We start from the raw sequence: 57,671 nt of genomic DNA, 5'->3' as shown, positions 1-57,671 counted from the left end.
GGTCATCAGGTAGCCGCGATAACCTTCGAGCAGGCGCGACGGAACCTCCTGCGCCCGGCTGGTCGAGTAGTCAAAAAGGATCACAGGCTGATTCGGCGGCCCGCCGGTTTGCACCCACATCCAGGATTGGCTGGTTGGCTCTCGAGCTGGCTCTTTCATCACCTGGACACGCGTTTCGTCGCAGTGGATCACACGACTTTCCAGCAGCCGATCCCGCATCAAGTTGAGCAAGGGTTGCAGGTGTTCGCCGCACTGGATAACCCAGCGCGCCAAGGTTTGTCGTGGAATATCGACGCCGTGGCGACCGAGTACTTTTTCGAAGCGATGCAGTGGCAGGCCATCGACGTATTTGGTCGTCAGCAACATCGCCAAAACGCTGGGGCTGGCCATGCTCTTTTCAATCAGTTGATCCGGTTTGTCAGCAGTAACCAGCGCGGTTTCACAGCCACGGCAGGCCTAGACCTTGCGCACATGTTTGATCACGCGGATTTGCATCGGCACGATCTCGAGCTGCTCGCTGATTTCCTCGCCAATGCTGTATTTACGGCAACCGCAGACGCAGGTCAGCTCGTGATCGGGCAGTTCGTGAATGACTTCGATACGCGGAAGATCGGCGGGCAGAGGCTTGCGTTTGCCCCGTCGCGTGGTTGGAGCTACGACCTCTTCTTCAACCGTTTCGTCGACAGGCTCGGCCACGCTTTCAGCTTCGTTGAACAAGGCCATTTGCGGGGTCGTGGGATCGGCTGTCTGCTCTGACTTGCGCCCGAAAAGTCGCTGACGCAACAGCGCGTTTTCTTCTTCAAGATGAACGATCTTGCCCTTATCCGACTCGCGCTCACTCAGCATTTGCTCAAGCAGTTGCTTGAGCAAAACAGGGTCGTTAGGAAGGTCTTTGGGCATGGAAATCATGCCCTGGATTATACCGAATCAGGCGACGAATAGAGGCGTCAAAACTTGATGCGGACGGTTGCGCCACAAATCAAAACCGTCCAATAACCAGTTGAGTTCTTGAACCGTCAGCACGATGGCTTCATCCGAACAATCCGGCGATGTTTTGAAGCGCTCAGACTCCAGTCGCTTTAGCCAAAGGCAAAAGCCGTTGCGCTCCCAATACAAAATCTTCACTCGGTTTCGAGGCTTGTTGAGGAACACGAAAAGCACCGGGTCAAACACCGCGACCTTAATATCCAGTTCGACCAAAGCGGCGAGGCCATCGATGGATTTTCGGAAGTCGACGGGCTTGGGGTAGAGATAGACTTTTTCGACTTTTGCGTCGGGACGCATCATGAGGCGCTGGCTCCGGAAAGGAATCGGAAGCACAGCATCGGGGATCAGGTGATGACTTTGAATGTGGGGTTTATGGAGCGCTTACTTTTGACCAAACGGGATATGAGGTTGAAGCGAGACATAACCTCCGAGGGGAAACTATAGGAAACGTTGCTCTGTCGGGAAAAACTGGCGTGTGCTGCGGACTAGCACATTGAGAGTGGGGTGTTCACGTACAAGTAGACTAAGCATGGAAGCATGGGGACTTCAGCCCCATCCCAAGTAGTGATTACAGCCCACTGTCATAGCCTTAGGCTGATATGCTCGCTAGTAATCAAGCTGATGGAGATCGAACCGACAACTCGGCATCACAGTGCCGCTGAGTGTACATCCAGTCGACAATCTCGCCTTCCGGGCTGTAGCCGCTTACGGTGCTTTTCAAGATCTGCCTGACGAGGATGTAATCATTCTCCTCAACGCCAGCCAACAGAGCTTGCAACCTTACTTTGAGAACATCCCAGGTTAGAAACTCCTCGCTCGCTCGCATAATCATCGGATGGCTCGTGGCTACGACGTTGTCGCCTATCAACAACTCCTCATAAAGTTTTTCACCCGGGCGTAACCCACTGAAATTGATCAGGATATCTCCGTGTGGATTCTTATCCGAGCGAACACTCAAGCCCGACAGATGAACCATCTTTTCAGCAAGCTCCACGATCTTCACAGGCTCGCCCATGTCGAGCACGAACACATCTCCGCCAAGACCTAAAGAACCCGCCTGAATTACCAACTGAGCAGCCTCAGGTATTGTCATGAAATAACGCGTGATCTTGGGGTGAGTAACGGTTAACGGCCCTCCCGCTTGGATCTGCTTGTGGAACAAAGGGATAACCGAGCCCGACGAGCCTAGTACATTGCCAAAGCGAACCATGGTGAAACGTGTTTTATTGACGCGAGAAATTTTCGATGTATCACCAAACAGAACCGGCGCCAGCTCCCGGCTCAACGCTTGCAACACGAGTTCTGCAAGACGCTTGGTGCTGCCCATTATATTTGTCGGCCGCACAGCCTTGTCGGTTGAGATAAGCACGAAATTTTCGACGCCTGCCTGCAAGGCAGCTTGAGCTGTATTAAGTGTCCCTATTACATTATTAAGAATGCCCTCGGCAATATTATGTTCCACCATGGGCACATGCTTATAGGCAGCTGCGTGGTAGACCGTATCAACGGACCAGACCTTCATTATTTCGAGTAGCCTATCCTGATGTCGCACCGAGCCGAGAATAGGTAACAGCTTTACGTCCAGAGCCTCAGAATCAATGCGTTTCTCAAGCTCGGACAGGATGCAGTACAAGTTGTATTCACCATGATCAAACAGCAGCAAAGTCGTCGGCCCTAGCGTCAATATCTGCCGGCAGAGTTCCGAGCCAATAGAGCCACCCGCCCCCGTTACCATAACCACACGCTGCTTTATGCATTGTTCCAACAACTCATCCTGAGCCGGCACGGGATCCCGGCCCAACAAGTCGGCAATATCTACTTCCTGAATATCATCGACCTTAACTCGACCACTCGCCAAGTCCATGAACCCTGGGACGCTTCGCACGTGTAGCGGATAGCTCTCAAGGTACGCCAGTATTTCCCGGCGGCGCGCCCTTGTAGACGAAGGAATTGCAAGCAACAGCTCCTCCGCCCCCGTCTCGTTGATCATTCGTTGGATATGCTTCGGCTTATAAACCTGCAGTCCGGAAATCACGCGATCGGCAATACTATTATCGTCATCAATAAAGGCAACAGGTCGCATCAGTTTGCCTATGCGTAAAGCGGCCACCAGTTGATTACCGGCCGCCCCAGCGCCGTAAATAACTACCTTGGTCAGGCCGTCATCGCGGTTTGTAAAAGGAACGTGTTGAGCCGCAGCAAACCAGTCTCCAAGGAAGTACTGACGCATCCCCAGGCGCAGGCCGCCTATGATGACCATGCTCAGCCACCAATAGTTGAATACAATCGAACGAGGGACAACGGTCTGATGATTGCTATAAAGGTATACGACCAATGCTAACAACAAGGCTGACAGGCTAACCGCCTTGATGATGGCGATTAGTGCGTCATTTCCAAAATAACGCATGACAGCACGGTACATACCGAAGTTGATAAAAAGCGGAATAGCGATAACCGGCGCACTGAGGAACAGCCACAAATGGACGACAAACGGGTTGTTCAGATCATCAAATCCCAGACGAACGACAAACGCCAGCCATAGCGCCACCCAGACGAGCACGATATCCGTGACGACTTGCAAAATGCGTTTTTGCCTGCGTGGCAAGCCCACGAGGCGGGTGCGTAGACTATCCATAAACCCTTTTTATACCTCAGTCCTGAGTATCGCCAGAAAAACGGCAGTTCTATGTTGTGGCGCGTGTGATTCCCTAACGATGCCGCCAACAAATTATTCGGTTTTTTCCAGCTCACCTGCATGAAACTTGATAGCCAGCAGTATCAACGGAACATAAGCCAGAAGCAGCCCCAAGACACCATCCAAGCCTAATCCGACACAGATACCGATGGGCAGCAGCCAGAACAAGTTGATCACCGTCACCGCCAGCGTTACGGGTAAATGCCGCCCTGCCTGGCGTGATGCGTACTGATAAGCATGACTGCGATGCGCCTCGTATACCTTGTCCCCACGCAGCAAGCGACGCCCTAGGGTAAAGGTTGCATCAACAATAAATACACCCAGTAAAATGAGCCAGACCCAAAGCAACTCACTCGCCACCCAAGCGGCCTGCAATGAGAGTACGCCGATCACAATGCCAAGAAATCCGCTGCCCGCATCCCCCATGAAAATGCGCGCTGGCGGGAAATTCCAGTATAGGAAACCGAGCACAGAAAAGGCCAGCAGCAACGGCCCCAACATGATCGCTTCATTACCGGTCAGCCAGTAAACAAGACAAACTCCGAGACAGGCACAGACAGCTTCGACGCTAGCAATTCCATCAATCCCATCCATGAAATTATACAAATTGAGCATCCAGACCAAGTACATGGCGGCCAGCAAATACCCGAGCCAGCCGAGGTCCAGATCAACCCCCAACAATTTGATAACGGGCAGGCCTCCCATGCATAAAAGCGCCCAGCCTGCCGCAACAAAATGCGCCAGCAAACGCCAACGCGCTGCGATGTGACCATGATCATCAAGGAAACCCACCACAGCAATCAGTGCTCCGCTCCCCAGCAATGCCCAGGCAGCCTCCCAACTGATCGATCCAGAGCATGCCATCAAGCCTACCGATGCCAAATACGTCAGAACGATAGCAACGCCGCCACCTCGCGGCGTCGGTACTGTGTGGGAACTGCGTCCGTTGGGAATGTCCATTAGACTACGTGCCAAGGCATAGCGGCGTAGTATCCAAGTCAACAAAAGCGACGCTATTAGCGCCGCGGCGAATACCAACCAGGGGGTCATGTAAGATTAGGTTCCTGAAACAAAATACGGACAAGAAAGGCTCCGAATTCATCGCAGTCCCCATCAAGCCGATAATTTTTTAAAAGACTGTCTGGCTATCTATTACAGCAAATTGTCGCTTTGCTATGTGCGGAAATGCCGGAGCTCAGCGCTCTAGCAGTTATTCAGACGCCAGCATTGAGCAAGTCGGCACACCAAATCCCGTAGCCGTTGAGCCTGCAAGCTCGACCACGTACCTCAACAGTATTTTGTTCATCATTTGTCATTTCGCCTCAAGGTACCTTTCCTTAAAAGCACCTCGAGGCGTTCAAACAACGTCGCCTTTGAAAAGTGCTCAACGTAGTAACGTCTACCAGACTCTCCCATTGCCTCGCGCTCAGACACAGGCAATGCGCTCATGGCACGTACGATCTCGGCCAGCCCAGCGGCATCGCCAGCCGAGCAAGCCATACCTGCAGCCGATTCGACAACGACCCGGGCAGCTTCGCCATCGATCATGGCAATAATGGGCTTCCCTGACGCCAGGTACGCCTGAACCTTGCCGGGAATGGTTTTTTCGAAGACTTCATTTGTCTTCAATGACACCAACAGCGCGTCTGCCATCGCAAAAAGTGCGGGCATTTTTTCCAACGGATGCCGTCCTAACAGTAGGACATTGTCCAACCGGTACTCTGCTACATGTTTGGCCAACCATTCACTTGCCCGACCATTTCCAACGATCACCCAGCGAACAGGTAATTCAGTCTTGATCGTTTTTGCTGCCGCCATAATGGCCGGGAAATCCTGGGCCTCACCGATGTTCCCTGCGAAAAGGACCGTGAAGACTGACTCATCACGGTTCAGCAAGTCAGAAGCCGCCTGCACATCGCCAGAAAAATCGTCCTCGGCCCAGCTTGGGAAGTACACCAACCGATCGGGTGAAATCGAACGAGTGCAATACTTCCTGACATCCTCGTCAAAGGACCGCGACTGTAACAACAGATAATCAGCGCGATTGTAGATCCAAGACACCATTTTCCCGACTAAACCAAGCAACTTTGGATTTTTGATTACCCCTATCGCATTCAGGGTTTCCGGCCACAAATCCAAGACCCAGACAAATACTGGTGCATTTTTCAGACGTCCAAGTACCAATGCTGGGATAGCCGCCATAATAGGCGATACGCCATAAACGAAGATTGAGTCGAACGACTGTCCCCGCAACTTGTAGCAGCCAAAGGTTGAAGCACTGGTAAAAAAAGACAGGTAATTCAAGGCGAGCGTAATGCTATGACTGCCCCGCGCTAACATCGGAACCCGAATAATGCGTGCCCCCTTATAGCGAGAGAACTGCGCGGGATCACGCAGGTAATCGCTATAGACCTGCCCTTCCGGATAGTTGGGTTGCCCCGTGAGTACCGTGACCTCATGGCCTTTGGCGACGAAACCTTCAACCATGTTATTGATGCGCATGTTTTCGGGCCAAAAATACTGGGTGACCACTAAAACCTTGAGCGGGCGTTCCTGAGTGAGCCTATCCAATCAGTATTGCTTCCATACAGTACGCATGACGTAGTCGCGATAGCTGTGGATGATCCTCGCGACCTTCTCAGAAACGTTCGGCATGCTGTAGTCCGCGACGAGGCGCAACGTGCGCTCCTGGCCACTGGCTTGGCTTTCCAACAATTGCAAACCTTGCATAACACGCTCAGTTTCCAGGCCAACCATCATGACAGCAGCCTCTTCCATCCCCTCTGGACGCTCATGGGCTTCACGCATGTTCAGCGCGGGGAAGTTGAGGATTGAAGACTCTTCATTGATAGTACCGCTGTCCGAGAGGGCAGCCTTGGACGTCAGTTGCAGCTTGTTGTAATCCTTAAAGCCGAGTGGCTTGAGCAGTTGCACATTTCTGTGAAAAATCACACCCATGGCATCTACACGTTTTTGTGTCCGCGGATGCGTACTCACAATTACTGGAAAATCATAATGCGCTGCAACCGTATTAAGCACATCGACCAACTTGAGGAAGTTCTTATCGGAATCGATATTTTCCTCACGATGGGCACTCACGACAAAAAACTTTCCGGCCTCAAGCCCCAATCGCTCCAAAACATCCGAAGCCTCAATACCTTCACGGTAATAGTTGAGCACCTCATACATCGGGCTGCCAGTTTTAATCACCATATCCGGCGACAGACCTTCGCGTAACAAGTAATCGCGCGCAATACTGCTATAGGTCAGATTAATATCTGCTGTGTGGTCAACGATGCGCCGATTGATTTCTTCTGGAACGCGCATATCGAAACAGCGATTGCCGGCTTCCATATGAAAAGTTGGAATCTTACGACGTTTCGCCGGAATGACCGCCATACAACTATTGGTGTCACCGAGCACCAATAAGGCCTCTGGCTTCGTTTCTTCCAGTATCTGGTCTACAGCAATGATCACGTTGCCGATAGTCTGCGCACCGCTGGAGCCCGCCGCATTGAGAAAGTGGTCTGGCTTGCGAATACCGAGATCCTGGAAAAAAATCTCGTTTAATTCATAATCATAATTCTGCCCGGTGTGCACCAGGATGTGTTCACAATGTTCATCCAACTTAGCCATCACCCGCGACAAGCGGATGATTTCCGGACGAGTGCCCACAACCGTGACAACTTTCAGCTTTTTCATCTAAATACTCTTTCCAGAATCATTAACATCGGAATTTTCGACCAAAATGACGGCCTCATGCCTTCCGCAGATCAAGCTCGAGTTCCAACCGGCATTGCAAAAGTATCTGGCCGATCGCGGTCGAAGATCTCATTAGCCCACAACATGACGACCATCTCATCGTCACCGACGTTAGTAATATCGTGAGTCCAACCAGGCACCGTTTCCACAACCTGGGGGCGCTCCCCATCAGTGTGCAACTCGTAAAACTCGCCAGAAACGATATGGCGAAATCGGAAGCAAGCCTTGCCGTTGATAACCAGAAATTTTTCAGTTTTGCTGTGGTGGTAATGCCCGCCACGGGTAATACCTGGATGAGCAGTGAAATAGGAGAATTGGCCACTGTCCTTGGTCTTCAGCATCTCAACAAAAACACCACGCGGATCGCCGTGTTTTTTCACCTCATAGGTGAAGTGCTCGACAGGCAGGTAGCTGACATAGGTCGAATAGAGCGCACGTACCAATCCTGTGCCAACGGCTTCACTGATCAACGTGTCACGACTCTCGCGGAATGCATGTAACTGGTCCGCCAGCGCACCCACAGAGATTTTATATACCGGTTGCACCTGCACAACCGAATCGCTGGAAGAGCCAGCATCCATGACTCGAATGAAACAATCGACGACATCGTCGATATAGACCAGGCTAATCACGGCGTCCCGGTCATTGACTTGAATGGGCAAGCCACGGGTGATGTTGTGGCAAAAAGTGGCAACGGCGGAGTTGTAATCAGGACGCGCCCACTTACCAAACACATTAGGTAAGCGCAAAACCTCTACCCTGGAACCATGGCTCGACCGAAGGTCATTCAGTGCCTGCTCGGCCGCCAACTTGCTGACACCATAGGGGTTATCACGATCTGCCTGGGTCGACGAGGTATAAAGCACCGGTATGGATCTACCGCTAGTCTTGATCGCTTGACAAAGTGCAAGCGTCAGATCGGTATTTCCAACTTTGAATTCTTCTGGTGATTGCGGCCGATTGACCCCAGCCAAATGAAACACAAAATCACAATCAACCACTCGCGCAGCCAGCTCGGCGATACTGTTTTCCCGAGTGAAGGAGACGACCTCTATATCCTTGCGCTCCCTCAGGTGCGCAATCAGATTCTTACCGATAAAGCCATTGGCGCCAGTGATCAATACTTTCATCACTCACTCCTCGGGCGTAGCTTGTTCGCCACGCTGAATCGCCTGCATGAACTCAAGCTTGAGCAAGAGACGTTCCATACCAGCCACATCCAAACGCTCGGTATTGTGAGAGTTGTAATCTTCCGTACGGGAAATTTTCTCCTCACCTTGCTCCACAAATTTGGAGTAGTTCAGGTCGCGCAGATCGGGTGGCACTCGATAATAGTCACCCTTATCTTCGGCACAAGCCATTTCCTCACGACTCAACAGCGCCTCGAAGAGTTTCTCGCCGTGACGCGTGCCGATCACTTGAATGGGATGTTCTGGCTTGCCGAGCATGCCGGTCAACGCTTTGGCGAGGGTCTCAACCGTTGCTGCTGGAGCCTTCTGCACGAACAGGTCGCCGTTGCGACCGTGCTCGAATGCATACAACACCAGATCGACAGCATCCGCGAGCGTCATCATGAATCGACTCATGTTTGGATCAGTCAGGGTCAACGCTTGCCCTGCACGAATCTGCTCGATGAAGAGCGGGATCACAGACCCACGCGAAGCCATAACATTGCCATAGCGAGTGCCACAGATAACGGTTTTCTGGTCATCCACATTGCGGGATTTGGCCACCATCACTTTTTCCATCATTGCCTTGGAAATACCCATGGCATTGATAGGATAGACAGCCTTGTCGGTGCTCAAACACACCACACGCTTGACTGCGTTCTGGATCGCAGCTTCAAGAACATTTTCGGTACCGATAACGTTCGTCTTAACCGCTTCCATCGGGTGAAACTCGCAGGAGGGAACCTGCTTGAGTGCTGCCGCATGAAAAATGTAATCCACGCCGCGGGTAGCGTTAAGTACGCTTTGATAATCACGCACATCGCCGATATAAAATTTCAGTTTGGCGCTAGCGTAACGCTTACGCATATCATCCTGCTTCTTCTCATCTCGACTGAAGATGCGGATTTCAGCGATATCGCTGCTGAGGAAACGTTTGAGTACTGCGTTGCCAAATGAGCCAGTGCCACCGGTGATAAGAAGTGTTTTTCCGCTAAACATAATGAGTCCTAAAGCAACGCGCACTGCACAACAAGCTTCTAGCCGGCCAATCACACCTCAACACCTGCCATTCCATCAGTCTACTAACCCGCAGAGCATGCCAGCGGTGAAGATACTCAAGGAAAACGTCGGAGTTTGCTTGCCTACAGCCTGAAAAGCAGATGTGTGTGTGTGTGCAGTTAAAGATGAGGAATTTTAAAATGGAGCCCATTTTAAGCTCTGCATTCTCAATGTCAAAAGCGAAGGCAGATAAATAACGTGCTGGAGCGCGCTTTAACTGTCACATCAGGATGGAACCTGCCTTAGCAGGATCAGAACACACGGCTGCAACAGCCGATCAATTTTTTGTAGATGAGGCTATGGGCCGCCAATCTGCTTAGCCCTTTTGGCGAGCGTTCCTTCGGCCTACCAACAACGCGAGCATAGGCCCAACAAACATTCCGAGAATTAGTGCCAATGTCACAATAACCGAAATTGGAAGCTCGGCTGTAGGCCAGCCAAAAAACACCAGTGAGGCGGCTTGCTGGTTTTCCAGCACAAAGATCAATACAAAAAGAGCGACAAACAAAGCAACCAAAATCAAAAAAGCGCGCTTGGCTCTACGCATAGCTCCCCCGATCAAAATAGACTCAGACATCCTCTTCCTCATCCTCATTCACCCGATCCCGCAATTCCTTCCCCGGCTTGAAATGAGGCACAAACTTCCCATCCAGGCTGACGGACTGGCCGGTTTTCGGGTTACGACCTACACGAGGCGCACGATAATGCAGCGAAAAGCTCCCAAACCCACGGATCTCAATCCGATCGCCGGTAGCTAGGCACTGCGACATCTGTTCAAGCATAGTCTTGATAGCCAGCTCCACATCCTTGGATGAGAGTAGCCCTTGATGGGTGACAATTCGTTCGATCAACTCCGACTTCGTCATATTTTTCCCTTCTTTTTCAAGCAGCTAGGAAAAGCGCTTCGAAGGTTTTAGCATGACTTGATGAATTTGAACAGCCCATGTATCAACTTATCTCCAGGATGGATAAACAGCAGCAAGACACCCGTTGCGCCCTCAATTGCAGATCACCAACATCCTCCGAGTCACCGCCCCTGCCGGGTTCCAGCCGAACAGATAGTCCCCCCCCTCATCCTTGGCGTCACTGGATCTGGTGATCACCTTGTAGCCCTGCATCTTGCACTCACGGGCGGCGCGCTTCTCGCACTTATCCCAGTTGTTGCCAAGGCCCGAGCAGTCGACCTCGATACCGCTGACACCGCGCTTAGCGTGGGTCTTGGCGCTGGTGGCAGAGCAGCCTGCGAGCATTACCACTGCACATATGACGATAAGCCTGTTCATCCAAATCCTTATTGAGTCAGCAACACGAGGATCGCTTTCTGAAGACTATAGTCACTTCAGACCGCCGCCAACACGTCTTGGTTCTAGATGGTTGATTCAACAAATTTCAGGCAAAAAAAGGGGCGACCGAAGTCGCCCCTTTTTATAGCGTTACAGAACTTAGTTCTGCTTAGCCATTGCTTCGCGCAGCAGGGAGGCCATGGTGGTCTCGCCTTTTTCAGCTTCCGGAGCAGCTTTCAGGCTCTGGATAGCTTCTTTCTCTTCCACTTCGTCTTTCGACTTGATGGAGAGCTGGATCACGCGGCTCTTACGATCAACGCTGATGATCTTGGCTTCTACTTCCTGGCCTTCTTTCAGAACGTTGCGCGCGTCTTCAACGCGGTCACGGCTGATTTCGGAGGCTTTCAGAGTCGCTTCGATATCGTTGGCGAGAGTGATGATGGCGCCTTTAGCGTCAACTTCTTTCACGATGCCTTTAACGATTGCGCCTTTGTCGTTCTCTTGAACGTACTCGGAGAACGGATCGCTTTCCAGCTGCTTGATACCCAGGGAGATGCGCTCGCGCTCTGGGTCAACCGACAGGATAACGGTGTCCAGCTCGTCGCCCTTCTTGAAGCGACGAACAGCTTCTTCGCCCACTTCGTTCCAGGAGATGTCGGACAGGTGAACCAGGCCGTCGATGCCGCCGTCCAGACCAATGAAGATACCGAAATCGGTGATCGACTTGATGGTGCCGGAGATTTTATCGCCCTTGTTGAACTGGCCAGAGAAATCTTCCCATGGGTTAGATTTGCACTGCTTGATGCCCAGGGAGATACGACGACGCTCTTCGTCGATGTCCAGAACCATAACTTCCACTTCGTCGCCGACTTGTACGACTTTCGAAGGGTGGATGTTCTTGTTGGTCCAGTCCATTTCGGAAACGTGTACCAGGCCTTCCACGCCTTCTTCCAGCTCTGCGAAGCAGCCGTAGTCGGTCAGGTTGGTTACACGCGCGGTGACGCGAGTGCTTTCTGGGTAACGGGCTTTGATAGCAACCCATGGGTCTTCACCCAGTTGCTTCAGGCCCAGGGAAACACGGTTGCGCTCGCGATCGTATTTCAGAACCTTGACATCGATCTCGTCGCCAACGTTGACGATTTCGGAAGGATGCTTGATACGCTTCCAAGCCATGTCGGTAATGTGCAGCAGGCCATCCACGCCGCCGAGGTCGACGAATGCGCCGTAGTCGGTGAGGTTTTTGACGATACCTTTGACTTGTTGGCCTTCCTGCAGGGATTCCAGCAGAGCTTCACGCTCGGCGGAGTTCTCTGCTTCCAGCACGCTGCGACGGGAAACGACAACGTTGTTGCGCTTCTGGTCGAGCTTGATGACTTTGAATTCGAGTTCTTTGCCTTCCAGGTGCGTGGTGTCGCGCACTGGACGAACGTCGACCAAAGAACCTGGCAGGAACGCACGGATGCCGTTAACGTCGACTGTGAAGCCGCCTTTAACCTTACCGTTGATAACGCCCTTGACCACTTCTTCAGCTGCGAAGGCTGCTTCGAGAACAATCCAGCATTCAGCGCGCTTGGCTTTTTCACGGGACAGCTTGGTTTCACCGAAACCGTCTTCAACCGAGTCCAGAGCAACGTGAACTTCGTCACCGACATTGATTGTCAGATCACCAGCATCGTTGTAGAACTGTTCCAGCGGGATCAGAGCTTCAGACTTCAGACCAGCGTGAACGGTTACCCAGCGAGCTTGGTAATCGATATCAACGATAACACCGGTGATGATGGAGCCTGCCTGAAGGTTCAGGGTTTTTAGGCTTTCTTCAAAGAGTTCCGCAAAGCTTTCGCTCATTTTAATTCCTGTTGATAAGGGCGAAGAATACGCCCATCTCCACACCCCAGACGGTGTGGGTCAGTTTCAGTTAAAAGAAGCCACCGCAGGACTATGACTGGTCCCCTGCGGCCTTCTTGATCACCCGGCGATATCGCGAATGGCGATTTCACTCAAGATGCGTTCCAGCACCTGCTCGATGGACAACTCCGTGGAATCCAGCTGTATGGCATCAGCCGCCGGTTTGAGCGGGGCTACTGCGCGCTGGGTATCACGCTCATCGCGTGCACGGATCTCATCTAGCAGACTCGACAGACTAACACCATCGACTTTGCCCTTCAACTGCAAGTAGCGGCGGCGAGCACGTTCCTCGGCACTGGCGGTCAGGAAAATCTTCAGCGGTGCCTCAGGAAACACCACGGTCCCCATGTCGCGACCGTCTGCCACCAGGCCCGGTGGCTCCTGGAATGCCCGCTGGCGCTGCAGCAGTGCATCGCGTACGGCCGGCAGCGCGGCGACCTGGGAAGCCCAGGAACCGACTTGTTCATTACGCAGGTCATCGGTCACATCATCGCCTTCCAGGATGATGCGCTGCGGATGACCTTCCGTCGCGCCGACGAACTGCACATCGAGATGCGCCGCCAGCAGTTTCAGGGATTCTTCGTTGGTCAGGTCGACGCCATGGTTGCGTGCGGCAAATGCCAGCAGGCGGTACAGCGCGCCGGAGTCCAGCAGGCACCAGCCGAGGCGCTTGGCCAGGATGCCGGCGATCGTGCCTTTGCCCGAGCCGCTTGGCCCGTCGATGGTAATCACCGGTGCTTTGATATTCACAATTGAGCCTCTTGGGCAACACGGATGCCGACTTGGGCACACAGTGTAAGAAAGTTCGGAAAAGATGTAGCTACATTGGCGCAGTCACGGATACGAATCGGCGCCGTCGCCCGCAGGGACGCCACGCTGAACGCCATGGCAATCCGATGATCGCCGTGGGCATGGACTTCACCACCCCCCATCGGGCCACCCTCAATGATAATCCCATCAGGGGTGGGTTCACACTTCACGCCCAGCGCCAGCAGACCATCGGCCATGACCTGGATGCGGTCAGACTCCTTGACCCGCAGCTCCTCGGCACCGCGCAAGACGGTTCGCCCAGTGGCGCAAGCCGCGGCGACAAACAGCACGGGAAACTCGTCGATCGCCAAGGGCACCAGCGCCTCGGGAATCTCGATACCCTTGAGTACAGCAGCACGAACCCGTAGGTCGGCCACCGGCTCACCGCCCACTTCCCGCTGATTTTCGAGGCTGATATCTGCGCCCATCAGCCGCAGGATATCGATCACACCGGTACGCGTCGGATTGATGCCCACATGCTCCAGCAACAACTCGGAACCCTCGGCAATCGACGCCGCCACCAGGAAAAACGCCGAAGACGAAATATCCCCCGGCACCTCGATGTGGGCAGCGGTCAGCCCATGGCCTGATTCCACCGACGCCGTCGCGCCCTCCACCACCACCGGATATCCAAAGCCGCGCAGCATCCGTTCGGTATGGTCACGGGTCGGCGCTGGCTCGGTCACCGACGTCTTACCTTCGGCATACAGCCCGGCAAGCAACAGGCAGGATTTGACCTGCGCACTCGCCATCGGCATCGCATAGGCCAGGCCTTTCAGCGTCTGCCCGCCGCGAATGGTCAACGGCGGACGCCCTTCCGGTCCGGTCTCGATCACCGCGCCCATGTCCCGCAACGGCTTGGCCACGCGGTTCATCGGGCGCTTGGACAGCGAAGCATCGCCGGTCAGGACGCTGTCGAAGCGCTGCGCCGCCAGCAAGCCGGACAGCAGTCGCATCGAAGTGCCGGAATTGCCGAGATAGATCGGCCCTGGCGCCGGCTTCAAGCCATGCAGCCCCACACCATGGATAGTCACGCGCCCATGGTGCGGCCCTTCAATCACCACGCCCATGTCGCGAAACGCCTGCAAAGTCGCCAAGGCATCCTCGCCCTCAAGGAACCCCTCGACTTCCGTCACGCCCTCGGCCAACGAACCGAGCATGATCGAACGATGGGAGATCGACTTGTCACCCGGCACCCGGATGCGCCCGCTCAAGCGGCCACCCGGGTTGGCGATGAAAGTCAGGTCATCGGCGTTCACTGCGGTTTCCATATAGGCCCGGCGCGCCAGGATCTTGCTGAAATGTTCACGTGCCACCCGCGCACGGGTGAACACGCCCAATAATTGATGGCCATCCCCGGCATCCACCGCGTCGCGCAAGGCGTCGAGGTCACTGCGAAAGGTGTCCAAGGTGCGCAACACCGCTTCACGATTGGCGAGAAAGATGTCGTGCCACATCACCGGGTCGCTGCCGGCAATCCGCGTAAAATCGCGGAAGCCACCCGCGGCGTAGCGGAAAATTTCCAGGTTCTCGTTGCGCTTGGCCAGCGAATCCACCAAGCCAAACGCCAGCAGATGAGGCAGGTGACTGGTCGCCGCCAGCACTTCGTCGTGGCGCTCGACCTGCATATGCTCCACATCCGCCCCCAACTCACGCCAGAGACGATCCACCACGGCCAGCGCGGCCGGGTCGGTTTGCTCCAGCGGCGTCAGGATCACTTTATGGCGGCGGAACAGCTGCGCATTGGAGGCTTCCACCCCGCTCTGCTCGGAACCGGCAATCGGATGGCCCGGTACAAAACGCGACGGCATGCCGCCAAAGGCCTGTTGCGCTGCACGCACCACATTGCCCTTGGCACTGCCGACGTCCGTCAGGATCGCCTGGCCCAGGTCCATGCCGGCCAACAGCGCCAGCAGTTTTTCCATGGCCAGGATCGGCACGGCGAGCTGGATCACGTCCGCGCCCTGGCACGCGAGCGCCAGGTCCGCCTCGCAGCGATCCACGACGCCCAGTTCTACCGCCAGCTTGCGCGATTGCGGGTCGAGGTCCACACCCACCACTTCGCCACACAATCCACTTTCACGCAGGCCCTTGGCGAAGGAACCACCGATCAAACCCAGGCCGACCACCACCAGGCGACCGATCATAGGCACAACAGGTTGCAATGCAGTGACATCAACCACGAGCCAGAACCTTGGCCAGCGCCTCCAGGAAGCGACTGTTTTCAGCCGGCAAGCCAATGGTGATACGCAGGTGATTCGGCATGCCGTAGTTGGCCACCGGGCGAACGATCACGCCTTCGCGCAACAGGCCCTGGAAGATTGGCGCGGCCACTTGGCCGAGGTCGACGCAGATGAAGTTGCCCTTGGACGGAATCCAGCCCAGGCCCAACTCACGGAAGCCTTCCTGCAATTGCAGCATGCCGCTTTCGTTGGTGCGGCGCCCTTCTTCCAGGTACTCGGTATCCTGTACCGCCGCACAGGCCGCCGCCAGGGCGAGGCTGTTGACGTTGAAAGGTTGGCGCACGCGGTTCAGCACATCAGCGACGACCGCCGTCGACAGGCCGTAGCCGACCCGAAGAGACGCCAGGCCGTAAGCCTTGGAGAAGGTGCGCGACACCAGCAGGTTCGGGTAGGCCGCCAGGAAATCCAGGCCATCCGGCAGGTCACTGCCCTCGGCGTACTCGATATAGGCTTCGTCCAGAACAACCAGCACGTGCTCAGGCACGTCTTGCAGGAAGTCATTCAACGCCTGCGCGTCGAACCAGGTACCGGTCGGGTTGTTCGGGTTGGCGATAAAAACCACGCGAGTCTGGGCGTCGATAGCCGCCAGCATCGCCGGCAGGTCGTGCCCCCAATCCTTGGCAGGAATCACGCGCGCCTCGGCACCGACGGCCTGAGTGACGATCGGGTAGACCGCAAATGCGTGTTCGCTGAACACCGCGTTCAAGCCAGGTGCCAGATAGGCACGCCCCACCAGCTCAAGGATGTCGTTGGAACCATTGCCCAGGGTGACCTGGTTCAGCTCGACCCGGCACTTTTGCGCCAGCAAGGACTTGAGGGCAAACCCGTTGCCATCCGGATAACGGGTCAGTTCGGCCAGTTCTTCACGAATCGCCGCCAATACCTTGGGGCTCGGACCCAGTGGGTTCTCGTTACTCGCCAGCTTGACGATCTTCGCCGGGTCCAGGTTCAACTCACGCGCCAACTCGTCCACAGGCTTGCCCGGAACGTAAGGCGACAGTTGTTGCACGCCCGGCTGCGCCAGGGCGAGGAAGTTGCCACTCATGTTAAAGCCTCACAAAACCGCTTTCGGGTAAGAGCCCAGCACCTTGAGTGCCACGGCTTCCTGACTGATCTTCTCCAGCACGCCTTTGACCAGCGGATCACGGTGGTGGCCGATGAAGTCGATAAAGAACACATACGTCCATTTACCGCTGCGCGAAGGACGGGTCTCGATGCGCGTCAGGTCAATCCCGTTGTCGTGGAACGGCACCAGCAGCTCATGCAGCGCGCCGGGCTTGTTGCTCATGGAGACGATGATCGACGTCTTGTCGTCGCCGGTCGGCGGTACTTCCTGGCTGCCGATCATCAGAAAGCGCGTGGAGTTGTCCGGACGGTCTTCAATCTTCTCGGCCAGGCGCGTCAAGCCGTACAGGCCAGCGGCCATATCACCGGCAATCGCCGCCGAATTCCACTCGCCCTTGACCCGCTTGGCCGCTTCGGCGTTGCTGGACACCGCCACGCGCTCGACATTCGGGTAATGGGCGTCCAGCCACTTGCGGCACTGGGCCAGGGACTGGGCATGGGAATAGATACGGCTGATGCTGTCGGTCTTGGTGTTTTCGCCCACCAGCAGGTGGTGGTGGATGCGCAGCTCGACTTCGCCGCAGATCACCATGTCGTGCTCGAGGAAGCTGTCCAGCGTGTGGTTGACCGCGCCTTCGGTGGAGTTTTCCACCGGCACCACGCCAAAGTTCACCGCGCCGGCGGCCACTTCGCGGAACACTTCGTCGATGGCGGCCATCGGCTTGCTGATCACCGCGTGACCGAAGTGCTTCATGGCGGCAGCCTGGGTGAACGTGCCCTCGGGACCGAGGTACGCTACCTTCAGCGGTTGCTCCAGGGCCAGGCACGACGACATGATTTCGCGGAACAACCGCGCCATCTCTTCGTTGCCCAGCGGCCCCTTGTTACGCTCCATCACGCGCTTGAGTACCTGGGCCTCGCGCTCAGGGCGGTAGAACACCGGCACTTCGCCTTCAGCCAGGGACGCCATCTTCACCCGTGCCACTTCCTGGGCGCACCGCGCGCGCTCACTGATCAGCTCCAGGACTTTCTCGTCCAGGCTGTCAATGCGCACGCGCAGGGCCTTGAGTTCTTGCTCAGACATTAGCCGTGTTCCTTTTCGAACTCTGCCATGTAGGCCACCAGCGCGTTGATCGCGTTGATGTCGACAGCGTTGTAGATGGAGGCGCGCATACCGCCCACTGAGCGATGGCCCTTGAGGTTCAGCAGGCCACGCGCGTCGGCACCGGCCAGGAACGGCTTGTCCAGGCGGTCATCGGCCAGGCGGAACGGCACGTTCATCCACGAGCGGTCGGTCAGGTTGATCGGGTTGCTGTACAGGCCGCTGGCGTCGATGAAGTTGTACAGGACGCGCTTCTTCTCTTCGTTGAGCTTGCCCATGGCAGCCACGCCGCCCTGCTCTTTCAGCCACTCGAACACCAGGCCCGACAGGTACCAGGCGAACGCCGGCGGGGTGTTGTACATCGAGCCGTTATCAGCCGCGACCTTGTAGTTGAGCATGGTCGGGCACACCGAGCGGGCACGCCCCAGCAGGTCTTCACGGATGATGTTGACCAGGATGCCGCTCGGGCCGATGTTCTTCTGCGCGCCGGCGTAGATCATTCCGTACTTGGACACATCGATAGGGCGCGAAAGAATGTCCGAAGACATGTCGCACACCAGCGGGACATCCCCCACTTCAGGCACCCAGTCAAACTCCAGGCCACCGATGGTTTCGTTTTGCACGTAGTGCACGTAGGCCGCGTCCTTCGACAACTTCCATTCGTTCTGACCTGGAATCGCGAAGTAGTCGTAGGGCTTGGCGGTGCCGGCAACGTTGACATGGCCGTAGCGCGAAGCCTCTTCAATGGCTTTCTGCGACCAGATACCGGTGTCGATATAGTCGGCAGTGCCGTCTTCCGGCAGCAGGTTCAGCGGCAACTGGGCGAACTGCTGGCTAGCGCCGCCTTGCAGGAACAGCACTTTGTAGTCGGAAGGGATGTCCAGCAAGTCGCGCAGGTCCTGCTCGGCCTTGGTGGCAATGGACACGAACTCATCACTGCGATGGCTCATTTCCATCACGGAGAGGCCTTTTCCATGCCAGTCGAGGAGTTCACCCTGCGCACGCTGCAGGACTGCTTCAGGAAGCGCCGCGGGACCGGCACAGAAGTTATAGGCTCTCTTGCTCACATCCAATCTCTCTGATCTGGTGGGACTGAAATCAAACACTGTAGGCGTGAGCTTGCTCGCGAAAAACCCGAGAGCGCAAGGGCGTATCAGGCAGCCCGCGTTATCGTTGACGATTTTCGCGAGCAGGCTCGCTCCTACAGGGGGCGGCGTTGTTATTTCAAAGGGGACAAACAACAAGGGGGCGAATCTTCATCCGCCCCCTGTGTGTCCGCTTATTCCTGCGGTTCTTCTTCGTCTGCGGCAGCGTCGAGGGTTGGCTCGTCGACGTTGTCATCGCCGCTTGCGATCACCTCGCCTTCGAACTCTTCACCTTCCAGCTCTTCACCTTCGACTTCCGACGGCTCCTGGACACGCTCCAGGCCGACCAGTTTTTCGTCCTTGGCCAGCTTGATCAGCGTCACGCCCTGGGTGTTACGGCCCAGGCTCGAGACTTCAGCTACGCGGGTACGCACCAGGGTGCCCTGGTCGGAAATCAGCATGATTTCCTCGCCGTCGAGCACCTGGACCGCGCCGACCAGACGGCCGTTGCGATCGTTGCTGACCATGGCGATCACGCCTTGGCCGCCACGCTTGTACTCCGGGAACTCGCTGATGGCCGTACGCTTGCCATAACCACGCTCGGAAGCGGTGAGGATCTGGCTGCCTTCTTCCGGGATCAACATCGAAATCAGCTTCTGCCCTTCCGGCAGGCGCATACCACGCACACCGCGGGCGGTACGGCCCATGGCGCGAACGTCGGATTCCTTGAAGCGCGTCACCTTGCCACCGTCGGAGAACAGCATGACTTCACGCTCGCCATCGGTGATGGCCGCGCTGATCAATACGTCGCCTTCGTCCAGCTCCAGGGCGATCAGGCCCACGCTGCGTTGACGGCTGAAGGATTCCAGCGGGGTCTTCTTCACGGTGCCTTTGGCGGTAGCCATGAAGATGAAATGACCTTCGGTGTATTCCTCGACCGGCAACATGGTGGTGATGTATTCATCACTGTCCAGCGGCAGCAGGTTGACCAACGGACGGCCACGGGCGGCACGGGAGGCTTCCGGGATTTCGTAGGTTTTCAGCCAGTACACCTTGCCCTTGCTGGAGAACAGCAGCAGCGTGGTGTGGCTGTTGGCGACTAGCAGGTGAGCGATGTAGTCCTCATCCTTCACGCCGGTAGCCGATTTACCTTTACCGCCACGACGCTGGGCCTGGTACGCAGCCAATGGCTGGGTCTTGGCATAGCCGCCGTGGGAGATGGTCACGACGCGCTCTTCTTCCGGGATCATGTCACCCAGGGTCAGGTCGAGGCGCGCATCGAGGATTTCGGTGCGGCGCACATCGCCGTATTCGGCACGGATCACTTCCAGTTCTTCGCGGATCACTTCCATCAGGCGCACGGCGCTGTTGAGGATGCGGATCAGCTCGCCGATCTGGTTGAGGATCTCCTGGTACTCGGCCAGCAGCTTCTCGTGCTCCAGGCCAGTCAGGCGGTGCAAGCGCAGTTCAAGGATGGCCTGGGCCTGTTCCGGCGACAGGAAGTACTTGCCGTCACGCAGACCGTATTGCGGGTCCAGGGTCTCTGGACGGCAAGAGTCAGCACCCGCGCGTTCAACCATGGCCACTACGGCGCTGGATTCCCACGGCATCTTGATCAGCGCTTCTTTAGCTTCCGACGGCGTCGGCGAAGCCTTGATCAGGGCGATCACCGGGTCGATGTTCGACAGCGCAACCGCCTGGCCTTCCAGGATGTGGCCGCGTTCGCGAGCCTTGCGCAGTTCGAACACGGTACGGCGGGTGACCACTTCGCGGCGGTGACGCACGAAGGCTTCCAGCAGGTCCTTGAGGTTCAGGATGCGTGGGCGGCCGTCGATCAGTGCAACCACGTTGATACCAAACACGCTTTGCAGCTGGGTCTGGGCATAGAGGTTGTTGAGGATCACCTCGGGCACTTCGCCGCGACGCAGCTCGATCACCACGCGCATACCGTCTTTGTCGGACTCGTCGCGCAGTTCGGTGATGCCTTCGAGTTTTTTCTCTTTGACCAGCTCGGCGATCTTCTCGATCAGGCGCGCCTTGTTCAACTGGTAAGGCAGCTCAGTGATAACGATCTGCTGGCGGCCACCGACCTTGTCGATGTCTTCGATGATCGAGCGGGCACGCATGTAAATGCGGCCGCGACCGGTGCGGTAGGCTTCGATGATGCCGGCGCGACCGTTGATGATCGCGGCGGTCGGGAAGTCCGGACCGGGAATGTATTGCATCAGCTCATCGACGGTCAGCTCAGGGTTGTCGATGAGGGCCAGGCAACCGTCGATGACTTCACCGAGGTTGTGCGGCGGGATGTTGGTGGCCATGCCCACGGCGATACCGCTGGAGCCGTTGACCAGCAGGTTGGGAATACGGGTCGGCATGACCGCCGGGATCATTTCGGTGCCGTCGTAGTTCGGCACCCAGTCCACGGTTTCTTTATGCAGGTCGGCCAGCAGCTCGTGCGCCAGCTTGGTCATGCGCACTTCGGTGTATCGCATGGCCGCGGCGTTGTCGCCGTCGACCGAACCGAAGTTGCCCTGGCCGTCTACCAGCAGGTAGCGCAGGGAAAACGGCTGGGCCATCCGAACGATGGTGTCGTACACCGCGGTGTCGCCGTGAGGGTGATACTTACCGATCACGTCACCGACAACACGGGCAGATTTCTTGTACGGCTTGTTCCAGTCGTTACCCAGCTCGCTCATCGCGAACAGCACACGCCGGTGCACGGGCTTCAAGCCATCGCGCGCATCAGGCAGTGCCCGACCGACAATTACGCTCATCGCGTAGTCGAGGTAGGACTGTTTCAGCTCGTCTTCGATATTGACCGGGAGGATTTCTTTGGCCAGTTCGCCCATGAGAAGCCTGATTCCTTTTTCGGGTGAAACCTCGTCACATCCATATGGGACGAACGAAGCTCGTCGCTGCCGGCATGGTGCCTGACAACGACTTACGACAAATCAACGAGTTATGACACGGATCTGCGCGTTAAGGATCCCCCCTCGGGGCGACCCTGGAAACCGCCGGATGTTATCACAATCGCCGCCACGCACCTATCCCCCTGATGCGCATGGAGACTAGTAATTTGACGGATGACAGGCTTGAAGAGGACGAGAGGGGCTCAGAGATGGGGTGGTGCTTTTTTTTGAGGGCGGATCGGAGGGTTTTATTGACTTTCAGGGCCAATCGGGGGCAAGCCCCCTCCCACATTTTGACTGTGCTCACCATTCAAGTGTGGGAGGGGCTTGCCCCCGATAGCCATTTTCACAAACACCGCAGCCATCAATGCAGGCGTTTACGACACATCAACTTGGCCAGCTTGACCGTGTCAGGACGCTCGACGATGCCTTTTTCGGTCACGATCACATCGATCAAGTCGGCCGGGGTCACGTCAAACACCGGGTTATAGGCACTCACATCGGCGGCGAAGCGCTGGCCCGCGACTTCCAGCAATTCATCGGCATCACGCTCTTCCAGCGCCACGTCATCGCCGGTCGCCATCATCAGGTCGAGGGTCGAGCTCGGCGCCACCACCATAAACCGTACGCCGTGGTGCATGGCGCACACCGCCAGTTGATAGGTACCGATCTTGCCGATCACATCGCCATTGGCCGCGATACAGTCGGCGCCGACAACGACCCAGGTGACGCCCTTGGTCTTGAGAATATGCGCGCCCGCCGAATCCGCATTGACCATCACCGGAACACCATCGCCCGCCAACTCCCAGGCGGTCAGGCGCGAGCCTTGCAACCAGGGCCGGGTTTCGTTGGCGTAGACCTGTTCGACCAACCCTTCCAGGAAGGCCGCGCGAATCACGCCGAGGGCCGTGCCGAAGCCTCCCGTGGCCAACGCGCCGGCGTTGCCATGGGTCAGGATCGCCTGGGCATTGCCTTGGTGCTTGCGAATCCGTTCGACGCCCAGTTGGGCCATGACGAGGTTGGCTTCACGATCGCTTTCATGGATTGCAATAGCCTCGGCTTCCAGCATCGCCAGCGGGTCGGCGTGCTTTTTGACGCGGTCCAGGCGGTCGCGCATGCGCTTGAGGGCCCAGAACAGGTTCGAGGCGGTCGGGCGAGTCGCGGCCAGTAGTGCGTAGTCTTCTTCCCACGCGGCCTGCCAGTCGCCGCCTTCTGTGACGCGTTCGCGGGCGGCGAGCACCAGGCCATAGGCGGCGCTGATGCCGATGGCCGAGGCGCCGCGCACCACCATGGCGCGAATGGCCGCAGCCACCTCCTCCACCGTGGAGCAGCTCACCCAGCTTTCCCGCGAGGGCAACACACGCTGATCGAGCAGGTGCAGTGCGCCATCACGCCAATCGATGGCCTTCACTTTCTCCGCGGCCAACAGTCGATCGCGCATCCCTCACCCCGCTCTCATGAACAAAAGCCGCCGATTATAGCGATCCGCCAGCCAGGACGCTCGGGTATACTTCGCGCTTCTTTTATAGCTGCCCAGGAAGAAGCCTTCGATGACCCCCACTGCCGCCCCGCTCGACTTATTGCTACTGCCGACCTGGCTGGTACCTGTCGAACCTGCCGGCGTGGTGCTCAAGGAGCATGCCCTGGGCATCCGCGATGGGCGCATTGCCTTTATCGGGCCACGGGCGACGGCCTTGAAGCTTTCGGCCCGTGAAGTCCGCGAGCTGCCGGGCATGCTGCTCAGCCCGGGCCTGGTCAACGCCCACGGGCATGCGGCGATGAGCCTGTTTCGCGGCCTGGCCGACGACTTGCCACTGATGACCTGGCTGGAAAAACACATCTGGCCCGCCGAAGCCAAGTGGGTCGACGAAGCCTTCGTGCGCGACGGCACCGACCTGGCCATCGCCGAACAGCTCAAGGGCGGCATTACGTGTTTCTCGGACATGTACTTCTACCCCAAGGTCGCCAGCGAGTGCGTGCACAACAGCGGCATGCGCGCACAGATCGCGGTTCCGATCCTCGACTTCCCGATTCCCGGCGCCAGCACCGCCGATGAAGCCCTGCGCCAGGGCATCGAGCTGTTCGGCGACCTCAAGCATCACCCACGCATCAGGATCACCTTCGGCCCCCACGCCCCCTACACCGTGAGCGATGCCAACCTGGAAAAGATCCGGGTGATCGCCGAGGAGCTGGACGCCGCAATCCATATGCATGTGCACGAAACCGCGCATGAGGTGCAACAGGCGGTGGAGCAGACCGGCGAACGCCCGCTGGCACGCCTGGGCCGCCTCGGCCTGCTGGGCCCGCGCTTCCAGGCCGTTCACATGACCCAAATCAGCGAGGATGACCTGGCTTTGCTGGTAGAAAGCAACACCAGCGTGATCCATTGCCCGGAATCGAACCTGAAACTGGCCAGCGGCTTCTGCCCGGTGGAGCGTCTGTGGCAGGCTGGCGTCAACGTGGCCATCGGCACCGATGGCGCCGCCAGCAACAATGACCTGGACCTGTTGGGCGAAACCCGCACGGCTGCAATGCTGGCCAAGGCCGTTGCCGGCTCGGCCACCGCGCTGGACGCCCATCGCGCCCTGCGCATGGCGACCCTCAACGGCGCCCGGGCCCTGGGCCTGGAGAGCGAGATAGGTTCGCTGGAAGTCGGCAAGGCAGCGGATATCGTGGCCTTCGATCTTTCAGGGTTGGCGCAACAACCGATCTACGATCCGGTCTCACAACTTATATATGCCACCGGACGCGATTGCGTGAAACACCTTTGGGTCGCCGGCAAGCAGTTGCTCGACGACCGGCAATTGACCCGCATGGATGAACAACAGTTGACCGCCACGGCCATTGCCTGGGGTAAACGCATCAGCGGGCACTAAGCATAACGCCGGTACTGAACCCGTGCGTTCAGCACCGACAAACCGATTTATCAGTTTTAGAGGATGCACCATGAGCAACGTTGACCACGCCGAAATCGCCAAATTCGAAGCCTTGGCGCACCGCTGGTGGGACCGCGAAAGCGAGTTCAAGCCCCTGCACGACATCAACCCCCTGCGGGTCAACTGGATTGACGAGCGCGTCAACCTGGCCGGCAAGAAGGTGCTGGATGTCGGTTGCGGTGGCGGCATCCTCAGTGAAGCCATGGCCCAGCGCGGCGCGACCGTGATGGGTATCGACATGGGCGAAGCGCCGCTGGCCGTGGCCCAGTTGCACCAGCTGGAGTCCGGGGTGAGCGTGGAATACCGCCAGATCACTGCCGAAGCCCTGGCCGACGAGTTGCCCGAGCAGTTCGACGTGGTCACTTGCCTTGAGATGCTGGAACACGTGCCGGACCCGTCCTCGGTGATCCGCGCCTGCTTCCGCATGGTCAAGCCGGGCGGCCAGGTGTTCTTCTCCACCATCAACCGCAATCCCAAGGCTTACCTGTTCGCGATCATTGGCGCTGAATACATCATGAAGCTGCTGCCGCGCGGCACCCATGACTTCAAGAAATTTATCCGCCCATCCGAACTGGGCGCGTGGAGCCGCCAGGCCGGGCTGACCGTCAAGGACATCATCGGCCTGACCTACAACCCGCTGACCAAGCACTACAAGCTGGCCAGCGACGTCGACGTCAACTACATGATCCAGACCCTGCGCGAGGAGTGAGCCTGTGAAGTTGCGAGCGGTTCTCTTCGATATGGACGGTACCTTGCTGGACACCGCGCCAGACTTTATCGCCATCTGCCAGGCCATGCGCGCTGACCGCGGCCTCGCGCCGGTCAACGACCAGCACATCCGCGATGAAATTTCCGGCGGTGCACGGGCGATGGTCGCCGTGACCTTCTCCATGGACCCGGAATCCCCAGGCTTTGAAGAGCTGCGCCAGGAATTCCTGGAGCGCTACCTCAAGGGCTGCGCGATTCACAGCGCGTTGTTCGACGGCATGGCCGAGCTGCTGGAAGACATCGAGAAGTCCAAGCTGATCTGGGGCGTGGTCACCAACAAGCCGGTGCGCTTTGCCGAACCGATCATGCAGCAACTGGGCCTGGCCGAGCGGTCGGCGTTGCTGATCTGCCCGGACCACGTGACGAACAGCAAGCCGCACCCCGAGCCGCTGATCCTGGCGTGCAAGATGCTCGACCTGGACCCGGCCAGCGTGCTGTTCGTGGGCGATGACCTGCGCGACATCGAATCCGGCCGCGATGCCGGCACCCGCACTGCAGCGGTGACCTATGGCTATATCCACCCGGACGACAACCCACGTCACTGGGGCGCGGACGTGGTAGTGGATCACCCGCTGGAACTGCGCAAGGTGCTGGATAACGCGCTGTGCAGTTGCTGATGGCTCACTCGCTCTACTTACTAAGGAAGATCCAATGTGGGTGTTTGCAACCTACTGAATTCTGTCGAGGCTTTTTATGTTTGATTACTCTGCACGTCCAGAACTGCTCAAAGGCCGGGTCATCCTGGTGACCGGTGCGGGTCGCGGGATTGGCGCGGCGGCAGCGAAAACCTACGCGGCCCATGGCGCCACCGTGCTGTTGCTAGGCAAGACCGAAGCCAACCTGGCCCAGGTGTATGACGAGATCGAAGCCGCCGGCCACCCACAACCGGTGGTCATCCCGTTCAACCTGGAGACCGCCCTGCCCCATCAATACGATGAGCTGGCCGCGATGATCGAAAAAGAATTCGGCCACCTCGACGGCCTGCTGCACAACGCCTCGATCATCGGCCCACGCACGCCGATCGAGCAGTTGTCCGGCGAGAACTTCATGCGGGTGATGCACATCAACGTGAATGCCATGTTCATGTTGACCAGCACGCTGCTGCCCCTGCTCAAGCTGTCCCAGGATGCGTCGGTGGTGTTCACCTCCAGCAGCGTCGGGCGTAAGGGCCGTGCGTATTGGGGGGCTTACGGCGTGTCGAAATTCGCCACTGAAGGCCTGATGCAAACCCTGGCCGACGAGCTCGACACAGTTGCGCCCGTACGGGCCAACAGCATCAACCCAGGCGCCACGCGCACCAGCATGCGGGCTCAGGCGTACCCAGGGGAAAACCCGGCGGATAACCCGGCACCGGAAGCAATCATGCCGGTGTACCTGTACCTGATGGGGCCGGACAGTACCGGGATCAATGGGCAGGCGTTCGACGCGCAGTAAAACCAAATGTGGGAGGGGGCTTGCCCCGATGGCGGTGGGTCAGCCACAGTTACAGTGACTGACACCTTGCCATCGGGGCAAGCCCCCTCCCACATTTCTATTGCCGTGTTCCCTGGGCCTTAGTTTTTCACCACTTCCTCAAGGGTGAAGCGTCCCAGTGGGTTTTGCAGGAAGTTGCTCACATTCTTGCGCGAGATGTTGATGTACGGGCTGTAGTACAGGTCGATCCAGTTCACGTCCTGTTTCGCCAGTTTCTGCAGGTCGATATACATCTGCTCACGCTTGGCCGGGTCGGCCTCGATGCGGGCCGCGGCCACCAGCGCCTTGACCTGGTCGTTCTTGTAGCGGGTCATGTAGTTCTGGTTGGTGTCGTGGCCCAGTACGAAGGTGGTCTTCTGGTCCGGGTCGAGGATGTCGTTGGTCCAGTACATCACTGAAATATCGTAAGTACCGTCCACCAGCATCTGCCAGCTTTGAGTCGGGTCGACTTTCTGCAGGTTGGCGGTGACGCCGACCTTGGCCAGTTGATCCTTGATGATCACCGCAATCTGCTCGTCGGCCTCGTTACCGGCGTTGACCACATAGTTGAGCTTCAAGTCCTTGGCGCCAGCATCGGCCAGCAGCTTCTTGGCGGCGGCGGGGTCATACGGGCGCTGCAGGTTGTTGGCGTAGTGGTACAGCGAGCCTTTTGGAATGTAGGAATAGGCCACGGTGCCTTGACCGTAAGTGGCGGTCTTCACCAGCGATTGTTTATCGATGGCCATGTCCAGTGCCTGACGCACTTCCGGCTTGGCCAACAGGCCGTGCTCGTGGTTGATCAGCAGGTGGTCTTCACGGGTCGACGGGTCGGAGTGGATCACCACGTTCTTGTCTTTTTTCAGCTCTTCCACCCGGGAGAACGGTACAAAGATCGCCGTGTCCAGCTCGTTGTTCTGCACCATGCGCATGCGCGTGTTGTCGTCAGTGACCGACACCCACTCCACGCCATCCAGGCTCACGTTCTTGGCCTGCCAGAAGTTCGGGTTCTTTTTCAGGATCACCCGATCGCCCTTGCGCCATTCGTCCACGGTAAACGCACCGGAGGTCACCGGGTTTTCCGCGTAGGCGTCTTCGCCCATCTTGGTCATGGCTTTTTCCGACAGGATCGACACCGTCGGCGATGCGAGTTGCGAGAGGAAGGCGACCGCAGGGGTTTTCAGCGTTACGACCAGGGTTTTGGGGTCGGCGGCCTTGGCCGTATTGATCAGGCTGAACGGGTCGCTCCACAGCGAAGCCTTGTTGTCGCGGATACGCAACAGGCTGAACGCCGCATCCTCAGCGGTGATCGGCGAGCCGTCGGAGAACTTCGCCTCGCGCAGTTTGAAGGTGTAGGTCAGGCCGTCCTTGGAGATATCCCAGCTTTCGGCCAGCCCCGGTTCCATCTTGGTCCCCAGGTTATCGACACGCACCAGGGTGTCGTAGACGTTGGCGAATACCCAGGTGTCGCGGTTCTGCGCACTTTTGATCGGGTCAAACGTGGTGCTGTCTTCACGGCAACCGATGGTCAGTACGCCGGCGGCCTGGGCCAGCCCGGCAGTGAGGGACCAGGCGGTTAACGTCGCAGCAGCGAGCAACTTCAAGTGGCGGGATTGCATGTCATAACTCCTTGTTTATGGACGGCAGAAAGGGTCAACGGTTCTTCAAGCACGCAACTGTACCGATGCTCGTGCAGGAAATGGGTCGGCGGCAACACCATGGAACACAGGGCCTTGGCATACCGGCAACGCGGGTGAAACGCACAGCCGGTGGGCACATTCAATGGGCTGGGTGGCTCACCCGGCAAGGGTTCCGTAGGCAATGGCCGATGCGGATCGATCTCCGGGATCGCCTGGATCAGCGCCGCCGTATACGGATGGCGCGGCGAAGTGAACACCGCCTCCACCGGGCCCTCCTCGACGATCTTGCCCAGGTACATCACCGCCACGCGGTCGCACAGGCGGCGCACGATGGCCAGGTCATGGGCGATGAACAGGATCGCCAGGTTCATGCGCTGTTGCAGTTCCAGCAACAGGTTGATGATCTGGCCCTGGATCGACACATCCAGCGCCGCCACACACTCATCAGCGATGATCAAACGCGGCTCCACCGCCAGCGCCCGGGCGATGCCCACGCGCTGGCACTGGCCGCCGCTGAGCGCGCCGGGTTTGCGCTCGGCGAGTTCGGGACGCAGGCCGACCAGGTCGAGCAGTTCGTTGACGCGAGCCGGAATCTGTTGCGCGGGGACCTTGCGTTGCACCCGCAGCACCTCGGCAATGGTTTCGCCAATGGTGTGGCGCGGGTTCAGCGCGGCATACGGGTCCTGGAAAATCATCGCGGTTTCATGGCGCAGCCGGGCGATATCGATGGCGCTGCCGTGGGCCATATCAATACCGTCGAACAACACTTGGCCGGCGCTGATCGGGTTGAGGTGCAGAATCGCACGACCCAGAGTGCTCTTGCCGCTGCCGGATTCGCCCACCAGGCCGAGGGTCTCGCCCGCCGCCAGGTTCAGCGATACCCCGTTCACCGCCCTCACCCACTGCTTGTTCAAACCCAACACGCCAGTGCCAGACGCGGCAAAGCGCACCTCCAGGTCTTTGATCTGCAACAGGCTCATGGCCGATCTCCCAAAGGATAGTGACAGGCCACACGCGAGCCTTCAGGCAGCTGCCGGGTGCATAGGTCGCCGACCTGCGGGCAGCGTGGGTTGAAGCGACACCCGGCGGGCAACGCATCCAGCAGCGGCGGCTGGCCTGGGATGGTGCGCAGCAACGCATGCCCGCTGCTGTGGGCAGGCTGGCAGTCGATCAGCCCAGCGGTGTAAGGATGCCGGGGGTGGGCCAGCAGGTCGTATTTGCTGCCATGCTCGCACAGGCGACCGGCGTACATCACGGCGATGGAGTCGCAGGTCTGCGCCACCACGCCGAGGTCGTGGGTGATCATGATGATCGACAGGCCACGCTGGTCGCGCAGGTCCAGCAACAGGCGCAGGATTTGCGCCTGCACGGTCACATCGAGGGCCGTGGTCGGCTCATCGGCGATCAACACCTGCGGGTTGCAGCCCAGGGCCACGGCGATCATCGCGCGCTGGCGCATGCCGCCGGAAAACTCATGGGGATAGTTGTCGACCCGCGCCTGGGGATCGGGAATCCCCACCTGGCGCAGCACGTCGATGGCTTGCAGGCGCGCGTCTTTCTTCGACGCACCTTGATGCAGGCGAATCCCCTCGGCGATCTGCTCGCCAATGCGCATCAGCGGGTCGAGGTGGCTGCTGGGGTTCTGGAAGATCATGCCCAGTTGCCCGCCACGCACTGCGCGCATGCCGGCGTCATCCAGCTGCAACAAATCGCGACCGGCCAGGCGCACGGCCCCGCCTTGCACCCGCAGGTTGGGCGACGGCAACAAGCGCATCAGCCCGCGACAGGCCATCGTCTTGCCCGAGCCGCTTTCACCCACCAGGCCGAGGATTTCACCTTCGGCCAGGTCAAAGGACACACGATCGACCAGGGTGACATCACGCCCGGCGTTATGGGCGATCACACTCAAGTCCTGTACCTGAAGCAGACTCATGTTCGATCCCCCAGCACTTGCGCCACACCGTCGGCCAACAGGCTGAAGCCCATGGCCAGGGTCACGATGGCCAGGCCCGGGAAGGTGCAGAGCCACCAGGCCGTGGTGATAAAGGCCTGCCCTTCGGCCACCATGGTGCCCCATTCGGCGGTCGGCGGTTGTACACCCAGGCCGAGGTAGCTCACCGCCGCCCCATTGAGCAGCACCAGCACGGCGTCAGACATGGAAAACACAATCGAGCCAAACAGGGCGTTGGGCAGCAAATGCCGAAACAGGATGCGCCCGTGGCCAAAGCCCAGGCTCTTGGCCGCCAGGGCAAAGTCGCTTTCCTTGAGCACCAGGATCTGCGAGCGGATCAACCGCGCATACGACACCCAGCCCACCAGTGCCATGGCGATATAAAAACTCTTCAAGCCCGGGCCGAGGATGGCCATGATCGCCAACATCAATACCAGGAACGGGAACGCCAGGACCACGTCGATCACGCGCATGCAGAAATTGTCGAAACGCCCGCCGATGTAGCCGGAAACCGCACCGACAAAGGTGCCGATCATGAACGGGAAAATCACCCCGACAATGGCCAATTGCAGGTCAATGCGCGCGCCCCAGATCACCCGCGAAAGGATGTCACGACCATAATTGTCCGTGCCAAACGGATGGGCAAGGCTTGGCCCCAGCAGGCTCAGATCCGTGTTCTGCGCAATCGGGTCATAGGGCGCGATCCACGGCGCGAACAGCGCCAAGGCAAACCACGCCAACAGAATCGCCAGGCCCCACGCGGCGGTCAGCCGGCCATTGCGAAAGCCAAACCGCAAGCGCAGGCGCCAGGGCACAATCAACGAGCGGCTGTTCATTGCATTTTCACCCGTGGGTCGAGGGCGACGGTCACGACATCCGCCACAAAGTTGACCACCACCGTCGCACAGGCCAGCACCATGGCCACCCCCTGCACCACCATGTAGTCGCGGGTAAAGATGCCACGGACCAGCAACTGGCCGATGCCGGGAATGGCGAACAGGCTTTCGATCACCACCGTGCCGCTGATCAACCAACCGATGTTCACCGCCAGCAGGTTGACCGCCGGCACCAGGGAATTGGGCAACACATGCCGGCGAAACACCGCAGCCTCCGACAACCCACGGGCGCGGGCGGCGGTGACATGGTCGGCCTGCAACTCCATCAACATGCTCGCCCGCAGGTTGCGCACCAGCACCGCGGACAACGCCAGGGCGATGGTCAGGCATGGCAGGACCATATGGTGCGCCTTGTCCAGCCAGGTGCGGCCGTAGCCCGACACCGGGAACAAGCCCCATTGCACGCTGAGCAACAGGATCAGCATCAAGCCCAGCCAGAATGCCGGCATGCCCAGGCCGACCGTGGTGAATACGCGGATCAGGTTGTCGGCCCAGCCACCTTTATGCCGCGCCGCCAAGGTCGCCAGCGGTATCGCGATCAACAGCGCCAGCACCACGCTGCCAAGGACCAGCACCAACGTCGGCTCGATGCGGGTGACGATCAGCTTCAGGGCATCGACCTTGTACAGCAGCGATTGGCCGAGGTCGCCCTTGAGCAGGTTTTTGAGAAAGTAGAAATATTGCAGCCACAACGGCTGGTCGAGGCCGAACTGCGCGCGGATTTTCAGCAAGGCGTCCGGGGTGCTGCGCGAGCCCAGCAGCGCGCGGGCGGGGTCGCCGGGAATCGAGCGTACCAGCACAAAGGTGATCAGGCTGATGCCAAACAGCACCGGCAACAATTGCAGGGGCCGGGACAGTACAAAACGGTAGCGCGCCAGGTTCATTCGTCAGCCTCGATGGCGAGCAAGAAAGTCCAGCAGCACCGGGAAGTACGCGTGAGGCTCTTCATAAAAGGGCATATGGCTGCTGTTGGGGAACACATGCAGCTCGGCGTGGCGAGCCGCCAGCTTCATGCGCATGGCGCAGGCCGGGGTCAGTTCATCGTGCTGGCCGGTGGTGATCAGCATCGGCATCTTGAAATCGGCCATCTCGGGGATGCGGTTCCAGTCCTTGAGGTTGCCAATATAGAGAAATTCATTCGGCCCCTGCATGGTTTCGTAGGGCCCCATGTTCCAGTCATCCAGGGAGCGCTTGACCGGTGCCGGCCACTCGTCCAGACGACACACGTGGCGGTAGTTGAGCAAGGTGATCGCCGCCTGGTACTGCGGGTGGTCCAGGGTGCCCATGGCTTCATGGCGTTGCATCATCGCCACGGTTTCGCTGCCCAGGGCGCCGCGCAGGCGTTCCAGTTCCTGGGACAGGTGCGGGATGTCGCCGACGGTGTTTTCCAGGATCAGGCTTTTCAGGGCAGCGGGGTAATGGATAGCGTATTCGATCGCCAGCCAGCCGCCCCAGGAATGGCCGAGCAAATGCACACGGCCCAGGCCCAGGGCCTGGCGCACGGTTTCGACTTCTTCGACATAACGGCGGATTTCCCACAGGGAAACATCGGTCGGTCTGGCTGAAGCGCCAGTGCCAAGCTGATCGAATGCAACCACTCGCAGGTTATGGTCTTTGAGCCAGCCATGGGCGTCACGCAAGTAGTCACACGGCAGGCCAGGACCGCCGTTGAGGCACAGCAGCACCTCATCGCCGTCACCAAAGCTGTAGGCCACGAGGTTATGGCCGTCGACTTGCACGTTGTACTGCTGGTCGGGGGCAATTTCACGCCACATGCATACATTCCTTGTGTTGTATCGGCCTGGCGGGTAGCGGCCGTTAATCAGGCCAACACTACCGAGGATGCCGTGTGTCCATAACCTAGTATTTCTTATAGGTTTGGCCTGGCAGTCCTTCGCCGGGGCGTGGCATTCTACTTGCCGCAAGTCGAGATTCAAATGAATTCGGGAGCAGAACGGATGCTGGCCAAGCTAACTGCGTTCAATAACCGTCTGATGCCGGGCAGGAGCCTGGATGAACAGATGGACAATACGTTCGACCTCGCCCAGCAGTTGGGCTTCGATGCGCTGGTGTATGACTACACCCCGGTGCCCATCGACCTCAATGGCGAGCTCATCACCCCCTCGGTGCTGGAATTGCGCAACACCCCGCCCGACTGGCATGCCTTGTGGTGCAGCGAAGGGTTCTACCAGATCGACCCCGTGCAGCACTTGGCCTTGAGCACGGTTTCGCCGTTTGTCTGGTCCTATGACGCCAAAGCCCAGACCGCCCTGCAGCAGATCATCGACCCCTGCCACGCGCCCGTGTCTTCTTACCTGCATGACCGCCAGCTGACCTGCGGCGTCAGCGTGCCGATCCACCTGCCCCGCGGCGGCTTTGCCTCGCTGACCGGCCTGCGCACCGGCAAGGCGAGCGTGGTGCTGCGGGATGCGCAGCAGACTCTGTCGGATTTCGCCCTGATTACCCATGCCTTGCAGGAAGCGGCCTACCCATTATTCAGCAAGGAGCTACGTGCCTACCCGCATATTCGCCTGACCAAACGTGAGCGCGAGTGCCTGAAATGGGCCGCCGATGGCCTGACCGCCGCCGAAATCGCCACCCAATTGAGCCGTTCCCTGGCAGTGGTCACCCTGCACCTGGCGTCGGCGATGCACAAATTAGGCGCAAAGAACCGGGTCCAGGCAGTGGTTCGCGCAACCCACTATCGCTTGCTGGAAGACTGAACCTTCGGCAAAACCTAGCTGTTTTGCTAGTTACCTAAACATCGCGTGCCGATTATCGTGTCCCTGATCCTTTTTTTCAGAGCAGGGTACGAAATGGAATTCATCGAAAAAATCCGCGAAGGGTATGCGGCCTTTGGCGCTTACCAGACCTGGTACCGCATCACTGGCGACCTGACCACCGGCCGCACACCGTTGGTGATCATCCATGGGGGCCCCGGCTGCACCCATGACTACGTCGACGCCTTCAAGGACGTCGCCGCCAGCGGTCATGCCGTGATCCACTACGATCAACTGGGCAATGGGCGCTCCACCCACTTGCCCGACAAAGACCCCTCCTTCTGGACCGTCAGCCTGTTCCTCGATGAGCTGAACAACCTGCTGGACCACCTGCAAATCAGCGATGACTACGCGATCCTCGGGCAATCCTGGGGCGGCATGCTCGGCAGTGAGCATGCGATCCTGCAACCCAAGGGCCTGCGCGCCTTCATCCCGGCCAACTCGCCCACCTGCATGCGCACCTGGGTCAGCGAAGCCAACCGCCTGCGCAAACTGCTGCCCGAAGGCGTGCATGAAACCCTGCTCAAGCATGAAGCCGCCGGCACCTACCAAGACCCGGAATACCTCGCCGCCTCGCGGATTTTCTATGACCAGCACGTGTGCCGGGTCAACCCCTGGCCTGAAGAGGTAGCCCGCACCTTCGCCGCGGTCGATGCCGACCCGACGGTGTACCACGCCATGAGCGGCCCTACCGAGTTCCACGTGATTGGCAGCCTGAAGGACTGGAACGTGATCGGCCGCCTGTCGGCGATCAAGGTGCCGACCCTGGTGATTTCCGGCCGGCATGACGAGGCGACGCCGCTGGTGGTCAAGCCGTTCCTGGACGAAATCGCGGATGTGCGCTGGGCACTGTTTGAAGACTCCAGCCACATGCCCCATGTGGAAGAGCGCCAGGCGTGCATGGGCACGGTGGTGAAGTTCCTGGATGAAGCGTGCTCGACGCCGCACACAGCCCTCAAGGCTGGCTGAGGTAAAAATGTGCAGGGCCACTTAGCGCTGTCGCTCAGTAAATTGGAATATCCCTGTGGCGAGCGGGCTTGCTGTGGCGAGCGGGCTTGCCCCGCGTTGGGCTGCGAAGCAGCCCCCATAAGGCCAACTGCGTTTATCCAGGCATATAAAATCGCCAGGTTTTAGGGCCGCTTCGCAGCCCAACGCGGGGCAAGTCCGCTGGCCACAACATGCCCGCTCGCCACTGCAGCTCGCCCCCCTCCTACCGTCTAGACGTCGCTGGTCTCCGGCCTCGCAGCTTTGTTCGACACCTGCGCCACCAGTGGAATCTCCTGACCCTGTGCATCAAACAACTTGCCGCCGCTGAAGTAATCCCCCTCGCGCAAGGCCGCCACATCCTGGAAGCACAAACTGCGCTCCGTCCCTGCCACGAACACTGATTGCTGGTCTGAGTTACCGGCGGTGATGTGGTTGAACGCCAGGTTCAGCAGGATCGCCATGATCGCCGACGAGCTGATGCCCGAGTGGAAAATGGTCGCGAACCAGCTGGGAAAATGATCGTAGAAACTCGGCGCAGCGATGGGGATCATGCCGAAACCGATGGACGTGGCGACGATGATCAGGTTCATGTTGTTGCGGTAATCCACCTTGGACAGCGTGCGAATACCACTGGCCGCCACGGTGCCGAACAGCACGATCCCGGCACCGCCCAGTACCGAGGTCGGTACGGCCGCAATGACACGCCCCATGAAGGGCAGCAGGCCGAGAATCACCAGGAACAGCCCACCGGTCGCCACCACAAACCGACTCTTCACCCCCGTCACCGCCACCAGGCCGACGTTCTGGGCGAATGCACTTTGGGTGAACGAACCGAAGATCGGCGCGAACATGCTCGACAGCATATCGGCACGCAGGCCATTACCGAGACGTTTGGAGTCGACCTTGGTGTCGATGATCTCACCCACCGCCAGGATATCTGCCGAGGTTTCCACCAGGGTCACCATCACCACGATACACATGGAAATGATCGCCGCCACATGAAAGGTCGGCATGCCGAAATGGAATGGCGCGGGGAAACCGAACATCGGCCCCTGGGTGACACCGGAGAAGTCGGCCATGCCCAGCAATACCGCAATGAGCGTGCCGATCACCATCGCCAGCAGGATCGACAACCGCGAGATAGTCGCACTGCCGATCTTGCTCAGCAGCAACACCAGCACCAGGGTCAGCGCGGCCAGGCCGATGTTCGGCATGCTGCCGAAGTCGGCTGCGCGGCTGTTGCCGCCCATGGCCCACCGCGCCGCGACGGGCATCAGGGTCAGGCCGATGGTGGTGATCACGATACCGGTCACCAGCGGTGGGAAAAACTGAGTGATCCGAGAGAACACCGGGGTAATCAATAGCCCGATCAATGACGCCGCCATCACCGCCCCCAGAATCGCCGGCACCCCGCCAGCGCCATCGCTGCCGACAATCGCCACCATGGTTGCCACACCGGCAAACGACACGCCCTGTACCAGCGGCAACTGGCAGCCAAAAAACGGCAGGCCAAGGGTTTGCAGCAAGGTGGCCAGGCCACCGGCAAACAACGACGCGGCGATCAACAGGCCGATATCCGCCGGCGACAACCCAGCCGCCTGGCCGACGATCAACGGTACGGCAACGATGCCGCCGTACATGGTGAGCACATGCTGCAGGCCGTAAGCCAGGTTGGCGGCGACGCCAAGATTCTCATCTTCCGGCCGCTGCGGTGACGCCTTCGGGATAGTCATGGTGAGGGGTTCTCTGTTTTTGTTGTGCGGCCACTGTATGCAATGTAAGGACTGGATGTCCATAGAGTTGTATACAATCAATCGAACAAGATACCCTCCATCGGCGTTACAAAAACAATCCGGCCGACATGAGCCAGAACGCCAAAGGACACTAAAACCATGAAAAAGGCACTACAGGGCGCAACCGTGGCATTGACGCTCCTCGGCGGTGGGGAGGCCGTCGCGATGGAATGGATGAACAACAGCGTAGGATTTCGCTACGGCCAGCAGTTCACCAATCCGAACAACCCCGATGCATTCAGTAAACGCATCTACAGCTTTACCCACGCCAGCGGCTACCAGTACGGCAGTCACTTCCTGAACCTGGATGTGTTCCTGTCCGACAGCCGCGACCCGCGCAAGGGCACCGACCACGGCGGCAGTGAGGTGTACGCGGTGTATCGGCACCAGTTGTATGCCTCTCGCGTCTTCGATACGCCGCTGGGTACCGGGTTGATCAAGGATTACGCCTTCACCCTGGGCTTCGATGCCAACCGCAACAACAACTTCGCCTCAGCCAGGAAACGCGCACTGGTGCTCGGCCCGACCTTGAAGTTCAACACCGTCGGCGTGCTGGACCTGAGCCTGATGTACTACAAGGAACGGAACCACACCGGCATTCCCGGCGCGAAAGAGTCGAACCACACGTTTGACGACACTTACCTGCTCAACCTGACCTGGATACGCCCGTTCGAGATCGGCAACCATGGGGCCAAGTTCCAGGGGTTCATCAACCACGTCGGAGACAAGGGCGAGGACTTCCACGGCCGCGATACCGCAGCCGAAACCTTGCTGCGCACCGCGCTGATGGTGGCGGTGCGGCCGGGTAAAAGTGTTAAACCGAACCTGTATCTGGGGGTGGGCTACGAGTACTGGCATAACAAATTCGGTGTGGATGGCGGCCGGGGCAGCCGCACATCGACGCCGACGGTGAATATGGAAGTGACCTTCTAGGGGGAGTCAAATGCAGGAGGGGGCTTGCTCCCTCCCACAGACTGAAACGCAGTGTCACTCCAGGTTCAGATCCGTTGCCAGTTCCGAGCGGCCTGCTTTCGGCCGCGCCAGCCAGTAACCCAGCACCGCCAACGGCGCAGTCGCCAGCATCACCAGTGCCGTGATCAACAGCGGCTGCTCAAGCATCGACGACACCACCAGGCTGCTGAGAAAGCACAGCCCCAATTGCAGGGTGTTTTGCAGCGCTGCGGCCTTGCCGGAATTTTCTGCAAAGGGCATCAGCGCATTCGCCACCACGATCGGATAGCTGGCGCCATTGACCAGGGCCATCAGGCAGAACGGGATCAGCAAGGTGGTCAGGGTCGGCACGGTCAAGGTGGCGACCAGATACAACGCCACCATGCTGATGCAATAGGCCACCAACAACCACGGCAACAGTGTCTTGCCCTGGAAACGCTGCAAGGCGCTGCGGCAACTGTAGCCACCGACCAGGAAGGCGAGGGTCGGCAGCACATAGCTCAAGCCGATGTCATTGGGGCTGTAGCCCATGTCACCGAGGATGAAGGGCGACGCGGTCAGCCAGGCGAAAAAACTGGCGGAGCACGCCGCAAAGATCATGACGTTGCCGGTGAATACCCGAGAGCCGAGCAACTGCCCGTAGCCCAGGCGCGCAGGCTCGCCCTCTGCGGCAGGGCGTTTGGGCAAGGCACGTAGGAATAACGTAGGCAGCAGCAACAGCAGCGAGACACCCAATAACACCGCGAAAATCGCCTGCCAGCCAAAGTGATTCAACACCATCGCGCCCAACAGCGGCGCCAGGGCCGGCGACAATGACATCAGCGGCATGATACTGGCGAATACACGGTGGGCTTTGTCAGCTGGGTAACGGTCAATCACCAAGGCCTGCCAACTGACCGCGGCGGAACACACGCCAATCGCCTGGATAAAGCGCAAGGCCAGCAGCTGCGGCGCCGTCTCGACCCAGAACATCCCCGCGCAGCCCAGCACGAACAGGCTCAGGCCGGTGACCAGGATCGGTTTGCGCCCGAGTCGATCAGACAACGGCCCCCACAGCAACTGCCCCACCGCAAAGCCGGCGAGGAAAATACTCAGGCTGGCGCCCACCGCGCCGGCGCCGATCTGCAATTGCTCGCCCATGGCGCCAAACGCCGGCAAGTACATGTCCATGGCGAGGTAACCGAGCATGCTCAGCCCCGCCAGATACCAGGTGAAACCAAAAGAGTTTTTCATTGAAGCCTTATAGATCCTGCCATCAAACAATTTGCTGACTGCCGCTCATTATGAAGCTGGCAACATCCCTGTGAAGCGATAATAATTGGACACATCTATCAATATTTTTGAAGGCAGTGTGTATGTGGTCCGAATACTCCCTGGATGTGGTTGATGCGGTCGCGCGCCACGGCAGCTTCAGCGCTGCGGCCCAGGAACTGCACCGCGTGCCATCGGCCATCAGCTATACGGTGCGCCAACTGGAAGAGTGGCTGGCCGTGCCGTTGTTTGTGCGGCGCCATCGCGATGTCGAACTCACCCCCGCTGGCCGTCTATTTATAGATGAAGCGCGGGGCGTGATGAAAAAAATGCTCGGTACACGGCGCTTGTGCCAGCAGGTGGCCAATGGCTGGAGCGGCCAGTTGAAGGTCGCGGTGGATTCCATCGTCAAACCCCAGCGTTGCCGGCAATTGGTGCTGGATTTCTATCGACAGTTTCCCGAGGTGGAATTGCTGCTGGAATACGAGGTGTACAACGGCGTGTGGGACGCCCTGGCCGATGAACGTACCGACATTGTGATCGGCGCCACCAGCGCGGTGCCGGTGGCCAGTCACTTCACCTTTCGCGACATGGGGCTGTTGAACTGGCTGTGCGTGGTCAGCAGCCAGCATCCGCTCGCCGGCATCAAAGGCTTGCTCAATGACGACCAACTGCGCCCCTTCGCCTCGCTGTGCATGACCGATACGTCACGCAACCTGCCCAAGCGCGACACCTGGACCCTGGACAACCAGCGCCGCCTGGTGGTGCCTAACTGGGCCTCGGCGATCGACTGCCTGCGCGATGGCCTGTGCGTTGGCATGGCGCCAGCGCATCAAGTGCTGCCCTGGATCGAACGCGGTGAACTGGTGGCCCTGCAATTGAGCCGCCCCTTCCCCGCCAGCCCGTCGTGCGTGGCGTGGGCGCAGAACAAGGTGTCCCCCGCCATGCGTTGGTTGCTGGAGTACTTGGGCGACACCGAGACGATGAACCAGGAGTGGTTGAATGGGAGTGACCGTTGAAGATCACCGGGATCCGTTGTGTGGGGGGGCCAGTCCGTTAAGGTTTTTTGTAGGAGCGAGCTTGCTCGCGAAAAACTCATAGGCGCCGCGTCCATTCAGGAAGCACGCGCTATCGTTGACGTTTTTCGCGAGCAAGCCCGCTGGCGATGTACGCTTAACTGACGGGCATCAGATCCCATTTCAATCCAGTAAACGCGTGATGGCGCGCACGATCATCTCGACCTCCTTGGCCTCCAGGGTCAGCGGCGGCAGCAGCCGAATGACTTTGCCCCGCGTCACATTGATCAGCAGCCCATGCTCCTGGGCGGCACGCTGGGCCAGGTCGCGATAAGGGCTGGCCAACTCGATCCCGATCATCAGGCCTTGCCCGCGAATCGCCAGCACTTGCGGGTGCTCATTCAATTCCACCCATAACCGCGCCAGCAGGCGCTCCCCCTGTTGCGCGGCGTTCTGCAACAGCCCCTGCTCTTCGATAATGTCGAGCACGGTGCAGCCGACGCGACACGCCAGCGGATTGCCGCCAAAGGTACTGCCGTGACTGCCCGGCGTGAACAGCTCGGCCACGTGAGCCCGAGCCAGGCACGCGCCGATAGGTACGCCGTTGCCGAGGCCTTTGGCCAAGGTCATCACGTCCGGAACAATGCCTTCATGCTGGAAGGCAAACCAAGCGCCAGTACGTCCGATGCCGGTCTGGATTTCATCGAGCATCATCAGCCAGCCATGGCGCGAGCAGTGATCGCGCAAGGCTTTCAGATAACCCGGCGGCGCGACCATCACGCCGCTTTCGCCCTGGATAGGCTCCAACAGGACAGCGGCAATACGCGGGCCGAACTGCTGAGTCAGCGCCTCCAGGGCTGCCAGGTCGCCAAAACCCACCTTGAGAAAATCCCCCGGCAAACGCTGGAAGCCCAGGCGTACCGACGGTCCGTCACTGGCAGCCATGGTGCCGAGGGTGCGGCCGTGGAAGGCGTTTTCCATCACCACCACCAACGGCTGCTCGATGCCCTTTTTCCAGCCATGCAGGCGCGCCAGCTTCAGTGCCGTCTCATTGGCTTCGGCACCGGAATTGTTGAAGAAGGCGCGGTCCAGGCCGGACAGCCGGGTCAGGCGCAGGGCCAGTCGTTGTTGCCAGTCGATGCTGTAGAGGTTGGAGGTGTGCAACAGCAAGCCGGCCTGTTCGCTGATGGCTGCTACCAGTTTTGGGTGGGAGTGCCCAACGTTGGTCACCGCCACGCCCGCCACCGCGTCCAGGTATTCACGCCCCTGCTGGTCCCACAGGCGCGTGCCCAAGCCACGGGTAAAGCTCAGAGCCAGGGGTTGGTAGGTGGTCATCAGGCAGGCGGCGGTCATGGTGGCAAGCTCCAGGGCATCTTGGGGACGATCCCAGTATCGTTAGCCACCTGAGCTGGATAAACTGCACTTTCCTGCAATGACTTTGAACCAGGGCTTGATAATGGATTTATTCCAGGCGATGTCGGTGTATGTGAAAGTGGTCGAGAGCGGCAGCATGACCGCCGCCGCCCACGCCTGCGGAATATCGACCACCATGGTCGGCAACCACCTGCGCGCGCTCGAGCAACGGCTGGGAGTCAGCCTGCTCAAGCGCACCACGCGCAAGCAAAGCCTGACGGAGTTCGGTGGGCAGTATTACCAGCGTTGCCTGGAAGTGCTGGGGTTGGTGGCCGACTCCGAGCAATTGGCCGAACAGGCCCACAGCGACGTCCCCCGCGGCACTCTGCGCATCACGGCGCCCCCCGCCTTCGGCACCGAACGCCTGGCACCGGCCTTGAGCGAGTTCTCCCGGCGCTACCCGCAGATCAAGCTGTACGTGGTGCTCAGCAACCAGCGCATGGACCTGGTCGACAGCGGTTTCGACGTGGCGATCCGCCTGGGTGAACTGGAACCCTCAAGCTTGATCGCACGGCCCATGCAGGATTACACCATGACCCTGTGCGCCTCGCCGGATTACCTGGCGCGACACGGCATGCCACAGGTGCCCGAGCATCTGCAACAGCATGACTGCCTGGCATTCGCCTACCCGTCGACCGACGATTGGCGCAACGCCGACAAACTGTGGCGCATGACCGGGGATGAGGGCGAGGTGGAGATTCCAGTATCGGGCTCGTTGACCATCAACAGCTCGCAAGCCCTGCGCCAGGCCGCAGTGCAAGGCATGGGCATCGTTATGCTGCCGGATGCCCTGGTGCAGCCCGACCTGCAAACCGGCAAGCTGGTGGCCCTATTGACCACCTACCAACTGCCCAGCCGCCCCATGCACCTGCTGTACCCACAGGACCGCTATCGCCTGCCCAAGTTGCGCGCCTTTGTGGATTTCGTCATGGAACAGTGGGCGCGCTAGAAGCCCACGCCCAATTCCCGCAAGCGGGCGGCCGTGCGTTCGGCGGACACATGATGAATGCCCTGCCAACCCAAGGCGACAGCCGCCTCGATATTGCCGGCGACGTCGTCGATGAACACCACTTCGCTCGGCTGGATATCCGGCAGATGAGCACGCACCTGGGCGAGGCTGGCGTGATAGATCGCGGCATCCGGCTTGATCAGCTTCAACTCGCCGGAGACCACGATGTCGCGAAAACACTGCAGGAACGGGTAGTTGGCCCGCGCATAGGGGAACGTCTCGGCCGACCAGTTGGTGAGCCCGAACAGCGGCATGTCGGCGTGATGCAACGCCTCGAGAATGGCCACGCCCTCCGGTAACGGGCCGCGCAGCATTTCATGCCAGCGGTCGTAATAGGCCGTGATCAAGGTTTCGTGCTGGGGGTATTGCGCGACCAGGCTGCGCGTAGCCTCGGCCAGGGTACGACCCGCGTCCTGCTCGGTGTTCCAGGCCTGGGTACAGATGGTGTCGAGGAACCACTGCCGTTCGTGATCGTCGGCAATCAGCTTGCGGTACAGGTGGTGCGGGTTCCAATCGAACAGGACACCGCCAAAATCAAAAACGACTGCACGAATCGTCATCAGATCCTCCGTTAGCGTGAGTTGATAGCCGATGGAGTCTGGCAGATCGATGGCGGCAGCGGCAAAGGCTTAACACACAACGAATGTGGGAGCGGGCTTGCCCGCGATTGCAGGGTGTCAGCCGAAACATCCAGCACTGACAAACCGCGATCGCGGGCAAGCCCGCTCCCACATTTTTTTCGAGCGTGTTTAGGCTTGGACCAGGCCGTTGATCTTAACGGTCGGATTCACGTCAGCCTCGTAGTCCACGCCATCGATCTCAAAGCCGAACAAGCGCAGGAACTCAGCCTTGTAGCCGGCAAAATCGCTGATCTCGTTGACGTTGTCGTCGGTCACCTGGTTCCACAGTGCTGCCACGGCGTCCTGGACCTTCGGCTCCAGTTCGGCCAGGTCGGCGCGCAGGCGGCCGTCGGCGTCGAGCTTCGGCTGGCTGCCGTACAAGCTGTCCTTGAACAGGCCGTAGACCTGCTCGATGCAACCTTCGTGGGTGCCCTGCTCTTTCATCACCTTGAACAGCAACGACAGGTACAGCGGCATGATCGGGATCGCCGAGCTGGCCTGGGTCACCACGGCCTTGAGTACCGACACACGAGCGTCGCCCTTCAGCGCAGCCAGGTTGTCGCGCAGGGTCAGGACTTTCTTGTCCAGGTCCTTCTTGGCTTCGCCGATGGAACCGTTCCAGTAGATGTCCTGGGTCAGCTTCTCACCCAGGTAGGTGAACGCAGTGGTCTTGGCGCCTTCGGCCAGTACATCGGCGTCACGCAGGGCGTCGATCCACAGCTGCCAGTCTTCGCCACCCATGACTTTCACGGTGCCGTCGATTTCTTCCTGGGTCGCCGGTTCCAGGGTGGTGTCGACCACGACGCCCTTGTCGGTGTTGATCCCACGCAGGGTCACGGCTTTGCCGATCGGCTTGAGGGTGGAGTTGTGCACCACGCCCTGCGGGTCGGTACGGCGTGGCGCGGCCAGGCTGTAGACCACCAGGTCGATCTTGCCCAGGTTTTTCTTGATGGTGTCGATGGTCAGGCGCTTGATCTCGTCGGAGAACGCATCACCGTTGATGCTCTTGGCGTACAGGCCTTTTTCGACGGCAAACTTCTCGAACGCGGCGCTGTTGTACCAGCCGGCGGAACTCAACTTGCCCTCTTCGCCTTCTTTCTCAAAAAACACGCCCAGGGTGTCGGCGCCGCAGCCAAACGCGGCACTGATGCGCGCGGCCAGGCCATAACCGGTGGAAGCACCGAGGACCAGCACCTTTTTCGGGCCGCCTTCGATGACGCCGTGTTGAGTCACGTAGTCGATCTGTTCCTTGACGTTCGCTTCACAGCCAACAGGGTGAGCGGTCACACAGATGAAGCCACGAACCCGCGGTTTGATGATCATAAAATTTCTGCCTCTTCCAAGGTGCCGAAGGCCAATGGTGGCCATTCAACTTCAATCGTACCGGTCTATGACGTCCAAAAAACCGAAGCGTCACGATAGTCGCAAATCTTCTGTTTACAAAATCCAATCGGCGCCGCGCTTTTCTGCGCATCCCTGCTAACGTTCGGGGTATCGCCACGCGTCCTGCGCCGTTTTCGCAGCAAACGCTATTCGTGAAAATTTGTTCAATCCCTTCACAATTTTGCAATATTTAAAACGCCCAACCGACTGATAACGCCTTATCATGGCGGGGTTGTTTCAATATGTTTCAAAACCCCACCACTCGCAGCCACGGAACCGTACCTGTCGAATGGCGTCCAGCTGGAGCTGAGTTTCATGAGCAAGTCCGCGTTACGCAAGAAAGCAGTGTCGATCGCCTGGGTGCTCGGCGTGCTGCTGTTTATTTTCCTGTTCCCCCTGACCACGGCGGTCTTCCTCGGCCTGGTACTGGTCTGCGGTGTCTATGACTTCCTGCGTAACGGCTTGTATGACCGCGATACCTTCAAGAAATACTTTATCGGCAGCGGCCGCAATACCTGGTTGCTGGCGCCGTTCAACACCCTGTTCGACCTGCTGAGCAGCCGCAATCGCCATGTCTACACGATGCGCGACCTGCCGCCCGCCTGGCGTGAAGACCTGCAACAGGTGATCAACGATGCCATGGCCCACAAGGATGAAATCATCGGCTACCTGGACGAGCGCATGGCCGAGAAGAAACGCGGCATGCTGTTTTTCCAGTGGTATGGCCGCCCGATCGAAACCACCCTGGACATCCCGGAACTGCGTAAAAAGCTGCCGTTCGTGAAGACCATCGGGGTTTCGGTGTTCAACGAAAACCGCTCGACGTCCTTTCACTTCGGGCCCCTGCGCATGATGTTCCGGGTGCTCTACAACATGGCGCCGGCGCCTCACCATGACGGCGTGTATATCCAGGTCGGCAAGCACAAGCATTACTGGCACGACGACCCGCTGTTTATTTTCGATGACACGTTGATGCATGCGTCCTTCAACAAGAACGACGCAAAACGTTACTGCCTGTTCATTGATATCGTGCGGCCGACCTTGCTGCCCTCGGTCCTCAACGCCGTGATCGCGGGTTTTGCCGGCCTGGTATTCACCCTGCGTCGGGTTTTCTACAAAAACTGGAAGCTGATTCAGTAAGTTCTGCGGCATGATGGTGCTGGACGGTGTTTGCGCCCTGCCCGCGAGGCGGCCAGAATAACCGTCTCGTGCGACCGAATTCGGCGCCCACCATTCTCAAGCCATCGCCCCGCTGAAGGGCGCGGTGGCTGCGCTTTCAAGGAACCAGAATGCCCCAACGTCAAGTCATCAACGCCTCCGTCAGCCCCAAGGGCAGCCTCGAAACACTCTCCCAACGTGAAGTCCAGCAACTGAGCGAAGCCGGCTCCGGCAGCATCTATACCCTGTTCCGTCAATGCGCCCTGGCCATCCTCAATACGGGCGCGCATATCGACAACGCCAAGACCATCCTCGACGCCTATAAAGACTTTGAAGTGCGCATTCATCAGCAGGATCGTGGCGTACGCCTGGAACTGTTGAACGCGCCGGCCGATGCGTTCGTCGATGGCGAAATGATCGCCAGCACCCGCGAGATGCTGTTCAGCGCCTTGCGTGACATCGTCTACACCGAGAACGAGCTGGACAGCCAGCGCATCGACCTGAGCAACTCACAGGGCATCACCGACTACGTGTTCCACCTGCTGCGCAATGCGCGCACGCTGCGCCCGGGTGTCGAGCCGAAGATCGTGGTGTGCTGGGGCGGGCACTCGATCAACACCGAAGAATACAAATACACCAAGAAGGTCGGCCACGAACTGGGCCTGCGCAGCCTCGATGTGTGCACCGGCTGCGGTCCCGGCGTAATGAAAGGGCCGATGAAGGGCGCGACCATTTCCCACGCCAAGCAACGCATCACCGGCGGGCGCTACCTGGGCCTGACCGAGCCCGGCATCATCGCCGCCGAAGCGCCGAACCCGATCGTCAACGAGCTGGTGATCCTGCCGGATATCGAGAAGCGCCTGGAAGCCTTCGTGCGCGTCGGCCACGGCATCATCATCTTCCCAGGCGGTGCCGGCACGGCCGAAGAGTTCCTGTACCTGCTGGGTATTTTGATGCACCCGGACAACCGTGGCCTGCCATTTCCGGTCATCCTCACCGGGCCGAAACACGCCGCGCCGTACCTGCAGCAACTGCACGCCTTCGTCGGCGCAACCCTGGGCGAAGCAGCGCAGGCGCACTACCAGATCATCATCGACGACCCGGCCGAAGTGGCTCGCCAGATGACCGCCGGGCTCAAGGCGGTGAAGCAGTTCCGGCGCGAGCGCAACGACGCGTTTCACTTCAATTGGCTGTTGAAGATCGACGAAGGCTTCCAGCGCCCATTCGACCCGACCCACGAAAACATGGCCAGCCTGCAACTGAGCCACGCGCTGCCGCCCCATGAGCTGGCGGCCAACCTGCGTCGTGCGTTTTCGGGGATCGTGGCGGGTAACGTCAAGGACAAGGGCATTCGCCTGATCGAACAGAACGGCCCGTACGAGATCCACGGCGACCCGGCCATCATGCAACCGCTGGACGAGCTGCTACAGGCCTTCGTCGCCCAGCACCGTATGAAGCTGCCAGGCGGCGCGGCCTATGTGCCGTGCTACCGCGTGGTGCAATAAACCGGCACTGCGGTCGGCCATGGTTTGTATCGCTGGGAACCCGATGGAAGGGTGTGAGTGAAGTTCGGTCCAGGGTTTGACCTGTTCGGACTCACCCACATCCAGAAAGCGGCCCAGGCAATCGTGGAGTGGGGGCGGGTACTGGAGACCCTGCTGCCCACCCGCGATCGCAGCGTTGCGGCCGCGAGCAGGCTTTGGTAAAACCGCATCTTCCCTTGATCCAGAGAACGCCTCACGTGCGCACGCTTCTTCTCGCAGCCCTGGTCATGACGCCGACCCTCGTCCTGGCTGACACCATCGCCTGGCCCGACTTGCCGCCCACCTGCTTTGTCAGCGGCCGCTCCGCCACGAGTGCGGATGTCGACAGCGGGTGTGCCGCCTTCCTGATCAATGTCAAAGGCCAGGCGGCGGGCACCCCGATCAAACTGGATATTCCCCAGTACGCCATGCATGTGGATGAAACGACCGGCAAGGAAACCCCGGTGATCCTCATCCAGGCCGAGGAAAACGGTGAGGTCAAGGCCGTGGGCTATCGGGAACTGGGCACCGACCAACTGGGGGCGGCACTGTTGCGGGAGGTTCGGCTCCTGGGTACGAAGAAGCCGACCTAGGCAGGGCTTCAGCGAACCCAGCCACCCACCTGCCAGTGGAAACCGTCATTGCGTTGCACCCAGTGCGGATGCACGTAGCGATAGCCTTCGCGCACCGGCTCCCAATGGCCATGCACCGCGACGTAGCGCCCACCGTCCCAACGCCAGTAACCGCGCGACCATATATAGCCGTAGCGTGGCGCAGGCTCGACTTCAATCACTTGAACCGGCGGCGGCTGTGGCGCGACCACCTCGACATACTCACGTTGCACCGGGCGCCGCTCATGCACGACACGCTCTTGCACACACCCGGATGCGGCGACAACCATGGCCGCCAATGCTGCATAACGTAACAACATACAAACCCCTCGGGCGCTAACACCCAACACCTGTATCAGTAAAAAATGCCCCCTGGTTCCAGCCGCGCTCCTGCATGGCCTGGGTTCTTTTTTAACAGGTGGTGTCTGTCAGGTTGCTGAACCCACTCGCCTCAAAAAGCGCACGCGACGGCCGGTCGCTTCAGGCGTACCCGCAACACCGCGGCGTTTGCACCTCTTCGCCCTCATGCCGGGCCGAAACGCTCCAGCACCGCCTCGACAAACCCTCGCAACTTGGCGGTACGCTGGCGGTGGGCGGTGTAGACCAGATGCATTGGCCGGCTGGGAGCCTCGAAGTCCGGCAGCACCTGCACCAACTCGCCCCTGGCCAATGCCGCGCGCAGAAAGTCTTCCGGGCCCAGGACGATGCCAAAACCGTCCAGCGCGGCTGTCATCAACGCCCGGCTTTCATTGATCTGCAACCGGCTGGCGACCTTCACTGTGTGCGGTGTCGAGCCTTGGTAAAACACCCATTCGCGATCCGCGGGGCGTGACCAGAAGGCGTAGCCCAGGCATTCGTGGTGCTCCAGGTCGGCCGGCGCCAGCGGCATGCCGCGGGCCGCCAAGTACGCCGGCGCCGCGCAGGCCACCAGGCGGTAAGGCGCCAGTGGCCGGGCGGTCAAACCGGTGGTGGCCAGCGGGCCGATGCGAAACGCCGCTTCATAGCCCTCCTCCACCAAATCGACGAAACGATCCGTGAGGTGCAGGTCGATTTGCACCTGCGGGTTATCGCGCAAAAAAGCGGTAATCAGCGGCATCAGGCTGTAGGAGCCGAAAGTGACCGGCGCGGTGATTTTCAGCTTGCCACGCGGCGTGTCATTCATGATCTGCGCCAGGGAATCAGCCGCCTCGGCCTCTGTCAGGATATGTTTGCACCGCTCGTAATACGCGCTGCCCAACTCGGTGAGGCTTTGTCGACGCGTGGTGCGATTGAGCAAGCGCGCGCCCAGGCGCTGCTCCAACGCGGCAACGTGTTTGGCCACCATCTGCGCCGACATGTTCAAGCGCTCGGCAGCGCGGGCGTATGAGCCCAACTCGGCGGCGACCACAAAGGCATTCATGCTGGATAGACGGTCCATCATTCCCTACTCCCAGTAACAACACCCACGCCATAACAATTATTTATCGCCAAACAGTTGCCAATCATCATAACGGCTCCCCTGTTCAAAAGGAGCAAGACCATGAAGATTGGCGTGATTGGCGCGGGCTTTATCGGGCGTGCCGTGGCCCAGCTGGCTTTAGCTGCAGGGCATGAGGTGATGCTGAGCAACTCCCGTGGCCCGCAGACCATGAGCAGCGTGCTCAGCGGTATTCGCGGCGTCAAAGTGGGCAGTGCGCAAGATGCCGCGCAGTTCGGGGACGTGGTGCTGGTGGCGATTCCGTTTGAGCATTACCGCAGCATTCCCGCGCAGTGGCTGGAGGGCAAGACAATACTGGATCCCAACAACTACTACCCCGAGCGTGACGGGCATTTCCCCGCGCTCGACCGTTTTGAAACCACCACCAGCCGGCTGCTCGCCGAGCATTTTTCCCATTCGAAGGTGGTCAAGGTGTTCAATGCGATCTTCGCGACCGACCTGACCGAGCACGCCCGCCCCCACGGTGCCCCTGACCGCCGCGCATTGCCGGTGGCCGCCGATGATGCTGGCGCGAAAGCCCAGGTGATCGGCTTACTCGACGAGCTGGGCTTCGATGCCGTGGACGCCGGCAACCTGGATGAAAGCTGGCGGTTCGAGCGCGCCAAACCGGCGTATTGCGTGCCGCTGGACCAGGCCGGGTTGAGGGCGGCCCTGGCCGCGGCCGAGCGCACGGTTGAACTGCCTCCGGTCAGCCGGGAGCACACCCACAGTTAAACAGCCGCCCACAAAAAGCCCGCTGACCGTTACCGGTTCAGCGGGCTTTTTAAGCGTTACCTGATATCAGGCGTTGCTTACAGCGCCAGGTCAGACGCTGGCTTGCTCGGCGCGGCCGCAGGCTTGGCAGCCTCGGTGGCTTTTGGAGCAGTCAGTTGCGGAATCGCAGGCGGTGGGGTCAGTTGCAGGATACCGGCGGTGTAGGCCCATTCCTTGGCAACAGCCTCAGGACTGTCGTTCAGCTTGGTGCCGTAGCTTGGCACGATCTGGTGCAGTTTTGTCTGCCACTCAGGGGTCGCAACCTTGTCCTTGAACACTTTCTGCAGCACGGTCAGCATGATCGGCGCCGCAGTCGATGCGCCTGGCGATGCACCCAACAGGCCGGCAATGGTGTTGTCGGCGGAGCTGACCACTTCGGTACCGAGTTTCAGGACGCCGCCCTGCTCTTCGTCACGCTTGATGATCTGCACGCGCTGACCGGCTTGCCACAGGCGCCAGTCTTCTTTCTTGGCGTTCGGGAAGTACTCTTTCAGGGCGTTGTAGCGGTCGTCATCCGACAGCATCAGTTGGCCGGCAAGGTACTCGACCAGCGGGTATTCACGAATACCGACTTTGGTCATTGGCCAGATGTTGTGGGTGGTGGTGCTGGTCAGCAGGTCCAGGTACGAGCCTTCTTTCAAGAACTTGGTCGAGAAGGTTGCGAATGGGCCAAACAGGATCACGCGCTTGCCATCCAGCACGCGGGTGTCCAGGTGCGGAACCGACATCGGTGGCGCGCCAACCGAAGCTTTACCGTAGGCCTTGGCCAGGTGCTGCTCGGCAATGGTCGGGTTATCGGTGACCAGGAACGAGCCGCCAACCGGGAAGCCCGCGTATTCCTTGGCTTCCGGAATGCCCGACTTCTGCAGCAAGTGCAGGGCACCGCCGCCAGCGCCGATGAACACGAACTTGGCGTCGGTTTCAGTCTTGGTGCCGTCTTTCAGGTTTTTGTAGCTGACACGCCACGAGCCGTCGGCGTTCTTGGTGATGTCCTGCACTTCGCTCGACAGTTTCAGGTCGAACTTCGGCGTGGTTTGCAGGTGAGCGACGAACTGGCGGGTGATCTCGCCGAAGTTCACGTCGGTGCCGATCGGGGTCCAGGTGGCCGCGATTTTCTGGTTCGGGTCACGCCCTTCCATCATCAACGGAACCCATTTGGCGATCTGCGCCGGGTCTTCGGAGTACTGCATGCCGGCGAACAGCGGGCTCGCCTGCAGGGCTTCGTAGCGCTTCTTGAGGAACTTGATGTTGTCATCGCCCCACACAAAGCTCATGTGCGGTGTGGAGTTGATGAACGAACGCGGGTTCTTCAGCACGCCCTGCTGGACCTGCCAGGACCAGAACTGACGGGAGATCTGGAACGCTTCGTTGATCTCGACCGCTTTCGGGATCTCAACGTTGCCGTTCTTGTCTTCCGGGGTGTAGTTCAGCTCAGCCAGGGCCGAGTGACCGGTACCGGCGTTGTTCCAGCCGTTGGAGCTTTCTTCGGCGACGCCGTCGAGGCGCTCGACCATTTCCATCGACCAGCCTGGTTCCAGCTCATTGAGCCATACACCCAGGGTCGCACTCATGATGCCGCCGCCGATCAGCAGCACATCGACTTTCTTTGCCTCTTCCGCGTGAACGGACGTGATCCCCATCGACAAAGCCAGCCCCAGCAGGGCCGTGTTTACTTTCTTAAACATCGGTAGCACCTATGATAAAACGCCATCCGCCCCACTGCCCCTGATGATGGGCAACCCTCCTTCACGCTGCGCCAGGCAACGCAACGTGGGGTTTGCGCATTCACTTCAAGACCGCAGGGTGGGCACACAAGGCCGACGTATCGACCTCACTTTTATGTCCCTTCTGCGCTGACTTCTTATCATTATTGGCTTCAGCTACCTGGGCGACAGCCGACCGCCGGGACGTATACGGGTGTACGTACCGGGGAAAGACCAGACCAAGATGGCGCGCAGAATATCACGCTAAACGGCGTTTATGCGTCGTTTGGCCAATTGACAGCTCTAAATCGCGGGTTTTGCCGCGCCGCTGTCAAGCGTGGCAAGCGCGACGTGGGGTCACAGGGTGTTTAATCAAACTGAACTCTGTCAAAAAAGGCTGTTCTAGACACCTTCGTCGCTGCTTGCGTAGCATCGGCGGCTGTCCTTCGTGCCGTTCATCCCAATAGAGTTACCCATGACTATCCAGCAAACACCTGGGCACGTGCTGCCCGCGCGCAGTGCCGCCAAAATGGAAGCTGCCATGGCCGTGGGCGCCTTCGCGATCGGTACTGGCGAATTCGCCATCATGGGCCTGATGCCCGACATCGCCCGCAACTTGAACCTGAGTGAACCCCAGGTCGGTCACGCCATCAGCGCCTACGCCCTGGGCGTGATGGTCGGCGCACCGCTGCTGGCCATCCTCGGTGCCAAGCTGTTGCGTAAACATATGCTGTTGTTGCTGATGGGCCTGTACGCCCTGGGCAACCTCGCCACCGCCTTCACCCCGACCTTCGGCTCGCTGGTCGCCTTCCGCTTCATCAGCGGCCTGCCCCACGGCGCCTACTTCGGCATCGCCGCCGTGGTCGCCTCCAGCATGGTGCACAACCACAAACGCGCCGGCGCCGTGGCGCGGGTCATGATGGGCCTGACCCTGGCCATGCTGCTCGGCAACCCCATCGCCACCTTCCTCGGCCAACACCTGGGCTGGCGTTCTGCATTTGCCTTGGTCAGCGTGATAGCCCTCCTCACCATCGCCCTGGTCTGGCAATTCGTCCCCCACCGCCACGACGAACAACGCAGCGACCCGCGCAAGGAACTGCGCGCCTTCACCAAACCCCAGGTGTGGATGGCGCTGTCGATTGGCGCCATCGGTTTTGCCGGGATGTTCTGCGTATTCAGCTACCTGGCGCCGACCATGCTGGAAGTGACCAAAGTCTCGCCACAATGGATTCCATTTGGCCTGGCGGCGTTTGGCGTCGGTGGAATTATCGGCAACATCGCCGGCGGCAAACTGTTTGATCGCATGCAGTTTCGCGCGGTGGGCTGGATTCTGGTGTGGTCGATGGCGGTGTTGTTGTTCTTCCCCTTCGCGGCCTCATCGCTATGGGGCGTGCTGCTGAGCATGGGCCTGGTGGGCACCATGGTGTCGCTGGCCGCACCGTTGCAGATCCGCCTGATGGATATTGCCCATGAGGCACCGAGCCTGGCTGCCGCGTCGAACCACGCGGCGTTCAACCTGGCGAATGCACTGGGGCCGTGGTTTGGCGGGATGGCGATTACAGCAGGGTTGGGCTGGACCAGCACTGGCTACATCGGCGCGGCTACGGCACTGGTTGGCCTGGGTATCTACCTGGTCGCGCGGCGCATGCGGGGCGGGCACTAAAACCCACAATTCTGCCCCCACCACAGATCGAATGTGGGAGGGGGCTTGCCCCGATAGCAGTGGGTCAGTCAACACACCAACGCCTGACCCACCACCCCATCAATCATCATGCAACAACCCCGACCCATACTCCCCATAACTACTCCCCAACCCACTGCCGCCAAAATTCATCTTCGCGGCCTTGCTGGGGCTGTGGTCACCAAACGCCTGGCACCCGCCCGAAAAGCAAGGGTCACTGCTCACGCCAGACGAACCCGAAGAGCAAGCGCCCAACAGCAACGTGCCAGCAATCATCACGACTTTGACAAGGTTCGAGATCATGTTTTCAGTTCCCTGTGGACTGGAGGCGCGGGGGGCCTCTCTTGGGGACGATCGTAGACCTCAAAGGCGAAGGGAATTATGAAACTTTACCGGGTGACAGGGAGGGTTCAGGTTGCCGCCTTGGGGTAAGGCGGCGGGGTTGGGGGGCTGGCTGTGGCCGTGCTGGCGGTAGGCGCGACGTGCTCCTGGGCTCGGCTGACGAGTAGAGCGCTCAGGTCTATTAGCTGTTGAGTAGTGAATGGCGCGAAACACGCCTCCCCGACACCCACGATGCATCCCTGATAAACTGCGCCACATTCGCCTCGCTAACTCAGATCCCCCATGCCCCTACAAACCGCCCCACTCTCCCGCCGCTTCTCCGTCGCCCCGATGATGGATTGGAACAACTTCTTCCAACTTGCCCGATTCTGAATAGCGAAATGGCTGCGCCTTGAAAGCGCGTACCATTTTCGTACCAATCACCACCATGGTTCACGATAAATCGTTGGAAAAATCTCTGTTTAGGTAGATTGCATCGATGGCTCCGTGCCACCATACCTGCAAAATTTGGATCATTGAGTATTAGCAAGGAGGCGAACATGACCGATTCGAGGGTGACTGAGTGGACTTTAGACGGTGTCTTAGACGAGATGAAACGCATTCATCACACTATGAAGGACAGACAGTTTGCGTTCATTCTTGGTGCCGGAGCCTCGTTTACTTCAGGGATTCCTACTGGTCAGGGTTTAGCCCAAAGATGGTTAAAAGATCTTCACCTTCGTGAGTGTGCGGACGGAAGCCCGATCGAGCAGTGGATAGCAAGCTGCGGAATAAGCGATGGTGAACTCACAATCCAAAACGCGTCAGCATATTACCCACAGATATTTGAGCGGAGATTTGAAGGTGACCGCGAGGCAGGATACGCTGAATTAGAGTCAGCTATGGAGGGTAAATCCCCAAGCCTAGGCTACTCTCTTCTTGCAGAGATTATTCAACACACAAGACACAAAGTCGTTGTAACCACCAATTTCGATAACTTAGTAGCAGATGCACTTGCAATGCACGCCCATCAATCACCGTTAGTAGTAGCCCACGAATCCCTTGCAGGCTTTGTCAGACCTCAAATGCGGCGCCCTCTTGTAGCAAAAATACATCGGGACTTGTACCTACATCCAATCAATGATATGGCTGGGGTCTCCACTCTTGAGCAAGGCTGGAAAATTGCTTTGAGAAAGCTATTCCAATATTTCACACCCGTAGTAGTTGGCTATGGAGGAAATGATGGCAGTTTAATGGACATGTTGCTGGGGCTAAATCCAGGAGATATTGCAGGCAGGATGATATGGTGCTACAGGCCAGGATCCCCTCCACCAGAAAAAGCATTGGAAGTTCTTTGTAAACATAGTGGCTTACTGGTAAAGATACCCGGTTTTGATGAATTCATGCTTCAGCTAGCGGCCAAACTAGTCGATAATTTTAACGTTGCGGACATCGCGGAAAGAACTGAAAAGCTAGGACAGGAAAGGGCCACTCGTTACCGAGACCAAGCCAATGAACTCAGAGAGTCTTCTTTACAAGGTTCCCCAGCTGAACAGCAAGCGGGCGAAGTTTTGACGCAGTCTTTAAGCTCGAGCCACAGCTGGTGGGCCTGGCAAACCAAAGCCAAATCAGAACCTGATATAGATAAACGTAAGCTTTTGTATCTAGAAGGTATGAAAAAATTCCCGGACAGTGCGGAACTCGCAGGCCATTACGCTAGCTTCCTGGATATTGACGTCGGCGATTTAGCGGCGGCTGAAGATATGTACAACAAAGCCATTGAACTTGACAAAAACAATGCACGAAACATCGGGAATTATGCAAGTTTTCTTGAGGACCATAAAGCAGATTACGATGCGGCAGAAGATTTGTATAAAAGATCTATCGAACTAGACCCTAACGATGGCACTAATGTCGGTAGCTACGCAAATTTTTTAGTTAATCAAAGGCACAACAACGATGCAGCAGAGTCTCTTTATCGTCAAGCCATGTTAGTTGCACCTAACAACACTTGGAACATTTGCAATTTCGCAAATTTCCTAATAGCAGAACGAAAAGACTATGATGAGGCGGATAAATTATTTAAAAAAGCTTTAGGTATAAAACCCAATAATGCTTGGCTAATGGGAAATTACGCAGTATTTCTCAGCGAAATTCGAAACAATGAAAAGGACGCATTACCCCTTCTCGAAGAGGCCTTAAAACTCAAACCCAACAATAGCTGGTACAAAGGCAAACTAGAAAAAGTATTGGACAAAATGAAACAAGCTTAAAAAACAATAGCGCTGCCATTATCTGCCACCACCTTTTACTCAACAGTATAAAGCTAAGCAGGAGCGGAGTTATCAATTAACCGTCTCTGGAAGCGGCTCTGATGGCGCCCCACACCCTTACTAGTTATTCCGAGCCATCAGCCCCCTAGGAATTCAAACAAACCTAACAAGCTATCATGACTGGCCGCTGAAGCCGACGTTAGTGACTGCAATTTGGACATTTCTAACAAAAATCCTCACATCGTCCACACCCTCAGTCGCTTAGCCGCGTCCCCCGAAATACAAGGGCTCCAGCGGTGCCAGCCGCGCAAAAGTGTTCCTACACCGTTCCCACGAGCATCAGCGTGCACCTCAGTACGCGTGCGCATCACACGTTTAGGTGACTGGAATTCGAAATCTAGAGGGGGGCAAAAAAAGAGTAACATAAGTAATCTTGACCATTTTTTACGCCCAAGCCATTGAAATTAAAGGTTTTTTTATTACGACCAAAAGGTAATCTTTAAGTAATATTGAAGTAATCTGATTACTCTTTATAAATGTAATTCTCATGTTTATAAAAACCCTTTAAAAACAATATGTTGGCAAAAAATTACCTTTTCAATTACTTCTCTGTTACTCCTTCTTGTAATACCGAACCCCACGGAATACGTGGCCTCCAGCCCATTACCCAAACGTGGCTACTGAAATTACTCTTTTTGAAATACCCCCCCTCTACCTGCGCAGCAACGCCCCCAGACCTTTCGAAGAAATACCCCCTCGGTGCAGGGTTCCGCAGGCTTTCAACCTCCCCACAACGCCAAGCAAGCGCCCAGCCTGAGCCGCCGGGAGTGGTCCGCAGGGGCGCAGAAATAACGACCCATTTAGCCCGCAGGCGAGGTGGGGGGACGACGGCGCGCGACAAGGCCCAACTAACTTGGCCGGGACAAAATCGCACCAAAACAGTGCGAACCGCATCCGTTATCTGCTTTCCGTGGATCGTGGGCAGCCCTGACCAGTCCGGCCGTAGCTATAGATTTGGTGGCAGAGAGAAGTTGTGGATCGCCAGCGGGCGCGCCTACTATTGGGAATCTGCGATACTGGCAGGAAGCCTCCACCATGCAGACAGCACAGCAACTGATATCCCCTCAAACCCATATGCCGAAAGTGGCAGGCAGAAAACCTAAAATACAAACCATAACTAGGGATGGTCTGAAGTAGCCATGTATTTCCCCGGCATACCACCTAGCGCAACTTTTAAACTCGCCAAATGATCAA

At 58.6% G+C, this 57,671-nt stretch carries 49 protein-coding genes and 1 pseudogene (1 of these 50 running past the window's edge); 16 read left to right on the top strand and 34 right to left on the bottom strand.

Annotated elements, in window-relative coordinates; translation table 11 throughout:
- From tnpC to mtnA, 19 genes and pseudogenes are all read right to left on the bottom strand, one after another.
- Nucleotides 1-909, bottom strand: a pseudogene (tnpC, locus tag AC1Q6I_RS23545) (IS66 family transposase); it reaches 624 nt to the left of the window's first position.
- An 18-nt stretch (nt 910-927) separates the two neighbouring features.
- Entirely contained in the window at nt 928-1,287 is a 360-nt protein-coding gene (tnpB, locus tag AC1Q6I_RS23540) for an IS66 family insertion sequence element accessory protein TnpB (protein ID WP_256581261.1), read from the bottom strand.
- Nucleotides 1,288-1,600: 313 nt separating this feature from the next.
- A complete protein-coding gene (locus tag AC1Q6I_RS23535) occupies nt 1,601-3,622 on the bottom strand; it encodes a polysaccharide biosynthesis protein (RefSeq protein ID WP_102624369.1) in 2,022 nt (673 codons plus the stop codon).
- 93 nt (nt 3,623-3,715) lie between these two features.
- The gene (locus tag AC1Q6I_RS23530) at nt 3,716-4,732 is read right to left on the bottom strand and encodes an MraY family glycosyltransferase (protein WP_102624370.1); all 1,017 of its coding nucleotides are present in this window, start codon (nt 4,730-4,732) and stop codon (nt 3,716-3,718) included.
- A 255-nt stretch (nt 4,733-4,987) separates the two neighbouring features.
- Entirely contained in the window at nt 4,988-6,253 is a 1,266-nt protein-coding gene (locus tag AC1Q6I_RS23525; RefSeq protein ID WP_223840706.1) for a glycosyltransferase family 4 protein, read from the bottom strand.
- Entirely contained in the window at nt 6,254-7,384 is a 1,131-nt protein-coding gene (gene wecB / locus AC1Q6I_RS23520) for a non-hydrolyzing UDP-N-acetylglucosamine 2-epimerase (RefSeq protein WP_102624371.1), read from the bottom strand.
- Between the two features lie 71 nt (nt 7,385-7,455).
- The gene (wbjC, locus tag AC1Q6I_RS23515) at nt 7,456-8,574 is read right to left on the bottom strand and encodes a UDP-2-acetamido-2,6-beta-L-arabino-hexul-4-ose reductase (RefSeq protein ID WP_102624372.1); all 1,119 of its coding nucleotides are present in this window, start codon (nt 8,572-8,574) and stop codon (nt 7,456-7,458) included.
- Between the two features lie 3 nt (nt 8,575-8,577).
- On the bottom strand, nt 8,578-9,612 hold the full coding sequence (locus tag AC1Q6I_RS23510) for a polysaccharide biosynthesis protein (protein WP_102624373.1): 1,035 nt from the start codon (nt 9,610-9,612) through the stop codon (nt 8,578-8,580).
- Nucleotides 9,613-9,988: 376 nt separating this feature from the next.
- Complete coding sequence (locus AC1Q6I_RS23505) at nt 9,989-10,249, bottom strand: LapA family protein (protein WP_306661582.1); 261 nt, start codon at nt 10,247-10,249, stop codon at nt 9,989-9,991.
- A complete protein-coding gene (gene ihfB / locus AC1Q6I_RS23500; RefSeq protein WP_048382534.1) occupies nt 10,242-10,538 on the bottom strand; it encodes an integration host factor subunit beta in 297 nt (98 codons plus the stop codon). The genes AC1Q6I_RS23505 and ihfB overlap by 8 nt, the downstream gene beginning before the upstream one ends.
- A 132-nt stretch (nt 10,539-10,670) precedes the next feature.
- A complete protein-coding gene (locus AC1Q6I_RS23495; protein ID WP_102624374.1) occupies nt 10,671-10,955 on the bottom strand; it encodes a hypothetical protein in 285 nt (94 codons plus the stop codon).
- A 159-nt stretch (nt 10,956-11,114) separates the two neighbouring features.
- Nucleotides 11,115-12,800 carry a 30S ribosomal protein S1 gene (gene rpsA / locus AC1Q6I_RS23490; protein ID WP_024074156.1) on the bottom strand — a complete coding sequence of 562 codons (1,686 nt, stop codon included), beginning with the start codon at nt 12,798-12,800 and terminating at the stop codon, nt 11,115-11,117.
- A 120-nt stretch (nt 12,801-12,920) separates the two neighbouring features.
- The gene (gene cmk, locus AC1Q6I_RS23485) at nt 12,921-13,610 is read right to left on the bottom strand and encodes a (d)CMP kinase (protein WP_003172653.1); all 690 of its coding nucleotides are present in this window, start codon (nt 13,608-13,610) and stop codon (nt 12,921-12,923) included.
- Nucleotides 13,607-15,817: a bifunctional prephenate dehydrogenase/3-phosphoshikimate 1-carboxyvinyltransferase gene (locus AC1Q6I_RS23480; protein WP_041160869.1), complete on the bottom strand. Its 2,211-nt coding sequence runs from the start codon at nt 15,815-15,817 to the stop codon at nt 13,607-13,609. Before AC1Q6I_RS23480 ends, cmk begins: the two co-directional genes overlap by 4 nt.
- Nucleotides 15,818-15,845: 28 nt before the next feature.
- Nucleotides 15,846-16,958, bottom strand: a complete 1,113-nt coding sequence (gene hisC, locus AC1Q6I_RS23475; protein WP_024074154.1) for a histidinol-phosphate transaminase — start codon at nt 16,956-16,958, stop codon at nt 15,846-15,848.
- A 9-nt stretch (nt 16,959-16,967) separates the two neighbouring features.
- On the bottom strand, nt 16,968-18,062 hold the full coding sequence (gene pheA / locus AC1Q6I_RS23470; protein ID WP_003172650.1) for a prephenate dehydratase: 1,095 nt from the start codon (nt 18,060-18,062) through the stop codon (nt 16,968-16,970).
- Nucleotides 18,062-19,147: a 3-phosphoserine/phosphohydroxythreonine transaminase gene (gene serC / locus AC1Q6I_RS23465; protein WP_024074153.1), complete on the bottom strand. Its 1,086-nt coding sequence runs from the start codon at nt 19,145-19,147 to the stop codon at nt 18,062-18,064. Before serC ends, pheA begins: the two co-directional genes overlap by 1 nt.
- Before the next feature lie 212 nt (nt 19,148-19,359).
- Complete coding sequence (gyrA, locus tag AC1Q6I_RS23460; RefSeq protein WP_024074152.1) at nt 19,360-22,014, bottom strand: DNA gyrase subunit A; 2,655 nt, start codon at nt 22,012-22,014, stop codon at nt 19,360-19,362.
- A gap of 424 nt (nt 22,015-22,438) precedes the next feature.
- Nucleotides 22,439-23,515, bottom strand: coding sequence for an S-methyl-5-thioribose-1-phosphate isomerase (gene mtnA, locus AC1Q6I_RS23455; RefSeq protein WP_102624375.1), 1,077 nt, complete (start codon nt 23,513-23,515; stop codon nt 22,439-22,441).
- Nucleotides 23,516-23,624: 109 nt separating this feature from the next.
- On the opposite strand from mtnA, the gene AC1Q6I_RS23450 reads away from it, so the two are divergent.
- From AC1Q6I_RS23450 to AC1Q6I_RS23435, 4 genes are all read left to right on the top strand, one after another.
- On the top strand, nt 23,625-24,950 hold the full coding sequence (locus AC1Q6I_RS23450) for a TRZ/ATZ family hydrolase (RefSeq protein WP_024074150.1): 1,326 nt from the start codon (nt 23,625-23,627) through the stop codon (nt 24,948-24,950).
- A 70-nt stretch (nt 24,951-25,020) separates the two neighbouring features.
- The gene (gene ubiG, locus AC1Q6I_RS23445) at nt 25,021-25,719 is read left to right on the top strand and encodes a bifunctional 2-polyprenyl-6-hydroxyphenol methylase/3-demethylubiquinol 3-O-methyltransferase UbiG (protein WP_024074149.1); all 699 of its coding nucleotides are present in this window, start codon (nt 25,021-25,023) and stop codon (nt 25,717-25,719) included.
- A 4-nt stretch (nt 25,720-25,723) separates the two neighbouring features.
- A complete protein-coding gene (gene mupP, locus AC1Q6I_RS23440) occupies nt 25,724-26,395 on the top strand; it encodes an N-acetylmuramic acid 6-phosphate phosphatase MupP (RefSeq protein WP_069075512.1) in 672 nt (223 codons plus the stop codon).
- 76 nt (nt 26,396-26,471) lie between these two features.
- The gene (locus AC1Q6I_RS23435) at nt 26,472-27,212 is read left to right on the top strand and encodes a YciK family oxidoreductase (protein WP_024074147.1); all 741 of its coding nucleotides are present in this window, start codon (nt 26,472-26,474) and stop codon (nt 27,210-27,212) included.
- Between the two features lie 119 nt (nt 27,213-27,331).
- On the opposite strand, the gene AC1Q6I_RS23430 is transcribed toward AC1Q6I_RS23435, so the two are convergent.
- The 6 genes from AC1Q6I_RS23430 to AC1Q6I_RS23405 are packed head-to-tail and all read right to left on the bottom strand — an operon-like array spanning nt 27,332 to nt 33,489.
- Nucleotides 27,332-28,846: an ABC transporter substrate-binding protein gene (locus tag AC1Q6I_RS23430; RefSeq protein WP_102624376.1), complete on the bottom strand. Its 1,515-nt coding sequence runs from the start codon at nt 28,844-28,846 to the stop codon at nt 27,332-27,334.
- Nucleotides 28,828-29,847, bottom strand: a complete 1,020-nt coding sequence (locus AC1Q6I_RS23425; RefSeq protein ID WP_102624377.1) for an ABC transporter ATP-binding protein — start codon at nt 29,845-29,847, stop codon at nt 28,828-28,830. The genes AC1Q6I_RS23430 and AC1Q6I_RS23425 overlap by 19 nt, the downstream gene beginning before the upstream one ends.
- Nucleotides 29,844-30,800 carry an ABC transporter ATP-binding protein gene (locus AC1Q6I_RS23420; protein ID WP_102624378.1) on the bottom strand — a complete coding sequence of 319 codons (957 nt, stop codon included), beginning with the start codon at nt 30,798-30,800 and terminating at the stop codon, nt 29,844-29,846. The genes AC1Q6I_RS23425 and AC1Q6I_RS23420 overlap by 4 nt, the downstream gene beginning before the upstream one ends.
- Nucleotides 30,797-31,654 carry an ABC transporter permease gene (locus AC1Q6I_RS23415; RefSeq protein WP_024074143.1) on the bottom strand — a complete coding sequence of 286 codons (858 nt, stop codon included), beginning with the start codon at nt 31,652-31,654 and terminating at the stop codon, nt 30,797-30,799. The genes AC1Q6I_RS23420 and AC1Q6I_RS23415 overlap by 4 nt, the downstream gene beginning before the upstream one ends.
- Nucleotides 31,651-32,598 (bottom strand): ABC transporter permease, encoded by a 948-nt coding sequence (locus AC1Q6I_RS23410; RefSeq protein WP_024074142.1) that lies wholly within the window; start codon nt 32,596-32,598, stop codon nt 31,651-31,653. Before AC1Q6I_RS23410 ends, AC1Q6I_RS23415 begins: the two co-directional genes overlap by 4 nt.
- Before the next feature lie 3 nt (nt 32,599-32,601).
- A complete protein-coding gene (locus tag AC1Q6I_RS23405; RefSeq protein WP_024074141.1) occupies nt 32,602-33,489 on the bottom strand; it encodes a proline iminopeptidase-family hydrolase in 888 nt (295 codons plus the stop codon).
- 183 nt (nt 33,490-33,672) lie between these two features.
- Between AC1Q6I_RS23405 and AC1Q6I_RS23400 the strand changes: the two genes are divergently transcribed.
- Together AC1Q6I_RS23400 and AC1Q6I_RS23395 are read left to right on the top strand one after the other, a co-directional pair.
- Nucleotides 33,673-34,437, top strand: coding sequence for a LuxR family transcriptional regulator (locus AC1Q6I_RS23400; protein WP_024074140.1), 765 nt, complete (start codon nt 33,673-33,675; stop codon nt 34,435-34,437).
- Between the two features lie 93 nt (nt 34,438-34,530).
- Nucleotides 34,531-35,463, top strand: a complete 933-nt coding sequence (locus tag AC1Q6I_RS23395; RefSeq protein ID WP_024074139.1) for a proline iminopeptidase-family hydrolase — start codon at nt 34,531-34,533, stop codon at nt 35,461-35,463.
- 248 nt (nt 35,464-35,711) lie between these two features.
- On the opposite strand, the gene AC1Q6I_RS23390 is transcribed toward AC1Q6I_RS23395, so the two are convergent.
- Nucleotides 35,712-37,214: a nucleobase:cation symporter-2 family protein gene (locus AC1Q6I_RS23390; RefSeq protein ID WP_024074138.1), complete on the bottom strand. Its 1,503-nt coding sequence runs from the start codon at nt 37,212-37,214 to the stop codon at nt 35,712-35,714.
- A gap of 159 nt (nt 37,215-37,373) precedes the next feature.
- On the opposite strand from AC1Q6I_RS23390, the gene AC1Q6I_RS23385 reads away from it, so the two are divergent.
- Complete coding sequence (locus AC1Q6I_RS23385) at nt 37,374-38,207, top strand: nucleoside-binding protein (RefSeq protein WP_102624379.1); 834 nt, start codon at nt 37,374-37,376, stop codon at nt 38,205-38,207.
- A gap of 54 nt (nt 38,208-38,261) precedes the next feature.
- On the opposite strand, the gene punC is transcribed toward AC1Q6I_RS23385, so the two are convergent.
- A complete protein-coding gene (gene punC, locus AC1Q6I_RS23380; RefSeq protein ID WP_024074136.1) occupies nt 38,262-39,458 on the bottom strand; it encodes a purine nucleoside transporter PunC in 1,197 nt (398 codons plus the stop codon).
- Between the two features lie 122 nt (nt 39,459-39,580).
- Between punC and punR the strand changes: the two genes are divergently transcribed.
- A complete protein-coding gene (punR, locus tag AC1Q6I_RS23375; protein ID WP_069075506.1) occupies nt 39,581-40,495 on the top strand; it encodes a DNA-binding transcriptional activator PunR in 915 nt (304 codons plus the stop codon).
- A 180-nt stretch (nt 40,496-40,675) separates the two neighbouring features.
- Here the strand turns inward: punR and AC1Q6I_RS23370 are convergent, their stop codons facing one another.
- A complete protein-coding gene (locus AC1Q6I_RS23370; protein ID WP_102624380.1) occupies nt 40,676-41,845 on the bottom strand; it encodes an aspartate aminotransferase family protein in 1,170 nt (389 codons plus the stop codon).
- A 103-nt stretch (nt 41,846-41,948) separates the two neighbouring features.
- Here AC1Q6I_RS23370 and AC1Q6I_RS23365 point away from each other — a divergent pair, with 103 nt between their 5' ends.
- The gene (locus AC1Q6I_RS23365; protein WP_024074132.1) at nt 41,949-42,854 is read left to right on the top strand and encodes a LysR family transcriptional regulator; all 906 of its coding nucleotides are present in this window, start codon (nt 41,949-41,951) and stop codon (nt 42,852-42,854) included.
- Here AC1Q6I_RS23365 and AC1Q6I_RS23360 read toward each other — a convergent pair.
- Nucleotides 42,851-43,474, bottom strand: a complete 624-nt coding sequence (locus AC1Q6I_RS23360) for an HAD family hydrolase (protein WP_024074131.1) — start codon at nt 43,472-43,474, stop codon at nt 42,851-42,853. The two genes, AC1Q6I_RS23365 and AC1Q6I_RS23360, sit on opposite strands and share 4 nt — an antisense overlap.
- 189 nt (nt 43,475-43,663) lie before the next feature.
- Complete coding sequence (gene fabV, locus AC1Q6I_RS23355) at nt 43,664-44,857, bottom strand: enoyl-ACP reductase FabV (protein ID WP_102624381.1); 1,194 nt, start codon at nt 44,855-44,857, stop codon at nt 43,664-43,666.
- 375 nt (nt 44,858-45,232) lie between these two features.
- On the opposite strand from fabV, the gene AC1Q6I_RS23350 reads away from it, so the two are divergent.
- The 4 genes from AC1Q6I_RS23350 (at nt 45,233) to AC1Q6I_RS23335 (ending at nt 48,191) form a co-directional block, all read left to right on the top strand.
- The gene (locus tag AC1Q6I_RS23350; RefSeq protein WP_024074129.1) at nt 45,233-46,057 is read left to right on the top strand and encodes an aspartyl/asparaginyl beta-hydroxylase domain-containing protein; all 825 of its coding nucleotides are present in this window, start codon (nt 45,233-45,235) and stop codon (nt 46,055-46,057) included.
- Between the two features lie 149 nt (nt 46,058-46,206).
- Complete coding sequence (gene ppnN / locus AC1Q6I_RS23345; RefSeq protein ID WP_024074128.1) at nt 46,207-47,580, top strand: nucleotide 5'-monophosphate nucleosidase PpnN; 1,374 nt, start codon at nt 46,207-46,209, stop codon at nt 47,578-47,580.
- Between the two features lie 57 nt (nt 47,581-47,637).
- The gene (locus AC1Q6I_RS23340) at nt 47,638-47,781 is read left to right on the top strand and encodes a hypothetical protein (protein ID WP_158244435.1); all 144 of its coding nucleotides are present in this window, start codon (nt 47,638-47,640) and stop codon (nt 47,779-47,781) included.
- Between the two features lie 35 nt (nt 47,782-47,816).
- Entirely contained in the window at nt 47,817-48,191 is a 375-nt protein-coding gene (locus tag AC1Q6I_RS23335; protein WP_102624382.1) for a hypothetical protein, read from the top strand.
- An 8-nt stretch (nt 48,192-48,199) separates the two neighbouring features.
- On the opposite strand, the gene AC1Q6I_RS23330 is transcribed toward AC1Q6I_RS23335, so the two are convergent.
- Nucleotides 48,200-48,529 carry a YXWGXW repeat-containing protein gene (locus AC1Q6I_RS23330; RefSeq protein ID WP_041160867.1) on the bottom strand — a complete coding sequence of 110 codons (330 nt, stop codon included), beginning with the start codon at nt 48,527-48,529 and terminating at the stop codon, nt 48,200-48,202.
- Nucleotides 48,530-48,732: 203 nt separating this feature from the next.
- On the bottom strand, nt 48,733-49,629 hold the full coding sequence (locus AC1Q6I_RS23325; RefSeq protein ID WP_102624383.1) for a LysR family transcriptional regulator: 897 nt from the start codon (nt 49,627-49,629) through the stop codon (nt 48,733-48,735).
- 99 nt (nt 49,630-49,728) lie between these two features.
- Here AC1Q6I_RS23325 and AC1Q6I_RS23320 point away from each other — a divergent pair, with 99 nt between their 5' ends.
- Nucleotides 49,729-50,400 carry an NADPH-dependent F420 reductase gene (locus AC1Q6I_RS23320; protein ID WP_069075502.1) on the top strand — a complete coding sequence of 224 codons (672 nt, stop codon included), beginning with the start codon at nt 49,729-49,731 and terminating at the stop codon, nt 50,398-50,400.
- Between the two features lie 77 nt (nt 50,401-50,477).
- Here AC1Q6I_RS23320 and mqo read toward each other — a convergent pair whose 3' ends face one another.
- A complete protein-coding gene (gene mqo / locus AC1Q6I_RS23315; RefSeq protein ID WP_102624384.1) occupies nt 50,478-52,124 on the bottom strand; it encodes a malate dehydrogenase (quinone) in 1,647 nt (548 codons plus the stop codon).
- Nucleotides 52,125-52,617: 493 nt separating this feature from the next.
- On the opposite strand from mqo, the gene AC1Q6I_RS23310 reads away from it, so the two are divergent.
- The gene (locus AC1Q6I_RS23310) at nt 52,618-53,805 is read left to right on the top strand and encodes an MFS transporter (RefSeq protein WP_102624385.1); all 1,188 of its coding nucleotides are present in this window, start codon (nt 52,618-52,620) and stop codon (nt 53,803-53,805) included.
- A 99-nt stretch (nt 53,806-53,904) separates the two neighbouring features.
- On the opposite strand, the gene AC1Q6I_RS23305 is transcribed toward AC1Q6I_RS23310, so the two are convergent.
- Nucleotides 53,905-54,126 carry a hypothetical protein gene (locus tag AC1Q6I_RS23305; RefSeq protein WP_069075489.1) on the bottom strand — a complete coding sequence of 74 codons (222 nt, stop codon included), beginning with the start codon at nt 54,124-54,126 and terminating at the stop codon, nt 53,905-53,907.
- A 578-nt stretch (nt 54,127-54,704) separates the two neighbouring features.
- Between AC1Q6I_RS23305 and AC1Q6I_RS23300 the strand changes: the two genes are divergently transcribed.
- Nucleotides 54,705-56,417 (top strand): tetratricopeptide repeat protein, encoded by a 1,713-nt coding sequence (locus AC1Q6I_RS23300; protein WP_102625779.1) that lies wholly within the window; start codon nt 54,705-54,707, stop codon nt 56,415-56,417.
- Nucleotides 56,418-57,671 lie beyond the last annotated feature (1,254 nt).

The sequence above is a fragment of the Pseudomonas sp. MPR-R2A5 genome, assembly GCF_058793055.1.
The sequence above is the reverse complement of the archived record's forward strand: the minus strand, read 5'-3'. Positions and strand labels throughout refer to the sequence as shown.

Bases quoted from the DNA above. Each gene is read 5' to 3' on its own strand.
- mtnA (WP_102624375.1), bottom strand. From the start codon at position 23,515: ATGCGCGATCGACTGTTGGCCGCGGAGAAAGTGAAGGCCATCGATTGG.
- tnpB (WP_256581261.1), bottom strand. From the start codon at position 1,287: ATGATGCGTCCCGACGCAAAAGTCGAAAAAGTCTATCTCTACCCCAAG.
- AC1Q6I_RS23360 (WP_024074131.1), bottom strand. From the start codon at position 43,474: ATGACGATTCGTGCAGTCGTTTTTGATTTTGGCGGTGTCCTGTTCGAT.
- AC1Q6I_RS23480 (WP_041160869.1), bottom strand. From the start codon at position 15,817: ATGATCGGTCGCCTGGTGGTGGTCGGCCTGGGTTTGATCGGTGGTTCC.
- AC1Q6I_RS23430 (WP_102624376.1), bottom strand. From the start codon at position 28,846: ATGCAATCCCGCCACTTGAAGTTGCTCGCTGCTGCGACGTTAACCGCC.
- AC1Q6I_RS23410 (WP_024074142.1), bottom strand. From the start codon at position 32,598: ATGAACCTGGCGCGCTACCGTTTTGTACTGTCCCGGCCCCTGCAATTG.
- AC1Q6I_RS23325 (WP_102624383.1), bottom strand. From the start codon at position 49,629: ATGATGGACCGTCTATCCAGCATGAATGCCTTTGTGGTCGCCGCCGAG.
- AC1Q6I_RS23425 (WP_102624377.1), bottom strand. From the start codon at position 29,847: ATGAGCCTGTTGCAGATCAAAGACCTGGAGGTGCGCTTTGCCGCGTCT.
- fabV (WP_102624381.1), bottom strand. From the start codon at position 44,857: ATGATCATCAAACCGCGGGTTCGTGGCTTCATCTGTGTGACCGCTCAC.
- rpsA (WP_024074156.1), bottom strand. From the start codon at position 12,800: ATGAGCGAAAGCTTTGCGGAACTCTTTGAAGAAAGCCTAAAAACCCTG.
- AC1Q6I_RS23505 (WP_306661582.1), bottom strand. From the start codon at position 10,249: ATGTCTGAGTCTATTTTGATCGGGGGAGCTATGCGTAGAGCCAAGCGC.
- gyrA (WP_024074152.1), bottom strand. From the start codon at position 22,014: ATGGGCGAACTGGCCAAAGAAATCCTCCCGGTCAATATCGAAGACGAG.
- AC1Q6I_RS23385 (WP_102624379.1), top strand. From the start codon at position 37,374: ATGAAAAAGGCACTACAGGGCGCAACCGTGGCATTGACGCTCCTCGGC.
- AC1Q6I_RS23390 (WP_024074138.1), bottom strand. From the start codon at position 37,214: ATGACTATCCCGAAGGCGTCACCGCAGCGGCCGGAAGATGAGAATCTT.
- wecB (WP_102624371.1), bottom strand. From the start codon at position 7,384: ATGAAAAAGCTGAAAGTTGTCACGGTTGTGGGCACTCGTCCGGAAATC.
- punR (WP_069075506.1), top strand. From the start codon at position 39,581: ATGTGGTCCGAATACTCCCTGGATGTGGTTGATGCGGTCGCGCGCCAC.
- AC1Q6I_RS23435 (WP_024074147.1), top strand. From the start codon at position 26,472: ATGTTTGATTACTCTGCACGTCCAGAACTGCTCAAAGGCCGGGTCATC.
- AC1Q6I_RS23530 (WP_102624370.1), bottom strand. From the start codon at position 4,732: ATGACCCCCTGGTTGGTATTCGCCGCGGCGCTAATAGCGTCGCTTTTG.
- AC1Q6I_RS23365 (WP_024074132.1), top strand. From the start codon at position 41,949: ATGGATTTATTCCAGGCGATGTCGGTGTATGTGAAAGTGGTCGAGAGC.
- AC1Q6I_RS23305 (WP_069075489.1), bottom strand. From the start codon at position 54,126: ATGATCTCGAACCTTGTCAAAGTCGTGATGATTGCTGGCACGTTGCTG.
- AC1Q6I_RS23370 (WP_102624380.1), bottom strand. From the start codon at position 41,845: ATGACCGCCGCCTGCCTGATGACCACCTACCAACCCCTGGCTCTGAGC.
- AC1Q6I_RS23450 (WP_024074150.1), top strand. From the start codon at position 23,625: ATGACCCCCACTGCCGCCCCGCTCGACTTATTGCTACTGCCGACCTGG.
- AC1Q6I_RS23420 (WP_102624378.1), bottom strand. From the start codon at position 30,800: ATGAGTCTGCTTCAGGTACAGGACTTGAGTGTGATCGCCCATAACGCC.
- mqo (WP_102624384.1), bottom strand. From the start codon at position 52,124: ATGTTTAAGAAAGTAAACACGGCCCTGCTGGGGCTGGCTTTGTCGATG.
- ppnN (WP_024074128.1), top strand. From the start codon at position 46,207: ATGCCCCAACGTCAAGTCATCAACGCCTCCGTCAGCCCCAAGGGCAGC.
- punC (WP_024074136.1), bottom strand. From the start codon at position 39,458: ATGAAAAACTCTTTTGGTTTCACCTGGTATCTGGCGGGGCTGAGCATG.
- AC1Q6I_RS23310 (WP_102624385.1), top strand. From the start codon at position 52,618: ATGACTATCCAGCAAACACCTGGGCACGTGCTGCCCGCGCGCAGTGCC.
- wbjC (WP_102624372.1), bottom strand. From the start codon at position 8,574: ATGAAAGTATTGATCACTGGCGCCAATGGCTTTATCGGTAAGAATCTG.
- AC1Q6I_RS23510 (WP_102624373.1), bottom strand. From the start codon at position 9,612: ATGTTTAGCGGAAAAACACTTCTTATCACCGGTGGCACTGGCTCATTT.
- AC1Q6I_RS23415 (WP_024074143.1), bottom strand. From the start codon at position 31,654: ATGAACAGCCGCTCGTTGATTGTGCCCTGGCGCCTGCGCTTGCGGTTT.
- AC1Q6I_RS23350 (WP_024074129.1), top strand. From the start codon at position 45,233: ATGAGCAAGTCCGCGTTACGCAAGAAAGCAGTGTCGATCGCCTGGGTG.
- AC1Q6I_RS23300 (WP_102625779.1), top strand. From the start codon at position 54,705: ATGACCGATTCGAGGGTGACTGAGTGGACTTTAGACGGTGTCTTAGAC.
- AC1Q6I_RS23535 (WP_102624369.1), bottom strand. From the start codon at position 3,622: ATGGATAGTCTACGCACCCGCCTCGTGGGCTTGCCACGCAGGCAAAAA.
- AC1Q6I_RS23330 (WP_041160867.1), bottom strand. From the start codon at position 48,529: ATGTTGTTACGTTATGCAGCATTGGCGGCCATGGTTGTCGCCGCATCC.
- AC1Q6I_RS23495 (WP_102624374.1), bottom strand. From the start codon at position 10,955: ATGAACAGGCTTATCGTCATATGTGCAGTGGTAATGCTCGCAGGCTGC.
- AC1Q6I_RS23320 (WP_069075502.1), top strand. From the start codon at position 49,729: ATGAAGATTGGCGTGATTGGCGCGGGCTTTATCGGGCGTGCCGTGGCC.
- ubiG (WP_024074149.1), top strand. From the start codon at position 25,021: ATGAGCAACGTTGACCACGCCGAAATCGCCAAATTCGAAGCCTTGGCG.
- ihfB (WP_048382534.1), bottom strand. From the start codon at position 10,538: ATGACGAAGTCGGAGTTGATCGAACGAATTGTCACCCATCAAGGGCTA.
- AC1Q6I_RS23405 (WP_024074141.1), bottom strand. From the start codon at position 33,489: ATGTGGCGTGAAATTGCCCCCGACCAGCAGTACAACGTGCAAGTCGAC.
- AC1Q6I_RS23400 (WP_024074140.1), top strand. From the start codon at position 33,673: ATGCTGGCCAAGCTAACTGCGTTCAATAACCGTCTGATGCCGGGCAGG.
- pheA (WP_003172650.1), bottom strand. From the start codon at position 18,062: ATGTCTGAGCAAGAACTCAAGGCCCTGCGCGTGCGCATTGACAGCCTG.
- AC1Q6I_RS23395 (WP_024074139.1), top strand. From the start codon at position 34,531: ATGGAATTCATCGAAAAAATCCGCGAAGGGTATGCGGCCTTTGGCGCT.
- hisC (WP_024074154.1), bottom strand. From the start codon at position 16,958: ATGAGTGGCAACTTCCTCGCCCTGGCGCAGCCGGGCGTGCAACAACTG.